Here is a 57671-nt window from a genome sequence, read left to right on the forward strand (position 1 = left end):
CGAGGATGCCCGCAACGCCGGGTTCGTGGCCTATGACAGCGTCGGGCGCGAGGGGTTTGGCGGGATGTGAGGGGGGACCCGGTAATCCCCCGGCCCGCATCACACTGACGGTCAGGGTCAGCTGTCGGGGCGGAGCGTCGAGAGGATTTCCGACTGCTCGATCACATAGCCCCCGGCCCGGCGCGAGCCGGGGATATTGAGGTGGTATCCGTCGCGGAACAGCAGCGTATTACCGTGGCGCATGCTGCACTGGCCGTCGCTGCAGAAAAGCGCCCGCATGTCGATGTAATCGGTATCGTTGCGCCGGGCGATCTCGCGGAAGCTGTCGGCGTAGATTTCCTCGTTTCGGTCGAAGACCTCGGCGTTCATCTCGCATTTCCCCGGCTTGTCCGAATTCAGGGAATAGGCGCAGCGATAGGGGTCGAACCAGAAACTCGGGAAGGCCCCGATGAGGACGACCTTCTTGCCCGCCGCTTTGAGGCTCTGCAGGGTTTCATCGAGATCCGCCGCCGGGTCGCGGCCCTGTTCGAGAAGCTGCGGGATCTTGGCCTCGTAGGACATGGTCATTACGACCGTATGGATATCGGGATTGTCCAGAACGGTCCGGAAGGCCAGCGCTGACGGTTCCTGGCTGAGCAGGGGCATCGAGAAATTGACGTAGAAGACCACGTTCTGGTCCGGCAGCCCCTCTGCCAGACCCAGGAACAGGTGTTCGGCAAGGGAATCGCCGATGATCGCGATATCGATCCTCGGGTCCGGGCTGGACTGGAGGCAGCGCAGGAATTCCTCTTGCATGGGGGCGGTTTCGGCCATGATCTCGGGGGTGCAGCGGCTGTAGCGGTCGGTGATCAGCCGGTAGAAGGCCTGATGGCCGATTTCCCCCTCGGAGACGAGGCTGCTGCGCACGAGGCGGTCGTCGAAACCGTTTTTGACATGGCCGGTGAGCCCGACCGCGATAAAGGCGGCCAGCCCCGCGGCGGTGAGGCTGAAGATCGTGCCGCGCCCGATGCGTCGGCGGACCCGGAACGGGGTTTCGACGAAACGCCAGCTGAGCCAGGCCAGCGGGAAGACCGCAAGGCAGAGGGCACCCATCAGGAGCGGGGACGGCTCGCTGAGGCTTTCATAGCGCACGAAGGCAAAGATTGGCTGGTGCCAGAGATAGGCGCTGTAGCTGATCAGCCCGATCCCGACCGGCAGGGGGTGCGCCAGAAGGCGATAGACCTCGCTGCCGGGGCGGGCAAAGAGCAGGATGAGCAGCGTGCCGAGGGTCGAGGGGATCGCGTAGAGCCCCGGGAAAGGGGTGAACTTGCCCAAGGTGAAGATGCTGCCGAGGATCAGGAGCATCCCCGCAAGGCTCAGGAGGCGGGCGACGGGGGTGGCCGGGGCCTTGGGATCGTAGCCGGACCAGAGAATCCAGAGCGCCCCGGCGGAGCCGATGAGCAATTCCCATGCCCGGCTGGGCAGAAGATAGAAGGCAGTGGCGGGTGAGGCATGGGCGCTTGCTTCGGAGTGGATCAGGCTGGCCACGAAGATCAGCACGAACACCGCGATGAGGAGGCGGCGGCCGAAGCGCCAGAGCGCCATCAGCAGCAGCGGGAAGAAGATGTAGAATTGCTCTTCGACCGCGAGGCTCCAGGTGTGCAGCAACGGTTTCAGCTCGGCCTCGGTGCCGAAATACCCGGTCTCGCGCCAGAACAGGATATTCGAGGTGAAGGTGGAGACCGCGACAAGGCTCTGGGCGAAATCCTTAAGGTCGCGCGGCACGAGGATCTGCCAGGCGACCGGCAGGCAGAGCAGCATGATCAGGAACAGGGCCGGCAGGATGCGGCGCGCCCGGCGTTCGTAAAAGCTGAGCAGGCTGAAGCGTCCGGCCTGCATTTCCCGGGCGATGATCGAGGTGATCAGGAAGCCGCTGATCACGAAGAAGATGTCGACGCCGACAAAGCCGCCGCTGAACAGGCCAAAACCGGCATGGAAGAGGGTGACGGGGACAACCGCGATGGATCGCAGCCCGTCGATCTCGGGGCGGTACGCGCTCTGTGCCGTCACGGGAAAACTGTCCCATTCCCACGGGCCAGGGAAAGCGGGTGGAAAGCGGGAGCGGAAAGGGCGGAATTTATCGTAAGCGTATATAGCACAGGCACTTAAACTACTCTTCCCGTAGGGTCTGCTTGTTCCGGGACAAGAAGGCCGGTCGTGGGTTCAAATACAGGACAGGCCGGTCGGCCCGGGGCAATGTAACCCTGATTTTTTTCCCTGCCGCAAGAATGAATGCGCCGGAGGGGCGGATGTTTGCGCTGAATTGGGAGGCGGGAGGCGGTGGTGCAAAAATGGGGGCCTTCCCGCGCCCGGTCCGATCAGGGTGCGGCGCGGCGCAGCAGCAGATCGCAGAAGACCTCTGGCTGCCCCTCGATTGGTTGCAGATCGCTGAGGCGATCGGTTTCCAGGTAATCGCGCCGGTCATAGGGCCCCTGCATCATGAGGGCCGTGAAGCCGTTGGCCATGAAGGACTCGATTCTCGACCATGTATCGACGCGCAGGGGATCGTATTCGACAAAGATCTCGACCTCGGGGTGGAGGCTCTCGTGCAGGGCCAGCAGGCTGTCGAGGACGGGCGCTTCGAGACCTTCGACATCGACCTTTACGAAACGCACCCTGCCCCAGTCGATATCGCGCAGGATCTTTTCGAGCGGCGCGACGGGAACACGGGCCTCGAACACGTTCTTGTCGGTCTTGATCGTCGAGGAGCCGCCGCTCTGTTCCTTGTCCTTGAAGAAATCGATCTCGCCCTCGTGGGCGCCGACGGCCATGTTATGGACCGTGATGTTGTCGATACCGTTATCGGCGATGATGGCCTTCAGGCGGTTGCTCGTGGAGGGGGAGGCCTCGATCGCGTGGACCTCGCGGAAGGCCGAACTGGCGATCAGGGAGAAATAGCCGATGTTAGAGCCTACATCGAGAAAAATTCCCTCGGGGGCCGAGATGCTGCGCAGGTAGCGGGTGAACAGGGGTTCCCATTCTCCGAACAGGAAAATCTCCTGCTCGACACGGGGCCGGGAGGAGACCTGCATCTTCATCCCGTTCACGATCGTTGCTCGCGTCGCGATGTCGAGGAAGGTGGCGTGGCGCTGGACCAGCCGCCAGAGCCGGTCCTTGCTGTCCGCGCTTGTCCCGGAACTGCGCAGGGTGCTGGCCGCATACCGCAGGATGAAAGGAGCGGCGGCTTTCTTCAGGCTCATCAACATAATTCGGGTCCAATATGTACTTTTTCCGGGACGTTGTCCCATCGCCCGGACTGAGGCAAGAGAGGGAGCGCGATTATTGATCCGCAGCCCGGGGTGCATGTGACAGAGGAGCGATAGCGTCAGTTTATTGATCTAATTTCCGGCCCTGCCCGGGCTGAAACCGGCGCGCCGGGGAGATCGGGGGTGCCGGCTCAGAGGGCGGCATTGGCCCGATTCACGGACAAGTGTGTTTGAAAGAGCAGCATCCTGCGCCGATAAGGCGATGCAGTGAAAAATAGATCTTGTGAGAGGTGGTACGGGCTCACATGAAATCTCCCTATATATACACGGTTTTCTGATTCAGGTGAGGTTATGCAGCACAGGCGCGATATCGACGGGTTACGCGCGCTTGCGGTTGGTGCGGTGGTGATCGACCATGCCCTGCCGCATGTCCTGCCGGGCGGTTTTGTCGGCGTCGATATCTTTTTTGTGCTGTCCGGTTTCCTGATCACCTCGATCATCGCCCGGGAACTCGATCAGGGCCGCTTTTCGCTGGCGGCCTTTTACGAGCGCCGGGCGCGCCGCATCCTGCCGGCGCTTTTCTTCCTGCTGATCGTCTGGGGCGGGATCGGCTGGGCGCTTTTCCCGCCCGATGTCTACGCGGCCTTCGGCAAGTCGGCGGTCGCGACGCTGGTTTTCAGCTCGAACATCTGGTTCTGGCATGCGACCGGCGATTACTTTGCCCTCGGGGCCAAGCTGGAACCGCTGCTGCACACCTGGTCGCTGGGCGTGGAAGAGCAGTATTACGTGGTCTTTCCCCTGATCCTCATGGCGCTCTGGCGCTGGAAGAACCTGCGGATCCTGGCCCTCTGGGGGCTGGTGGCGGGGTCGTTCGCCCTGTCCGTCTGGGGGGTGGGCACCGCGTTTACAGAGCCTGCCGCGCCGCTGTGGAGTTTCTTCTGGCTGCCGACGCGGGCCTGGGAACTGGGGCTTGGCGCCCTGCTGGCGCTTGGTGCTTTCGGCGCTGCGCCGGGGGGGCGGGCCGCATCGCTCTGGGCCCTTGCCGGTCTCTGCGCAATCCTCGCCTCGATGGTGTTCCTGACTGCGACGACGCCCTTCCCCGGTGTGGCGGCCTTGCCGGTCTGTCTCGGGACGGTCCTGATCCTTTGGACGGGAGGGGCGGCAGGCCGCGAAACGGGGGTCTCGCGGGGGCTGGGGATTCCGCCGCTGGTCGGAATCGGGCTGATTTCCTATTCGCTCTATCTCTGGCACTGGCCGCCGCTGGTTCTGGCGCGGCTCTGGGTGTCAAGCACGATCCTGCCGCTTCCGCTCGCCCTGCTCTGCATCGCCGGCGCGGTATTCGCGGCCTGGGTCAGCTGGCGCTGGGTGGAAACGCCGCTGCGGAACCGGCGCGCGGTCTCCAACCGGCTGGTGGTCGGGCTGAGCGCCTCTGTCGGGGGCGCTCTTCTGGTCCTGGGGGGTGTGATCCACCTGTCGAACGGATTTCCCGGGCGGCTTCCGCCACAGGTCGGGGAAGTCTACGCAAGAGCCGTCAGCCCGCAGCTGCTGGCGGAAGACTGCCAGGCGCAGGGCCGGCGCGGCGAAGCCTGCTGGATCGGGGCCGGGCCTGCCGGGGACATGTCGGATTTCGTCATTTGGGGCGATTCCCACGCGATGGCGCTTTTGCCGGGGTTTCACGGCTGGCTGGGCGAGCGCGGGCTTAAGGCGCGCGCGCAGGTGCACGGGGGATGTCCGCCGCTGCCGGGGATCATCCGCTCGGGAACGCCGCGGGAGGTCGAGGACTGTATCTCGCTGAACGAGGGCATGCTGGCGATGCTGGAGACCAGCGCGCCGAAGACCGTGGTGCTGGTGGCGCGCTGGCGCTTCATAAGGTCCGGTCTTCGCACCCCGGGGGAAAGCGGCGATCCGTTTGTCCTCCGTCCGGTGGACGCGGCGCTGGCGGATCTGGACCAGACAGCGCTGTTCGATCGACTGTTCGAGGACCTTGTCACCCGGTTGGGCAAGAGCGGGCATCGGGTGGTGATCATCGAAACCGTGCCCGAGATCGGCGCGGATGTACCGCAGGCGATGGTCATGGCCGCGCTTCGGGGGAAGGCGCTTGTCTCGCCGTTGACGGAAACCCTTCACCGGGAGCGCATGGCGGAGACCCGGGATTTCCTCGACCGCATGGCCCGGCTGGCGGGGGTGGTTCTGAGCGATCCGGCGCCTGTTCTCTGCGCGGAGCGCTGCGCGATCGAGCGGGACGGAGAGCTGCTCTATCGCGATGACGATCATCTTTCGGAGGCGGGGGCCCGCTATCTCGTGCCCTGGCTGATGGACTCGCTCTGAGACCGGGTGGCGGGTCAGCCCTGCATCATGCGATCCGCGAAATCGAGCAGATGCGGAATATCGACGCGATAGCCGTCGCCGTCCTTTTCCGCGACCACGGTGCCCATCCTGCCGCCAAGCAGGCCAAGGTAGTCTGACCAGATATTGCAGAACCGGTCGGCGGGGTTGATGATCACGAACCGGGTGTCGGTGTCGGCGGGCAATATGCAATTCGCGAAATGGCTGCCTTCCATCGAGACGATCATTTCCGCCTTGCTGCAGGCCCGCAGGATGACATCCAGATCCGCTCGGGCATCGACGATCTCGAAGCCGCGCGCGGCAAGCGCGTTGCTCAGGGCATCCTCGTTGGTGATGGTCCGGGCGATGCCGGTATCGCCGCGCCTGAAATAGACCAGCCTGCGCCGGTCATTGCCGCTGGCTTGCTGCACCTCGCGGCGCATGTCGAGCAGGCGCGCGCCAAGGTGGGAATTCTTTCCGATATCGTCGCAGAAGGTCAGCCTGTCGAAATAGACATAGTCATGTTCGAGCGGGTCCAGCCCGAAGAGCTCGTGATAGGAGCGCGCATGGGGCCAGGTCTTTGGGGTGGGAAAGAACAGCGCCTCGCCGGGGCGGCGCAGCCGGGTGGTGGGCAGGCAGTCCATCAGCCAGTGCCCGAAATAGCGCGTGCCGATGGCGCGCAGCCCGTGAAAGCCGTGGTCGACCTCGGCGATGCGGCTTTTCATCAGCGGGGCGAGATCCAGCCTGCCCCAGGCATTGTAGCCGAAGGTGGACGAGAAAAACCCGTCCGGCGTGGCCAGCACATGCTCGAATTCGTAGCGCATGGTGGGCTGGTGCCGGGCATCGGGGCGGCCGTCGATCTTGGCCCATTCGGCGGCAAAGCTGGTGCGTTCTTCGGTCCGGGTGACCTTTTCGCGCTGGCTGTCGTCCATCTTTACGGGCGGGATCGGGATGATTTCCTCGGGGGCGAGCATCTCGGTGCTGGAGGCGGCCTGCGCCATCGCGGGATGGCCAAGGATCCTGCTCATGATCTTGGATGCCAGTGGCGTGAATCGTTTCATGGCAGACATCCTGAATGAACGCGAAATGCTTGAAAAAGGTAGGGTGTTCCGGGGGGTTTACAAAGACTTAAGAGGTAATTTCCCGGCTCTGGTTTGCCGGTTGAATGAAAATCGGACGCATCTCCGGCGGGCCCGGACGAAGGCCCCCGGCGCCATCGGGTCTGCCGTCAGGCGTGGTAATGGGCGACGGCGGCTTTCAGTTCGGGAAAGGTCTGGATCGAGCCGAGCCGGTCGCCGGGAAGCTTGACCTTGAGAGTCTGGTCGATTTCCATCGCCAGTTTCAGGTGGCCAAGACTGTCCCAGTGTTCGACCGTATCCATGCTGGCCTGCGAGAGATCTGCCTCAGGGTCCAGCTTGAACATCTTGCGGAACAGGGTTTCGAGCCGGATTTGCATCTCCGGGGCAAGCTCGGCCCCGGCGGTCGACGCGGGCACCGGTTTGTCCGGAGACATCGGTGCAGGCATAGGACGGGGGGCGGGTTTGCTGCTGCCGTTGCGCTTGGGCGCGGGTTTCGGGGCGGGGTCCTCGACCTCGGCCGGGGGCGGTGCCTCGCCTTCGGTCACGGTGAAATAGGCGGGTACCTCGGGGACGGTTTCGCCGAGATCCTGCCGGTAGAGGCCGCCGGCGCCCTGCTCGACCGGGCTGGTCACGGGGGCAAGGCCGGATTTGGAGAAGACATCGCGCACCGGCGTGTTGCGCGGGGCTTCGATCACCTGCCCGATCAGCGCCGGGGCGTCTTTCTGAGCCACATGCGCCGCTGCCCAGGCCACGATGGCCTGCTCCACGGTGCGCCCGAGCACCCGGCAGCTCAGCAACAGGCTGTCGACCCACCAGGGGCCGTCCTCGGCATGTTCGGTGACGGCGGTGTCCTGCGGATAGGCCGCAGCCATGGCCGCGCCGGGCCGCAGCACGATGACGCCCATGAGTTCATAGGGGGAGTACCGGTCGGAGAGGCCGATGGCGAAGATCTCGCCGCCCTCTTCCTGAATCTGCGCGAGGGCACCGGCATCGTGGCGGCGCAGGGTCGCGTTGAACTGGTTGGTCTTGGCAAACAGCTGCAGCACGCGTTTCTGGTTGCCCGGCCCATAGGGTTCGAAGGTCAGCCGCATGTCGAGATCGCTGTAGAAATCCTCGATATTCTGGAATTCGCGCTTGGCGGCGGTGATCTTGGCACGGGTGCTGTACTGGCGGGTGCGCTTGAGATCGCTTTCGGTCAGTTCGACACATTCGAGGAAGGGGTTGGTCAGCAGCCAGCCGGCCAGGTCTTCGGGCTTGTCCGGGAAGGGCGGCACGATGATGCCGGGAATGTTCTTGCGGACTTTCTCACGCTCGACCGGGTTGTCGTCGATGAACATGGCATTGGCGGTGCCGAGGCCGATTTCATCCAACATCTCCTGAATGCCCATGGCCTTTTCGGTCCAGCCGATGCGATGGGCCACGATATCGTCGGGGCGCAGGACCATCTCGGGATGTTCCGAGATCATGGTGAGGGCGAGATCCTCGTCGTTCTTGCTGGCGACGGCAAGGGCAATGCCGCGCTGGGTCAGCGCCTTCAGCGCCTGCTGGAAGGCCTGGTAGGCCGAGCCGGGATAGGCGCCGCCGATGTCGAGACCTTCCATTCCGTCCTCGCCCAGCACGCCGCCCCAGAGGGTATTGTCGAGATCGAGGATCAGGATGCGTGCGCTCTGTCCGCGCAAGGACAGGAGGCCGCCCATGACGCGGCGGGCCAGATGCGCGCCGAAAGCGGTGCTGAAGGGGACGCGCCCCATGTGCCAGAAGGTGCCGGGGTCGGCGGCGGCGCGGCCGACTTCGCTGATCATGTCGGCGGTATCGAGCAGGTAGATGTCGGAATGCTTCGCGATTTCCTCGGCCAGCAGCGCATTGGCGCGTGCCAGCAGGGCTGTGATCCCGCGGGGACTCGCCGCATCGGCAAGCCCGAGCGAGGAGCGTTCGAGCGGGGCGAGCGCGGTCACGAAGACCGGACCGCGCAGCTTGCTGCGGGCACCCCTGATCAGCTCCATCATCGGCTGCAGGGCATCGTTCAGATAGGTGTCACGGTCTGCTTCGGTCAGCGAGAGCGGGGCGTTGAAGACCTCGTGCAGCAGATCTTCGGCCCGTTCCACGATAAGCGTGGCCATCGGACCGTCGCCACCGGCGCTCAGCAGGGGGGAGTCCTCTTGCAGAAGTTCCATGCGGGCCTGACCGAAGGGCGGGACATGGGGGGTGATCTTCAGTCCGGTTGCCTCGCCTTCCTCGGTGAAGTTCATCGCGAGATAGTCGAGATTGGCGGAACCGAGCAGCGCGATGGTGCCCAGCTCGCGGGGTTCCTGCAGAATGGTTTCCTCGAGCCCGGCGGTTTCGGCAGGGTCCGTGGTTGCAACGGGATCGGCTGTCGCGACTGTCGCGGAGGCTGCGGGCTGCGGGGCGGGCTCTTCCTCGGTTTTGGCCGGGCTGCGGGCGATGCTGTAGACCTGTGCGGGGTTGCCCATGACCGTGGCCCCGGCGGGCACATCGGTGATGACCAGTGCATTGCCCCCGATCTTGGCGCCTTCGCCGATATGGATCGCCCCGGCGATGCAGGCCCCTGCCCCGATGTCGACGCCCTTGGCGATGATCGGAAGATCGGCGTTGCGCCAGGTCTGGCCGACCCCGATTGTCGTGTTCTGGCGCAGATGCACATCGTCGCCGATGGCACGGGCCCCGACGATCATGCCGGAATGGTGCCAGAGCCGGACCCGGCGGCCGATCTTGACGGTGTACCAGAGCGAAATACCGGTCATCCATTCGATCAGCTTGAACAGGACGCGGTAGAGCAGCGTGCAGGGCGCGCGAATGATCTTGGGCTGGCCCATCCGCCAGTTGCCGAAACGGTGTACGAAAAGCGCCCAGAACCCCTGTTCGAACAGTTTGCGCTCATGGGTGCGGAAATCTTCGGCGACCAAGGCCCAGAACCCGATATCCGGGGGGTTCTCGTTCTTGCGGCCGCGTTCGGTGACGGGGGGAATACCCATTTCCGCTTCGGCTTTCCTGTATGCCTCTGATTCGTGAGTCATACGCACATCCCCTGGCAAACCATTAACAAATTCCTTCTCGGGGGGATGTACTCCACGGGACCTTCTTCATCAACTCTGTCGAGGGGCCGGAGGGTTCTGAGGAGCCAACTGTTACCTCTTCGCCCGGGGATCGGGCGTGGTGGCGGTTTCCGCGGCGGGCGGGGGCGACAGGCGGGCCAGCAGCGTGGCCGAGGCGAGATCGCCGAGATAGTGTTCGGGACGCGAGGTGGCGCGGCCGCGCAGGCGGCGCTGCAGGTCGCCAATCCAGTGCGCCGCGATTTTCAGCAGCGCCGTCACCCGGGTATAGAACGCGCCGTGGTTCTTGGAGAAATACCGCGCCCAGGCCTGGAACCAGTAGGCGGGCATGCGGCCCCGGGCGACGTTCTTGCCGACGATCCCGGTGGCGGCCCCGGCGATATGGCGGACACGGGCGTCGGGGGCGTGCCAGCTCTGCCAGCCGAGGGCCGCGCCGCTGCGCATGTAATCGACCTCTTCGTAATAGAGGAAATAGCCGTCATCCATGTTGCCAAGCGCCTCGAGGGTGTCGGTCCGGATCAGCAGGGCGGTGCCGGTGACCCAGTCTGCGCGCACCGGGGCGGTGCTGTCGGGGATGGTCGAGCGGAAGTGGCGGGCGAAGAAATCGATACCGAGCGCGCCAAACACCTCGCCCCCCATCGAGGGAAAGTTGAAGGCGGCGACCCAGCTGCTGCCATCGGGGTTTTCGATCCGGGGACCGACAAAGCCGATTTTGTCATTGCCGTTCATGACCCGCATCATCTCGGCCAGCGCGCCGGGCAGCACCTCGGCATCGGGGTTCAGCAGCAAGACCGCATCGGGACGCCATCCGAGCCCCGGCAATTCGGCGAAAGCGACATTGTTGCCGGCGGCAAAACCGCCATTCACCGGGCTGCGCAACAGCCGGAGGCGGGCCGTTTCGCCCTGCGCCTCGGGAAAGGCGCGCAGGCCCTCGGCCAGGGCATCGGCATCGTTGCCGGGCGAGGCATTGTCGACGATGAAAATCTGGCTTTCGGCAAAGCCGGACAATTCCGAGAGCAGGGCGGGAAGCGCATCCAGAACCAGGGCCGAGGTGCCGTAATTGACGATGATGACGACCAGGCGGCCTTGGGAACTTTCGTTCATGTGGGGTCTTCTCTCGATCGGCTTGGAAATCGTATGTGCAAACAGGCCTACCAATACTGCGGTGCAATGTGCTTTCACAAGCATCTAACCAAATGGTTTTGCTCTTTTACCTGCCAAAGCCCGCGTAATATTCACCGGAGCGTCTTTGACACTCACCGGTATTCGGATATGGGAAAGAGAACGCGTTTCCTGGCCCCGGCATAGTGGACTCTTAATGACTGATTACCGCTCCGGACCTTTTCGTTGGGCCATCCTGGGCACCGGCAGCGTCTCCCGCAAATTTGCTCTCGATCTGCGCCAGCTTGGCGGCGCGGCGGAGATCGCCTGCGTGGCATCCCGCGGCCCTGAAAACGCACGCCGTTTCGCGGATACTTTCGGCGGCGCGCCGGTGGCGGATTACGAAGCGGCCGCCGTGGCCGATGTGGATGCGCTCTATATCGCGACGCCCCCTGCCCTGCATGAACCTCATGCGCTGATGGGTATCCGGGCGGGCAAGGCGGTGCTGGTCGAAAAACCCTTTGCCTCGGATGCGGGAGCCGCCCGTCGGATCGCCGCCGAGGCCCGGGCGCAGGGGGTTTTCTGCATGGAGGCGCTCTGGACCCGGTTCCAGCCACTGGCCGGGGAAATCCGGTCGCTTGTCGCAAGCGGGAAACTGGGTGAAATCCGGGGTTTCGATGCCCGTTTCATGGGTGCCAACCGGCCCGATTCCGGGGTGAGCCTGTTTGACCCCGAGCAGGGCGGCGCGCTGATCCATCGCGGTATCTACCCGCTGTCGATGGCGCATTTCCTGCTGGGTCCGGTGGCCGAGATGCAGAGCATGGCACGGCTTGGCGAGGCGGGGGTCGACGAGGACAGCGTCCTGATCCTGCGCCATGAGAGCGGCGCGCTGTCCACCCTGCGCGCCAGCCTGCGCGCGGCTGGCCCCGAGGGCGCGACGCTCTGGGGTACGGCGGGCACGCTGCATATCGAGGGGCCGATCTGGCGTCCGACCGGAGCGCTGTTGCAGCCGGTTACCGCCGCCGGGGCGCCAGGCGCGCCAAGGCGGCTCGAGGCGTTCCGCGAAAGCCATGCGGGGCAGCGGATCTCGCACCGGCTTGGGCAGATCAGGAAACTGGTGCGGCGCAGCGGCACCCGGGTCAGCGCCCCGGTGGCGGGCAATGGCTATCATTATGAGGCACAGGCGGTGATGCAGGCGGTCGCCAAGAGGCTGACCGAGGAACCGCGCATGACACTGGATGACAGTATCGCTCTTGTAGAACTGATGGACCGCGCCCGGGCGCTCTGGGCACCGGAGGCGCGCTCATGAAAATCGGTGTGATCGGCTGCGGTTATGTTTTTGATCATTACATGACCACACTGGCCCAGCATCCCGGGCTGGAAATCGCTGGGGTTGCCGACCGCAACCAAGAGCGCGCGGCGCAGGTGGGGGCCTATTACGGGCTGCACGTCTATCCCGACAGCGCCGCCCTGCTGGCCGATCCCGAAATTGAAATCGTCGCCAATTTCACCTCGATCGAAAGCCATGACGCGGTCAGCCGTGCGGCGCTCGAGGCGGGCAAGCATGTCTATTCGGAAAAGCCGCTGGTCACCGATATGGAGGCCGCCCATGCCCTGGCCGATCTGGCCGCGAAAAAGGGGCTGCGGCTTTCCTGTGCGCCCTCGAACGCGCTCAGCCCCACGGTGCAGACCCTGTGGAAGGCGATCCGCGACAGGGCGGTGGGCGATGTGCGCATGGTCTATGCGGAATTCGACGACAACCCGGTCTACCTGCTGAAGCCCGAGACATGGATCTCGCGCTCGGGCGCGCCATGGCCCTATCTGCATGAATACGAAATGGGCTGCACATGGGAGCATGTGGGTTATCACCTGACATGGATGTGCGCGATCTTCGGGCCGGTCCGCTCGGTCACCGCCTTTTCCAAGGCGACCCTGCCCGACAAGACGGACGAGCCGCTTTCGCCCGCCGATACGCCGGACTTTTCGGTGGCCTGTCTCGATTTCGAAAGCGGCGTGGTCGGGCGTATCACCTGTTCCATCGCCGGGCCGACCGATCACCGGATGCGGGTGATCGGCAACGAGGGCGTGGTCAGTGCCGATACCTATCGCGACTATCATTGCCCGGTCTATCTGGAGCCGTTCAATTCCGTCGCGCTGAAGGCGCGCAATCTTCTGATGGTGCGGGAAAGCTCTTTCCTGCAGGGGCTGTTCGGCGTGGGCGGGCGGCGCGTGCCGCTGGCCGAAAGCCCGGCCCCCGGCGCAGACAGGATCCATCGCCCGCAAGGCAGCTGGCTGTCGCCGAAATACTGGATCGCCCGGATGCGTAAGGCACAGCGCGGCCAGCAGGACAAATGTATCGGCCTTGCCGAGCTGGCTGAGGCCATCGAACAGGACCGGGCGCATTTTCCCGCCCCCGATTTCACCCTGCACCTGACCGAGCTGACGCTTGCCATACAGGGCGCCGGACCCGATGGTGCCAGCCAAAAACTGACAACCCGCTTTGACCCGCTGCCGCTTCCCGAACGGACCCGCCGTGCGGGGCCCGATTACAAGAACCTGCGCCGGCCTTCCCTGTTGGCCGGGCTTCTCTTGGCGCGCCGCGGCTGAGACCTGATGACGAAGAATCCCATGCCCCAAAGTCCCGCCCTGCCCCGAGTCGCCTATCTGACCGGGCAATATCCCGAGGTCTCGCTGACCTTCATCCTGCGCGAGGTCGAGGCGCTGCGGGCGCTTGGCATGGATGTGCGCACCTGTTCGATCCGCCGCACGCCGCCCGAACAACATCCCGGCCCGGCCGAGAAGGAAGCCGCGCGCACCACCTTTCACGTGCTGGAAGCAGTGCGCAATCCGCTGCGCCTGATCGGCGCGCAGCTGGCGCTGCTGCGCCATCCGGGGCGCTATTTCGGGGCGCTGGCCTTGGCGCTGAAAATGCGCTCGCCCGGGATCAAGTCGCTGCTTTACCAGCTGATCTTCTTTACCGAGGCCACGGTGCTTGCGCGCCATCTGAGCCGCGAGGGGGTGCAGCATCTGCACAATCATTTCACCTTTGGCAGCGCCACGGTGGCCATGTTGGTCTCAAAACTTATCGACATCCCGTTCAGCTTTACCCTGCACGGGCCGGCCGACCTGCTGGAACCCTATCGCTGGCGCATCGATGAAAAGACCGCCCGGGCGCGGTTCGTGGCGGCGATCAGTCATTACGCGCGCAGCCAGATCATGTTCTTTTCCGATCCCGCCCATTGGGACAAGATCCGCATCATCCATTGCGGCGTCGAACCCGCGCTTTACCGCGAGGCGGCGGGAGAGGCGCTGCCGGCCAGAAAAGACGGAGAATTCCGCCTGCTTTTCGTGGGCCGCCTGGCCCCGGTCAAGGGGCTGCGCATCCTGTTGGAGGCTTTCGGAAAACTGGCCCCAGCGCTGCCGAACCTGCGGCTGGTGCTGGTTGGCGATGGTCCCGACCGGGCCAAGCTGGAAAAACTGGCCGCACCCTTCGGCGATCGCGTGACCTTTACCGGGTACCTGTCGCAGGCCGAGGTCGCCCGTGCCATGCAGTCGACCGATGCCTTCGTGCTCCCGAGCTTTGCCGAGGGCGTGCCGGTGGTGCTGATGGAGGCGCAGGCGAGTGGCAAGCCGGTTATCGCCACGCAGGTGGCGGGCGTCGGTGAGCTGGTCGAAGACGGGGTCAACGGCTTTATCGTCCCGCCCGGCGACATGCAGCGGCTTTCGGAGGCCATTCGCCGGCTCGCCGGTGATCCGGCGCTCTGCGCGCGCATGGGCGCGGCGGGACCGGACCGGGTGGCGGCGGATTTCGATATCACCACCGAAGCCGCCCGGCTGGCGCGGCTGTTCGCCGAGGGACCGGGGACCGGGGTGCGCCCATCCCCGCGCCAAGAGGCTGCGCAAGAGCCGTGAGAATGACTGTTGAGCATGGGCCGCAAGGCGTGGCCGGGGCATATTACGGGGTGGGATCGTGATGCGGACCCCTTCGTGGCTGACCGGCCAGGGCATGAAGGCGCGCGCGCTGCGCGGCACCGGGATGACCGTTATTGCCACTGTGGGCACCAATGGCCTGCGGCTGGCCTCCAACCTCGTGCTCGCGCGTCTGCTGACGCCGGAAATATTCGGTCTGATGGCGCTGGCGAACGTGTTCCTGATCGGCCTGAAGATGTTTTCCGACACGGGCGTGAAGACCTCGATCGTGCGCAGCCCGCGCGGGGACGAGGACATCTACCTGGATACGGCCTGGACGCTGCAGATCGGGCGGGGGTTCGTGATCTGGCTTGCGGCCTGCCTGCTGGCCTGGCCAGCGGCGCTGATCTACGATGAACCCGCGCTGATGATGATCCTGCCGGTGGCGGCGCTCAGCGTATTGATCGACGGTTTTTCTCCAACCAAGGTCGCGACCGCCAACCGGCACCTGCTGCTGGGGCGTGTCACCTGGATCAATCTGTCGACCCAGTTCATCCAGATCCTGATCACCGTGGCCATCGCCTGGGTCTGGCCTTCGGTCTGGGCACTGGTCATCGGCGGGCTGATCGGCATTTTCATCACGGTGGGCGCGCGTTTCATCGCCCTGCCCGGGCGGGGCAACTGGTTTGCCTGGGAACGCGAGGCGGGGCGCGAGCTGATCACTTTCGGCAAGTTCATCCTGCTGGCCACCGGGTTCAGCTTTCTGATCGACCAGAGCGACCGCATCATCCTTGGCGCGCAGATTTCTACCGCAGAACTGGGTGTTTACAGCATCGGCTACATGTTCGGATCGCTGCCGATCCTGCTTGGCGTGGCGGTCAGCGGCGCGATCATGATGCCGCTTTACCGCAGCAACCCGATTGCCGGGAACGCCGCGAACCGGACAAAGATCTTCCGGGCCCGGCGGATCGTGACCCTCGGGGCGTTGTCCTGCAGCTTTTTCCTGGCCTGTGCCGGGATCGCGCTGATCGACCTGCTTTACGACAGCCGCTATGCGCTGGCCGGCCCGATCATCGTGCTGCTCAATGTCTGTCTCGTGCCGCGGCTGATCATGCTGGGCAGCGGTGCCGCGCTTTTGGCGGCGGGAGATTCACGGGCGCATTTCACGACGATGACCAGCACGGCGCTGCTGCAGACCGGTCTGATGGTGCTGGGGGTGCTCTGGCTGGGTATTGCCGGGGTGCTGCTGGCGACATTCTTGGCCAATTTCCTGGTCATCCCGCTGCAGGCCTATTTCCTGAACCGTTATGAAAGCTGGGACCCAAAGGGGGACGCGATCCTGTTCAGCCTTGGCATGGTGCTGAACGGGCTGGCCTGCTGGTGGCACTGGGCGGATATCTTGAGGCTGTTCTAGACAGGTGGCGGGCGCACCGGGCAGGAAGTGATATGGAAGGGCGGCAGATGAGGCTGAAAGAGGCAATCGAGACAGGGGCAGCCCGGGTGGGGGTGATCGGCCTTGGCTATGTCGGGCTGCCATTGGCGGTGGCGGCGGCGCGGGGCGGCTTTCCGGTGACGGGGTTCGATGTCGATCCCTCCAAGATCGAGAAAATCGAGGCGGGGCGCAGCTATATCGATGCGGTCCCGGATGCGGCGCTGGTCGAGTCCGGGGTGACGGCGACACGAGATTTCACCCGGCTCTCCGACTGCCAGGTCATCGTGATCTGCGTGCCGACGCCGCTGGACGAACACCGAGCCCCGGACCTGTCCTATGTGGAATCCACCGCCGAGACGATTGCCCGCCATATTCGTCCCGGTACGCTAGTGGTGCTGGAATCCACCACCTATCCCGGCACCACCGAAGAGGTACTGGCGCCGATCCTCGCCACCAGCGGGCTGATCCCCGGCGACGAGCTTTTCATCGCCTTTTCGCCCGAGCGTGAGGATCCGGGAAATACCGCTTTCAACACCCGCTCGATCCCCAAGATCGTGGCCGGGGCGAGCCCCGAAGCGGGCGCGCTGGCCGAGGCGTTCTATGGGCGGGTGGTGGACAAGGTGGTGCGGGTGTCCGGCACCCGTGTCGCCGAGGCGGTGAAGATCACCGAGAACATATTCCGATCGGTCAATATCGCCCTCGTGAACGAGCTGAAGCTTGTCTACGACGCGATGGGCATCGATATCTGGGAGGTGATCGATGGGGCGGCGACGAAACCCTTTGGCTACATGCCCTTCTATCCCGGTCCGGGTCTGGGCGGGCACTGTATCCCGATCGATCCCTTCTATCTTTCGTGGAAAGCACGTGGTTTCGACGTGCCGACCCGGTTCATCGAACTGGCGGGCGAGATCAATACGCAGATGCCGCATCACGTCATCGACCGGCTGCGGGCGGTCGTCGACCGGGACAGCGGTCGCGGGCTGAACGGGGCCGAGATTTTGCTGGTGGGGGTGGCCTACAAGAAGAACGTGGGCGACATGCGCGAAAGCCCGGCGATGAGACTGATGCAGCTGCTTGATGAGGCGGGGGCGAAAGTAGCCTTTATAGACCCGCATGTGCCGGTGATCCCGCCGATGCGCGAATACGGCCAGTACGAAGACCGGGCCGCCACCGATCCGGCGACCCTTGCGCCTGGGCGCTTTGCGGCGGTGCTGATCGCGACCGATCACGACGCGATAGATTACGCGGCCCTGACCGGGCTCGACTGTCCGATCGTCGATACGAGGAACGCCATGGCCCGGCGCAACCTGCCGCTGGACCGGGTGACCAAGGTTTGAGCGGGGAGCCAGAACCGATGCGCGTGACCTTTGTTTTGCCTTTCGCGGGTCTGACCGGGGGGGTGCGGGTGGTGGCGACCTATGCCCGTGCCCTGCATGAGCGCGGCCACGAAGTGACGGTGATCTCTACCGCCGCGCAGGCGCCCCGCGGGCTCATGTACCATCTCAGGGTGTTGCTGGGGCGCAGGCGCAGGTGGGAGCCGCCCGCCCAGACGCCGCTGCTGGACTTTCTCGGAGAGCGCCACGTGGTGACGCCTTTGGAGCAGATTGGTGTCGCGGATGTGCCGGACGGGGACGTGGTCATCGCGACATGGTGGGAAACGGCGGAATGGGTGAACGCCCTGCCGCCGTCGAAAGGCCGGAAATTCTATCTGTTGCAGGATTACGAGGTCTTCGAGAACCAGCCCCGCGCGCGTGTGGCCGCCACTTTTGCGATGGATCTGCAAAAGATCGCCGTATCGAGCTATATCCGGGATGCGATACGGCAGAACCATGAGGTACACGGCGAGATCGAGGTGGTGCCCAACGCGGTGGATCTGGAGCATTTCCGGGTGCCGGAGCGGGCGCGCAACCAGACTTTTACCATTGGTTTCCTCTATACGGCGGCCGAGCGGAAGAACATCGCGCTGGCGGTCGAGGCGCTGAAACAGCTGCGGGCGGAAAGAGAGGATTTCAAGGTTCTGGCCTTTGGCGCGCTTCCCGTGTCCGGGGCCCTGCCGCTGCCGGACTGGATTTCCTATCACGAAGCCCCCGATCAGGCGGATATTCCCGCGCTTTACGCGGCCTGCGACCTGTGGCTTTTCCCGACCCGTACGGAGGGGTTCGGCCTGCCGATCCTCGAGGCCATGGCCTGCCGGACGCCGGTGCTTGCCACCGATGCCGGGGCCGCGCCCGACCTGATCGATGGGCTGAACGGGCTGATCCTTGACCACAGGCCCGAGGCCTTTTGCCGGGCGATGCTCGATTTCATGGAGATGGACCCGGAGACATGGAAGACGTGGTCGGACGCGGCTTTTCGGACCGCTTCGCAGAATCGCTGGGAGGATGCGACGGATCGCCTGCTTGCCGTGCTGGACAGGGAAGGCAGCTGAACGACGCCGCGCCGGTCACTTGTATTCGATCAGCCGTGACCGTTCGCCGGCGAGTCGTCTCCAGCCATAGGTGAAGGCCCCGATTGCCTCGGGGATGTTGCCCAGCGTCAGGAAGAACGCGTGCTGCGCATCGTGGCCGCGCGCGATCAGGCGCAGGATCTTGAGCGGCCAGAGCAGCGCCAACAGCAATGCCCAGGGGGTGATCATCGCCCCGAGCAGCAGGGCAAGCGGCAGGGCCGCGCCCCAGATCAGCGCTCGGCGCAGCGCAGCGACGTTGTGGCGTTCGGGGCGCGCGCCATGCATCGCGGCGCCCTCGGCAAAGGCATGGCCTGCCCGGCGCGTCCGTTTCCACCACTGGCCGAACCGGGTCATCGCCGCATCGTGCCATGTCATCTCGGCATCCAGCCGCCATATCTTCCAGCCGGCCTGGCGCAGGCGCACGCAGAGTTCCGGCTCTTCGCCCGCGATCAGGTCCGGGTTGTAGCGCCCGACCGCCTCGACGGCATCGAAACGCATCAGGACATCGCCACCGCAAGAGCGGGCCTCGCCCACGGGGGTGTCCCATTCGAGATCGGTGAGACGGTTGTAGAGAGAGGCCTCGGGGAAGCGTTCGCGTCGCCGCCCGCAGACGGCGGCAACCCGGGGTTGGTCGAACAGAAAATCGCGGGCAGTCTCGATCCAGCCCTCGCGCAGGCTGCAATCCCCGTCGATGAACTGCACGAGATCGGGCGGGTCGGCGCGTCCGGCGAGCTGCTCGAGCCCGCTGTTGCGCGCCCGTGCGGCCGTGAAGGGGATGCTCATGTCTAGCGAGACGACCTCGGCCCCGGCGGCGCGGGCGGCCTCGGGACTGCCATCGGTCGAGCCCGAATCCACGTAGACGACCGGGGAAAGGCCGGGCGGCAGCGCCGCCAGCCCGTCCAGCAGGCGCTGGCCTTCGTTGCGGCCGATGATGACCACGCCAATGGACAGGCCGGTTTCCTGCCTGCCGCTCTCCGTCCCGGTTTCAGGAACCATGCCGGCTTTCTCTCGGCTGGGTGCGGGAATGCTGCACCGCTTGCTCCCGCTGGCGCACGTGACCGACCGTGGCGGCTTTTGGTGGGAAGCGGGAATAGCGCACCCTTTCCACATTCTCTTCCTCGCCATCCTCTGTTGGGGCCGAGGCGAGATCGCTGTTGGTCAGTTCAAGCCGCCCCGCAAGGGCCCCTGCAATCAGCCATGTCATTGGCGTCAGGCTCGCATTCGGGATCAGGTCGATCATATAGGCGACCATGATCAGCCCCAGCCCGGCGGTTTCGGGATGCAGGGTATATTTCCTTCGTCGCAGGGCCAGAAGGATGATCGGGGCGCAGAACAGTCCGAACCGGCATATGTAACCGACCCAGCCGTCCCGGCCGATGACGATCACCCACATCCCGTCCGCCGTGCTCGTCATTCTTCCTTCTTCATCGTAGATCAGGCTGCGGCCCCAGCCCCCCCAGCCGAAGAAGGGACGCTTGTTCGCCTTTTCCAGCAGGATTTCCTCGTTGGTGAGACGATAGCGGAAGGAAGCCGAGCGTTCTTCGCTGATCGAGGCGGCAAGATTGTTCACCTGATCGACCGGGATGATACCTGCCCCCCGCAGGGACGGGTACAAGAGGATGACACCGGCGATGACGGCGGCAAAGACAACCTGGATGCGCGAGTTGCAGAACAGGATGACGGGCAGGATGATCAGCGTGATCGCGAAGGCGCCCAGCGACCGGCACATGAACAGGATGAAAAGCAGCCAGAGCGCGGCGAGGAAATAGGTTCCCTTGCGCACATCTTTCTGGGCCCGGTAGAGGGCGAAGGCGGCAAGCACGGTACCGGCCATGAAAATGGCAAGCCACAGGCCGTGATGCAGGAACACGACGGGGCGGTAGCCACCGGCGCGGACATGTTGAAGAAAACTGTGCGGAAAGAACCCGTAGATCATCAGGCTGAGCTTGGGCGACATGATGATTTCGAAGATGATCGGCAGGGTATAGATCAACCCGGCGGTGCACAGGACGCGCAGCAGGTCCCTGTGCTGTTCCGGTGCTGCCAGATGGCGGCGGGCGACAAGAAAGGGCAGGACCGCGATGCAGGCATTGAGCAGCGTCGAGAGGCTGTCATAAAGGCTCAGCGCCGGCAGAAAGACGTTCTCTGCCACGATGGGGTCCTGGTTGAACACCACCGTCAGCATGGAGCTGACAAGCAGCCCGATGAGCAGAACCGCGATCAGCCTGTTGCCCGGCAGCCAGCCGCCGAGCACCGTATTGCCGCCCTTCTTCGAGATAAGGGGCTGGAGGATCAGGATGGCCGCGACGGCGACCAGGCTGGGCATCGAATCCTTGCCGATTTCCGGCAGGCCAGGCAGGTCGATCGATCCGCGCTCGGGCAGGAAGAGATAGCCGCCGATGAAACACCAGCTCACGGCCACGGGCAGGCTCATCGAGCGGAAGAAGGAGATGGCGATCAGCGGCCATGCCAGAACGACGGTTAACGGCGGGATCATGCGGGTTCTGTCCCGTTGCGCGGCTGTGAACCCCGACCGGTCATCGCTGCCTGCCCCTACCGAGGCGGACCTGGAGGGCGGTGACGCAGAGGCCGGGCAGGACCGCGATACAGGCCGCGTAGCGTTTGAAAAGACGGCCAGGGTCGAGCGACAGCCGCCAGAGCCATTCGGCCGCGAAACGGCGGACGATCTTCGGGGCGCGACGCTGGTGCCCGGCGATGAAATCCAGCCCCGCCCCGATCGACATGAAACCCATATGCGGCAGGCGGGCCTGTGCATGGGCGGCAAAGATTTCCTGTTTGGGCGCCCCGAGCGCCAAGAAGCAGAGCCCGGCGCCGGAGGCGTTCAGCGCCTCGATGAAGGCATCGGCCTCTTCCCCCGTGGGATCGAAACCCATCGGCGGGGCAAGGGTGGTCGCGACGGTCAGGCCGGGGTGGTTCTTTTGCAGGCCCTGCGCTGCGGCGTCGAGGGCCTCTGTGGTCGACCCGAAAAGGGCCACGGAAACGCCGAGTTCGGCCGCGAGCTTTGCGATCGGATCGATCAGGTCCGAGCCGGGCAGCAGCGCGATCCGGTCTCCGGCCAGTCGCGAAAGCCATACGATCGGATTGCCATCCGCCGTCACATGGGTGTGCTCTGCATAAGCCCGGGCGAAATCGTCCTGCCGGGTCAGCTTGACGATATGATCGAGGTTGAGCGTGGCGATGCTGAAGCCGCGGCCCTGTTCCATCCGGTCGCGCAGGTCGCTGAGCAGGGCCTGTTCCGAGGGGACGTTGACGGTCACCGCAGAAGGGCCTGAGCCGCCTTGTTCCGTGAGATTGCCGGGCCAGTACATTGACATCGGATTCTGTATTCACCTGTTTCTGAAATCGCGATGACGATCTTGATGACAGTTACGCGCTGCGCGCCAGCTTTGGAACGACCATGAGGCATAATTTTACCAGGTAGGTATCAGAAGACACAGGGACCGAGAAGATTGCACATCTCCGAGACGTTTCGCATTTGCCGCAAATTGGCGCGAAAGCGGGCCGGGGACATCGACCGGACCGGGGGAAGCGGCTGTTGTATTGGCGCAGCAGCGGGAAGCGAAGTAGTATAAGGCGATGTTTTCAGGTGATGGAATATGAGATCCGGGTATCGACAAGTTTGCCGTGATGAAACTATTTCCAGAGTAAAAATTGGTGCAAGAGGCGCGGGTCTGAATGAAATATCGTCCTGAAATTGATGGGCTGCGCTCTGTCGCCGTTGTCCCCGTCATTTTGTTCCATGCCGGGCTCGGTTTTTTTTCAGGCGGTTTCGTCGGGGTCGATATCTTCTTTGTGATCTCGGGTTACCTGATCACGACGATCATTCTCGAGCGGCTGAACGGACCGGGATTCTCGCTGCTCGATTTCTACGCCCGCCGCGCGCGACGAATCCTGCCTGCCCTGCTGCTGATCATGGCGGTGACCACGCCCTTTGCCTGGGCATGGATGCTGCCCTCGGAATTCAAGGATTATGCCCAGAGCCTTGCCGCGGTCAGCCTGTTCTCGTCGAATTTCCTGTTCTGGCTCGAGAGCGGCTATTTCGCGGCCGCCGCCGAGGCCAAGCCCATGCTGCACACCTGGAGCCTGGCCGTGGAAGAGCAGTATTACCTCTTTTTCCCGCTGCTGCTGATGCTGTTCTGGCGCCGGACGGCGCGCGGGACGGTCATGCTGCTCTGCGCGATCCTCGTGCTCAGCTTGGTGACCAGCGAGATCCTGTGGCGTCAGGCCCCGGAGGCGAATTTCTACCTGCTGCCCAGCCGGGCATGGGAGCTGATGGTGGGATCGCTCTGCGCGGTATCGGTTCTGCGTTTCGGCGAGAAACCCAACAGCGCGCTGGCCTGGCTGGGGCTGGGGCTTCTGATGGTCAGCATCTTCCTGTTCGACAAGCAGACGCCCTTTCCCTCGCTCTGGGCGATCTTTCCGGTCGCGGGCACCGCGCTGATCCTTGTCTGTTCCGGTGGCACCACCGTGGCGCGGCTGTTGTCCACGCGGGTGATGGTGGGCATCGGGCTGATCAGCTACAGCGCCTATCTCTGGCACCAGCCGCTGCTGGCCCTGGCCCGGATCCGGGACCCGATGACGCCGCCGGTCTGGTTCATGGTGGTGCTTGGCCTCATGTCCCTGCCGCTGGCCTGGCTCAGCTGGCGTTTCGTGGAGCAACCCGTCCGGCATATGCCGGGCGCCGCGTGGAAAGTTGTGACCGGCGCCGCCGTCGGATCGATGGCCGTCTTCGCGGCAGGGGCCTTTCTCAGCACCTCCAGCCTGCACGGGGATTACTTCCGGTCCCGGCTGAGCCCGCAGAACCTCGAGCTTCTGGCCCGGATCTCCCGGTTCTCGGAAATGTCGCATGAACCGATTTCAGAGCCCGGCAGCTGCCGTTTTGCCGCCGTCGATTACGACACCGGGATGCAGAGCCAATTCGAAACCTGTGCCGGACAACACGGCAAGGCGCTGGTGATCTTCGGGGATTCCCATTCGGGAGATGTCTATAACGGCTTGCTGGCCAATATGGATTACCCGTTCATCCTGCATTTCGGCCAGGGCGATTGCCGGCCCCATATCCTGGGTGCCGACTGCAGCGGCACGCCGCTGCCGCGGTTCCTCGAAGAGCAATCGGACCGTATCGCGCTGGCGGTTTATGCGCAGGCCGGGTTCTGGCTGTTCCTCGACAAGGATGGCCTGCCCCGCGACCGGCACCATTTCGATTATGGCGGAGAGATCGACGCGCATATCAACCCGGCGGCAGTCGATCGCGCCTTTTCGGTGCTGACCCGCTTTGCCGGGCAGATTCCCTTGCTCTGGCTGGGGCCGCGGCTCGAACCGCATATCCCGCTGGACACTCTGCTGGGGGTGGAATGCACGCAGGGGCCGGAAAGTCTCCACCTGCCCGCCGAACAGGTCGAGGCCTTTCAGGAACTGGACAGCTACCTGGCCGCCGAAGCGGACGCGGCCGGGATTTCCTATCTTTCGGAACAGAGCCTTATCTCGCTCGATCTCGGTCGGGATTTCTATGACTGCGAGAGGCTCTTCTGGTCGGATACGGATCACTGGTCGCCCGAGGGCGAACAGCGTTTCGGTGCCCGGATCGCCCGGGAGATCGAGGCCGCACTGCAGGTGCGCCTGGCCGCCAATCCCTGAGCCTGCCGAGGCCTTCCGCCTGCCTGACCTTGGCCCTTAAGGGCCGGTAACCGGCACGCGCTGTCAATTCAGCATCCTGAAAAGGCAAAGCACGCCGGTTTCACCGGCTTTCAAGACCTTTGTCGAAAACTGTCCGCTTCACGACATTCGGAATTTTTCCAGACATCGAGCACGGAACGGGGCCGCCAGGTCTGCGCGCTTCCGTGCGCCTGAAGCTTGAAGAGGACGTAAAATGGCCGACAAGTTCAGCTCTCATGTAAGCAGCATCAACAGCCCTCCCGAAAATATCTTCGGCGTGACGCCTGATGACGGTGCTGATCTGCCCAATGCGTCGCGGGCGTTGAACGTCGCCCAGTCCGGAACGGTCCGGGTGACAACCGTCGGAGGAGATACGGAGACGCTCTTTCTTGCCGCCGGGATCGCCTTTCCGGTTCGGGTGCAACGGATATGGAGTTCCGGTACGTCTGCAACCGGCATCGTGGCGATGTTCTGATGTCAGGTCTCGCAATCGGCTGCGTCCTGTCCGGGGTGAACGCCCCCTCTCTTATCACGCCGGGGGCCAGCATCTCCTGTACGCTCACGCCGCTCGTGCAGCCTCTGTTCGAAGGGCAGTCGCTGTCAGATCTTCCCGATTACGCGGCAATGGTGTCCCCGGGCAATTTTGCCTCGTCGCAGGGCGGTATCGCGACGGTCGAGGTGAGCTTTTCCGGCGATGCGGCGGATGCCTCGACCGTCCTTGCCGAGGGCGAGACCGCAGGCTTTAGCGTCACCGTCACGGATAGCGCAGGCAATACAGGGGTCTTCGTCGCAGATCCGGTCACAGTGGCCTACAAGCTGCGGATCGAGGCCACCGCCGGGGGCGAAGTCGATATCGACATCAACCCGATGGTGCCGGATGACGAAAGCCTTGGCGATATCGTCATCGAGGTGGGCAGTGTCTATGACGCGACCTATACCGGCATAACCGCCGGCGATATCCGGGGGGGCCCCTACAACTTTGGCGTCGCCGGCGCGGCAGGCCTGCCGATGATCAGCGGCACGACCGGACCCGGCGATACGCTGACGGTGGACGAGGGGCTCTGGCATACCCCGACCGGCACGGCGCTGAGTTTTTCCTACCAGTGGCGCTCCGACGGGACCGATATCGACGGGGCCACGGGCAGCAGCTTCGAGATTGCTGCCTCGGAACAGGGCAGCGACGTGACCTGCGCCGTCACCGGAAATGACGGCAGCAGCACGACCACGGCAGAGACCCCGGCGATCGCCATCCCCGGTGCGGCTCAGGCCATCACGCTGACGCAGATCAACCATGTCAACAACACCCATATCGGACCCGGAAACAACGTTATCACCCTCGATCTGGATGCCGCAGGGGCGGGTCCGGGAGACGAGCTTCTGATCCTTTATGCCTATGGCGCCCGGCTGATCGACGGGAGCGGAGAATATCCGCTCGACCTCAAGATAGACGGCGTAAGCCAGACGCCGCTGTTTTACGGGAATGACGGAACCGCCCAAAACAGGTTCAAGATGCTCTATGGCGTGGTTTACGACGCCTCGGCAGGAGGCTCCGTCAATCTGGATGTCATACCGGCGGGAAATGAATGGGCGGGCTTTACCCGTTGGGTCTTTCTTGTCTCCGGGCACAGCTCGATCAGCGCGGTGGCCAGCGGCGCGACCAACAAGGCAACCGGCGCGTTGGACCTTTCGGCCGACAGCACCCCGGGAAGCATCATCCTCGGGATCATGCGCAATCTGCAGAACCCGGCAGGCGGCGCGGGCGCGAGCCTGACCGGCCTTGCTGTTGAAAACGGCCCCCTCGCCACATCTGCGGACGGCACCCAGTTATCGACCCTGTTCAAGGCCGAACCCGTCACTGGCGAAGCCCCCCGCGCCATGTCCCTGGATAACATTGACGCCGCCAATTCGTGGTCGGCCATCGTACAGCTTCTGGAGATCGCATAATGCCTTTCGTTGGACTCGACGGCTTGACCGGCACGATCTCTGTCGGCCCCAAATCACGTGCCTTTTTCAATATCGGTGTCATGCCCGCCCCGGAGGCATTTTCCATGATCGGGCGCAGGGTCGGCGTATTCGCAGATGCTGATGCCCCGGAAAATGTCGTGATCACGCAGCAGCCCGCTGTCGGCACGGCGGCGGCGCGACCGGACGGAAAGATCACGCTCGATCTGCGGGAATACGACCCCAATGGCGAAATCACCTTTCAGTATCAGAAATCCGTCGGCGGGGTTCTGAGCCTTGTCGATGCGGCGGTGGATGTTGCGAACGCCCGCAAGAAGGCCGGCTGGGGCAAGGGGGCGTTCTACAAGCCCCGCACAGACTCTGACAACAGGATCATCGTCCGCCCGAATGGCTCCACGAGGCGTATCTTCATCGACAATGAAAATGGCTATGGCTACGGGATGATCGCCTCTCAGGAAGGGATCACGACCGGGCAGGCACTGGGCTGGGCCGTGAACAACAATGCCACCGTCCCGCTGACCGACAGCGAGGGGAACACCTTTTACGCCAAATACGGCGAACACCCCGATATCGCCGTCAAAGAGGACTTTGGCCTGTCCCTCTACGGCTATTACTTCAAGCCGGAGGAAAACGAACAGTCCCCCCACCTGATGTTCCGGCGCGGGCAGACCTATGACGCCGACCTCGGCAGCCCCGCGCAAAAATGGATCTGGCTGCGGGGACACAGCGCCTCGCATCCCATGCTGATCGGTGCCTATGGCGAGGGGACCGATCCGGTCTTTGCCAACCTCCCCTTTATCGGCCGCTGTCCGCGCAACATCGTCCTGCAGGATTGCTCGGGCGCAGAGGCTCTGAAGTGGGACTTTGGCGCGACTTACATGGTGCTCGACGGGTATAACGCGGGGGGCGTACCCGACTCGGTGCAGGTCGAGGCCAACCCGATCGCGCGCAGCATCACTTTCCGGCGGATGAAGCTGACGGACGGGTTCGAGCACGCCCCGCGCAGCGGTCTCAACAACTGGGACCGGGCGCAGAACGACAGGACCGGTCCGAACTACATCTCAGCGGTGACGGAATTCCTGATGGAGGACTGCTATCTCGACATGGCCGGCTGGAACGAGGGCTATCATGCGGATTTTGTCTACCATGACGAGGTCTCGGGGCTCTACTATCCGCAGACCCCGAGCATTTTCAGCCACTGCATCTATGCGCAGGGCAATTACCAATACGCCCACTTCAGAAACATCATCGCCTCCCGCGGCGCGTTCAGCGGCGCCCAGTTCCGGTCCGGCGGGATCATTCAGGGCCTGCTGCTAATCGAAAACAATTCGATGTTCTCGATCGGCAACGGAGAGAACCTGCGCAATCCGTCAGATGATCTGGGCATGCCTTATTACCCCGGAAAGAGTAACGGCTATGCCCTCGGGAATGCCAATTCCTGGTCGATGGTGGATGATGTCGTCTGCACGATGGGGGGCTTTCACCAGTACTGGCAGCTCGAATATTACGCCGACGGAACGCTCATTCCAGCGCAGCCCGCGCCGAGCCAGCATCTGTGCTATGGCATCAGCCTTCAGGACATCTGGGTCGGCCTGCGTCGCGTGGCGGTCGTGAACCATGAACCGAACAGGCCCGGCCTGACGACAAGCTTCACCGGACCTGACACGATCGGGCCCTGCACCAATTACAGCCCCGGCAACGGCAGCGTTTCCCGCGCCTTCAGCCAGGCAGGTTCCCTGAGCACAGCCCCGGATAACAACCAGCAGCCGGATCCGGCCCAGTACGACGTGCAATTCGCGAACTGGGACAGTTCCACCCCCGATTACCGGGTGGACGGGATTGGCCAAGGTATTCTGGACGGCACGACGATCGCGGCTTACGAGAACGCCAGACAAGGCGCCTCGGGCCTGACCCACTACGATTTCCATGCCCGTCTGCGGGCCGCGCCCGCGCCCTGGGAAGAACGCAGGGAAATCAACGATTGGTTCAGGGGGCGTCTTGGCAATAACGTCGCCCGGCGCACAACGCCCAGGACAATGCAGTTCAGGCCGAACGACTGGCAATACACGCCGGGCTTCATGTCCTATATCGAACTCGACTGGAGCGCGGACGGTCTTGACGGGCTGCCCGGGGATGTTGCCGGCGACAGCGTCGATAGCTACGGCGCACCGTTCATGGTCTGGAACCATACTCCGCAGAACGATCTCGTCGATGTCACGCTTCGCAAGGTCCTGATGGAAATCCCCTCGGGCATTCTCGAGGCGACCGGTACGCTGACACTGATCGGGGATTGCCGGGTTCACCCCTGTCAGGCGGGCATCTTCGCGATCCCCGGCTATGCAGGCGACGACAGGCTGAGCGTCGACGCGTTCGACGGGTGTTTCATCAACAGGGGCGTCGTCACCGGAAACGTGGATATTGCGGCGCGCGCGAACAGCGACGTGGCACTGGTGTTCGACGAGGGCGATTTCACACTGGCCAGCGGCAACAGCCTGACCGTCTACGGCGGGGCAAACGTGGGCTTTGACGGGGCCAGCACGACGACGCGGACGATCACGCTCGCCGCCGGGTCAACCACATCCTTCAAGCCAAGCCTCAGGCTCTGGGCGCAGGATTATGCCAGCTATTACCTTCCGAAGGTCGGCACGGTTCTCAGCGGCACCAATGGCCCCATCGGGACCGTGCGCGAGGCCCAGCACCGGATCGAAAACGATTTCATGGTGATCCTCGACGACATCCAGCGCGTGCCCGCCGATAACGAGGACCTGTCGGGCGACTGCATCCGCCAGCATGACGAGCATCAGGGCATTCAGACGAACTATGCCCGGGTGGATTACGGCGAGCACGCCCCCGAAATCCTGTTCAGCGGCATTGCCGAATTCGTCTCGGGCATGAACGGTTTCGACGACGGGAATACCTACCGGTTGATAGAGCCGGATCTGCCGAGTGCGGTTGTCCTTGGCGGCACCCTTCACCTCGACGTGACGGCGCTTTCCAATGCGACCTATACGTTGATTGCCGCAGACAGCGTGTCGGGCAGCTTTGACGCAGTGACAGCCGCGGGGAACGGTGCCAAGGACCTGACGATTTCGATCAGCGAAACGGCGGTCACCGTCATGGTCGAAGACGGAGACGGGACCGTGACCGGCGGGACATCGTGATGCCTGCCAGACCTGCGACAGTGGACAGAAGAAGCAGCCAGCTCGCTGGGACCGGGACTGGCAGGGCCGTCAGAGTGTACTTGGCACCGACTCCAAGGGCATTTGTCGTTAACCCATTGTAATTGCTGTATACAGGAGCATCCAGATATGTTTCCAGAACCCCGGTTCCTGAGTTGTAATTGAACCCCATCATAATGCTGTCCGCATATACATTGAGCCAGGAGAACAATATGTAATCTTCATTTTCTTCGGCCGTCCCGTCACCGAAGCGTCTGCAGCTGATCTGTCCTATCAAGCAGGTGTCAAAGCTTGTGACACGATCCGTATCATCTGTTTCGACTTCAAATGAAAACAGCAGGTTGGGCACATCGAAGAGAGCCAGCAGCGCGTGATCAAGACCGAATGGCTTGGTATTGCTGGTGACGGTAATCTTTCCTTCATCACCATATATCGGGGGACCCGTATTCGTCACCCAGCGCACATGACCAAAGGAAACTGATTGAAGCTCTGCCCTGGCCAGCAGACTCAGCGATGCGGCTTTTCCATCTGTTGTAAAAAACGGCAGCGCCATCAGCACCACAAGTAAGAAACGTATCACTTTCGAACCCCCCAGTTCCAATGGGCTCAGGGTTCACGGCGCCTCGATTCGAGTCAATGCTGGGGCTTTATGCACCCGGTTCCACGGCCTGCCGCCCCCCCGAAGGCCCCGGCCCGCTGTCGGGAAAAAAGGCAAAGGCACCCTCCGGAGAAGCACGCAAAGCGCAGGCGGAGGGCAATGGAATCGGCGGGGCTAGACAGTCGTTTCACAGCCACCTAGGTTCCCCCGGATGACGGTGCAGATCGCTGCCGGTATTCAGACGGAAAAGGAAAACCGGCGATGGCGGGAACCGAAAACAGGATCGGCTATCTCATCCCCGAATTCCCCAGCCAGACCCATTCCTTCTTCTGGCGCGAGATACAGGCGCTGGAGAACCGCCACGGCTATCGCACACAGATATTCTCGACGCGCAGACCGTCGCAGAAAGTCATGCATGAATGGGCGACTGAAGCCGAGGCGACCTATCTTTTCCCGCCCTCTCCGGCCAGCTGGCCGCGCTTGCTCTGGGGATTGCTGAGCCGGGGGCACCGTGTCCTGTCCAGACCGGATGCGCGCAGGCTTTTGCTGACGCCCGGAGTCTGGCCGTTCCTGCTGATGGCCATCCGTCTGGGGCAGCTCTGCCGGGACAATGGCATATCCCACCTGCATGTCCATTCCTGCGGCAACTCGGCTCTGATCGCGGCTTTCTGCCACCTGCTTTACGACCTGCCCTACAGTATCGTCCTGCATGGGCCCTTGCGCGATTACGGCCCCTATCAGGATTTCAAGTGGCGGCGGGCCCTCTTCGCCTTTATCATCACCGACAAGCTGGCACAGGAAATGGCGGAACGGATGCCCGACACGGTCCCGCGCAGCCGGATCGTGCCCATGGGGGTCGATACGGATCATTTCAGCCCGCCCGAAGACCTCTCCTCAGACGACAGTGCTCCGTTCCGATGGTTCTGCTGCGCCCGCCTGAACTGGGTCAAGGGCTACGATGTCCTGCTCAGGGCGCTCGCCCATATCCGCCAGACCCACCCCGAACTCGACCTCTCCCTTTTCATTGCAGGCGAGGATGAGCAGGGCGGACAGGGCTACCGGCTCGAGCTGGAAAAGCTGAGGGCCGAACTGGGACTGGAAGAGCAGGTCACCCTGCTTGGCGCGACCACGCAAAAGGATGTCCTGCAGCAGCTTCACAGGGCCGACGGTTTCGTTCTGGCAAGCCGGGCGGAACCCTTGGGGGTTGCCTATATGGAAGCCATGGCCTGTGGGCTGCCCACCGTCGGCACGGCGGCGGGCGGTGTCCCCGAACTGATCGAAAGCGGCCGCGACGGGCTTCTCGTGCCGCCCGAAGATCCGGAGGCCCTCGCCGGGGCGATGATCAGCATCATGAGCGACGGTGAACTGCGCTCTGCCCTGTCGCACTGCGGGCGCAGCCGGATCGTGGATCACTTTGGCGCCAGCCGCAGCGCCGATGCCCTTGCCGTCGCGCTGCAGGATTTCACTTGATGCACCTATGATGAACAGTTGGCCACAGGTTGACATCATCAAGCCCTCTTCAGGACACGCTCTGTGTTTACCTGTCGGCGAAAGCCGTGATAATGGGCCGGGACAGGCGGAAACCCTCTGTCCGGTCAGGTTGTTTGCGCACGGGCCGTTACATCAAGCCTGTCAGTCTGCAGCCGGTACCGAGGTAGGGTAACTGTAATAATGGTCGATCTGGGTACAGCCCCGCCGGAAACGCCTCAGGCTGCATATGAACGCTACCGGAAAGTCAGATTCTTCGGGTCCCTGAACGGGTTGCGTTTCCTTTGCATCGGCATGGTCCTGTGGCATCACAGCCCGATCCTGCGCAGCCTCGACGAACCGGTCAAACTGCTGGGCCGCGGATTTCTCGGCGTCGATTTCTTTTTCGTGCTGAGCGGGTTCCTGATCACCACGCTGCTCCTGAGAGAAGAGGTAAGGGACGGGACATTCTCGCTCAGGGGCTTCTACTTGCGGCGGATCCTCCGCATCATCCCGGTCTATTTCCTGATCGTGACCTGCATGTCGGCCTACTGGGTCTGGTACAAGGGGCTCGACCACCTCGCCCCGCTCGTCCCCTATTATTACCTCTTCCTGTCGAATTTCCTGATCGGTGATATCCCGCTTCTGTCGGTGACATGGTCGCTCGCCGTCGAAGAGCAGTATTACCTGATGTGGCCGCTGCTGTTGCTGGTTCTGCCCCGGCACTGGCGCACCCCCGCCCTGATTGCCCTGATCGCGCTCTGCGTGGCCTCTGCCGCCGGGCTTCTCGCGCCGCTCGGCCTGAAACCGGTGCGGACCGACCATGCGGTCTGGGCCCTGCCCGCAACCGGTTACAGCGCCATCCTGATCGGCTCGCTCTCGGCTCTTACCCTGCACCATGCCGCCGGCTTCAGAATGCTCTACAGGTTCTGCGGCACGCGGCTTGCGCCTGTCTTGGCCTTCGCGGCGCTGGTCCTGGTGATCAGCCTTACCCCGGGCCGGCTGACGGGGTTTCCGAACCTGCTGGTGCATTCGACGATGGCGCTCTGCCTGATCACGCTGGTGATCCGCGAAGATCACCTGCTGGCAGGTATCCTCGGCAAACGGTCCATTTCCCGCGTCGGAGAGATCAGCTACGGGATTTATCTCTATCACCTGATCGCGCTGCACTTCGCGAGCGAAATCGCGACCTGGCTCAGTCTGCCCCCCGCGATCGAACCCTATGTCGTCACCCCGCTGTTCGTCCTGATGTCGATCGTCATCGCGGATATCAGCTTTCGCACCTTCGAACGCTTCTTCCTCAATCTCAAGCCTGCCCCGAAGGCGGTTTCCCGGATCAGCGCCACGCGGGACGACATGGCGCATTAACATGCAGTCCCGGGGGCAAAACCACCCAACACCCGGCAGGCTCTTGCCCGGTAATTTCCAAACGTGCCTTATAGCCGGAATTGCTGCCGCATATTTCGAACGAGAGCCACGGAATGCAGACCAAGCAATCCTCCGGCTCTCTCCACTTTTGACTGAAACAGGGTCGTTCCGTGATTGCACTTGGTAAAAAATCCGACATGTCCCGCGCGCTCACGGTTTTCTGCCTCGGATCCCTGCTTCTCGCTGCGCTCTATATCCTGCAGCAGAGCATTCAGAACTATCAGGATGGCGGCGACTTATGGAAACAGGGCGACTGGCTCATAAACTCTGAACTGGTACCCGTCCGGCGCGCCTTTATCGGCGATCTGATCCTGCACCTCTCGGACATCCTCGGCACCAGCCCTCTCTTCGTCACCTGGATCATTCAGGTGATCCTGCTCATCGCCCTCTTCGTCTTTCTCCTGATGTCGGTCAGGGCCACCGGGGCCACGCCGATCATCTGGATCATTCTGCTGTCGCCCGCCTTCTTCGTGTTTTTCTGGGCGGCGGATCCCCGGGCCAGCATCCGCAAGGAACTGATCATCTATGTCGCCTTCCTGTGCCTGCTGATCGCCTTCAGCTCCCCCGGCAGGGCGCGTTTCCTGATCGTGCTATCCACGTTTCTTTTCACGATGGGCGTCATCGGACACGAGGGCATGGCGCTCTTCTTTCCGTCCTATGCCATCTGCCTGTGGCTGCTGGTCAGAAAGACCGCCCTGTCCCCGACGCTCATCTACCTCCCGCTCGCCCTTGCGCTTGTCGCCGCGCTCGGCTCCATCCTGTATGCGCAGGCGCATCCCTCGGTTGCGGATTTCCAGCAGATCTGCCAGCCCCTGCTGGAACGCGGCCTGAGCGACGAGATCTGCCAAGGCTCGATCAAATGGCTGCAATTCGACACCCACAGCAGCTCCGAGATCGTCGGAGGGACAATCACCGCCGGGAAAATCGCCGTACTCTCGGTGGCCTATGTCCTGTCTTCGGTCGGTTTCCTGTTCTTCGCGCGCCATACCGATGCACCGCGCAAGCTGACGGCGCTCTACCTGCTTTCGGCCATACCCTTCCTACCGCTCTTCGTACTTGGAATCGACTGGGGGCGCTGGCTGAACTTTCACTTTTCCTCGGCGGTCTTCCTGGTTCTCGCCCTGCTCCTTGCGGGAAAGCTGAAAATAGAGCGCCAGCCCGACAACCGGTATTACATTCCCCTGCTGCTCAGCCATTTCATCTGGTCGATCGGCCATATCATGCCCCTGATGCCCTTTGGCATCCTGGGACAGGCCTACAGGGTTCTCGCCTGAGCTGACGGCCCTATTGCGGCCAGTCCTCCGGCAGCGGGCCGATCAGGGCAGAGAGCCGCCGGTTGGGCTCCCGGAAGATGTCGGCCAGCTCCGCTTTCAGGGCCGGGCTGAATTTCTGGCTTGTCGGCATCGTCTTCGCCGAGGACTTGCGCAGCAGGTAGGATTTTAGCCACGCGGGCGCGATTGCCTTCAATGTCCTGTAAAAGGGGATCTTGCTGAAACGTGTTTCGACCCGTTCATAGGAAAGGGCCTCCTGCCATTCCGCCGTGACATTCGCCCTCAGGTCCGTATCGACCAGTTTCGAGGAATCAACCCCGAGAAAATCGCAGATCCGGGACAGGGTGCCTTTCGGATCGGTCCGGATATCCTCCTGCATCAGGATCAGGATATTCTCCAGATCAAAGACTTTTCTGAAGGCGTCAATCTGGTCGATATAGGTGCTCGCCGCGACGACACCGGCATAATAGGGATGTTCCGGCTGCTCGATCTCGCGAAAGAAATCATCGAGAGACTTGTGCGTGTGATCTTCCTTCAGCACCCGGTGGGCGTATTTCATCGTCTGCAGGCATTCGGACTGCGCCCGTGCAACCGGGTTGCGCAGCACATAGATCAGCTTCATCTGCGGGTTCGCGGCGGCCATCCGCTCGGCCGTTCCGGCAACAAGCGGATACCGCGTGTAAGATGTCGAGGCCTCGCCGAGGATCTGGTCCTCGCTGGCCCCGGCATAAAGCCCCCGATACCAGTCGTCGCCGCGTTCAAGCAGTTCCGGTGTGGAAAAGTAATGCGGCTCCTTGAGCGGATTCATGAAGACAAAGGGCTGGGCATCCAGCATCGCGTTCAGCGCCGTCGTGCCCCCCTTGGCCGCCCCGATGATACAGAAATCGGGCATGCGCCCGCCGGGGGTGACAGGAATATCCGAAAACGCCATGCCATTCGCATCGCGGATCCAGATCGGAAGAGAGCTGTGGGACTTCATGTAAGGATCACTCGTATGAAATATCGGAATTTTATTCGAAGCCGGACGCAACCGCACGGGCTCGTCAAAGGATGAAACAGCCGGTCAGGGCTGCCAAGCCTCTTTGGCCAATTCAGGGGGTGGTTGCAAAGAGCGCGGCCCGCTCTGCCTCTATCTCGGCCACTGCGCGGCTTTTGCCCTTGAACAGGGCCTGACGCTGATAGGCGCGAATAAAGGCGCGCAATTCCGGGTCGTCAAGCTGCCGGTCGCCGCGCATCCAGGCCGCGAGATAGCCCTGCATCATCGCCAGCCCCCCCAGCACATAGGGTTTCTCGGCCATCCGGAAGACACAGGTCGCCGCGTAGAAAAACAGGTCGGAGCCCATGAAATACTGCCCGAACCCGTGCCGCCGTTTGCCGGTCCAGATCGAGGTCTGCGAAGATCCCATCGGGCGCAGGTGTTCAAAGTTCAGGTCCGGGTGATCCCAGCTCACCGCCTTCCAGCCCCGCTGCCGGGCCTTGTGGCAATCGATGGCATCCCACATCACCTCGTGCACATAGCCGCCGATATCCTCGAAACAGGTGCGGCGGTAGAACTTGGTCATGCCGACCGACATCTCGTCGCCACGGCGCTCGGACACCAGTGTGTTGTTCTGCCGGATATAGGGTTTACCGGAACAGGTGCCGATCCGCGGATCGGCTTCCATCCGCTCGATCAGGGTTTCGAAATAGCGTGGCGGCAGGTCCAGATCGAGATCCAGCTTGCAGGAATAGGTGAAATCGGCCGGATCGATGCTCTGGTAGCCGACATAAAACGCCTCGACCACGCCGGGGCCCACGGCACGATGGCCACGGTCGGGCTTTTGCACGATCCGGATCCAGTCATGCTTGGCGGCATAATCCGCCAGGATCTGCGGTGTCTCGTCGGTCGAGCCGTCATCCACGATCACCCAGAGCGTCGGCTGCAGGCTTTGCGCCACGACGCTGTCCAGGGTGCGCCGCATATAGTCAGCCTCGTTCCGACAAGGCGAGATCAGGACATACGTGCGGGGCTCGGGCATGAAAAAGGATCCTTGTAAAAACCGGGTGCCGCTGTTGTGCAGGGCCGAAGCGGGCTTGGCAATCCTGCGATACGATTTCGAAGACCTCCGGGCGGATGCGGTGCTAAAACTGCGCAACAGTGGGGCCCGCCTCCCGAAATTGTACCCATTCCGGAACGTGGCACTCTCTATCTGGCGGGGGGCGTTTCCTGCCTTGCCCTGTCGAGCACCTCGAGAAACGCCTGCCCGAACCTTGCATCGATGTCGGGCTGGTAATGCCCGTCGGGCAGAAAGGCGCGCGGATCGCGCGGGCTCTGGTGATCGGCGGTGGCGAGATAGGGATAGCCCTCCTCCTCGAGCCAGGGCTTGAGCAGAGCCTTCAGGTCCGGATCGACCGGATCGCGCCCCTGTACCAGCAGGACAATGGGGATCTGCCCGTCTTCCCGCGCGATGGCGTTGAACGAGGTGATCATCCGGCGCAAGACCTCTGCATAGGGCATGGTGCCGTCTTCGGGACGGGCGATGATCTCCGCCTTGCGCCCGGCGATATCCCCCTGGGCCAGGGAACGGCGTACCAGCCGCGCAAAGGGCGAAATATCCAGCCATGACAGGTCAAAGGCGGCGGGGGCAAAGACCCGGTCCTGGTCGCGCAACTGATCGTACCATCGCCCCGCCAGATCCGGATCATCCTCAAGCGACATTTCCTGCTCAAGGGTCTCTACCACCGGCTCGATCTCCCTGAGCCCGCCGTCGCCGTCGGGCAGGAAGATCGGGTAGGTAAAGGGCGAGGGCTGTTCGAAAACCCATGTCCGGTTGCTGAAAGACCCCATCGCCCCGACGGAGTAGGACAGGATTCCCAGCACCGCCACATCGCCCGGTCGCCGGTTCTCGCGGTCCTTCAGAAAGGCCGCATAGGTGAAATTCGGCGGTGCCCCCGGCCCGCCGCGATGGGCAAGCTGCAGATCCGGGCGCGCCTTCTGCGCCGCATCGGTGATACGCACCACGAAGGACATGCCATAGGTATGCACCACCGGCTCATCCCCGGCCGGGCGTGCCGCCGCCTGTTCTGCGGACAAATCCATCAGGTCCGGCAGCCACGACACGTTAAGCAGGTTACCACGCAGATCCGGATTGGCTTTCCACTGGGCGATCTTGCCGGGCACCGAGCGGCCATAGTTGAAAAAGGTCTTGAGCGAGGCCGGTGCCGGACCCACCAGAACCAGCGCCGCCAGCACATCAAGCACGATCAGGGCCACCAGCGTGCAGGCAATCGTTTTCAGCGCGTTTTTCATGGCCCCTCAGAACTGGAAATAGATGAAAGCGCTTGGCGTGGTCGTCGCCCCGAAGGCAAACGCATAGATCAGCACCGCCCAGAGCAGGCCGCGCACCGGGGCGGGCCAGCTTTCGTAGAAACGCACCTTGCCGCTGGCCTCGGTGGCGATGTCCCAGAACAGCACCAGCAGGATACCCGTGATCGCCGGGAAGGGCAGGCCCGGCAGGGGCAGGTTCGCAAAATCCGACAGCCGGATCGTGGCAAGACGCGCCGTGAAATCGGCGATCTGCTCCCAGGACTGGGCCCGGAACAGCAGCCAGCCGTAGCAGGTGACCTGGAAATAGGCGAGGATCAGCAGCAACCGCCCCCCCCAGTGCAGCAACCGCCGCCGCTCGCCCTCGCCCGAGCCGCGCCTGCGGCCGAAGAACTGGCGATGCAACACCAGCAAGGCGCCCTGGTACCCGCCCCAGAGCACGAAATTCCATGCCGCCCCGTGCCACAACCCGCCCAGCACCATGGTCGCCATCAGGTTGACCTGTGTGCGTCGCTTGCCCTGCCGGTTGCCGCCCAGCGAGATATAGAGATAGTCGCGCAGCCAGGTGGATAGCGAGATATGCCAGCGGCGCCAGAACTCCTGTGGATTGGTGGCGAAATAGGGCTGGGCGAAATTGCGCATCAGCCCGAAGCCCATCATCTTGGCCACCCCGCGCGCGATATCCGTATACCCGGAAAAGTCGCAGTAGATCTGCAGCGCAAAAAGCCATGTGCCGACAGCCACCGCCGCGCCGGTGGGGTTTTCCATGCCATAGACCGTGTCCACCGTCGGGCTGATGGCATCCGCCACCACCACTTTCTTAATCAGGCCGATCAGGCAGAGCACCGCCCCGCGCGAAATCCCCTCCCAGGTAACCGTGCGCGGGCGCATGATCTCGGGCAGCAGGTTGCTTGCCCTTTCGATCGGCCCCGCCACCAGCTGCGGAAAGAAAGCCACGAAGAGCGCGAAATCAAAGAAGTTCTTCGCCGGTTCCAGCTCGCGGCGATAGACGTCGATCGTGTAGCTCATCGTCTGGAAGGTGTAGAAAGAAATCCCGACCGGCAGCACGATATAGAGCACCGGGATCGAGACCGACATGCCCATCCCGTCGGCCAGCGCCACGAAACTGCCGATGAAGAAGTTGAAATATTTGAAGACCCCCAGCAGCCCGAGGTTGGTCACCATCGAAATCGTCAGAAGATGCCGGCGGCGGGTCTCGTCCGAGGTCCGGGCAAGGCTGAGCCCGACCAGGTAATCGACCACGGTAGAAAAGGCGATCAGCCCGAGAAAGCGCCAGTCCCAGGCCCCGTAGAACACATAGCTTGCAACCAGCAGCATCCGGTTCTGCCATCGGAACGGCAACACCAGGTACAAAAGGAAGACGACCGCGAAGAAATACCAGAAATCAAGTTGCGAAAATAACATTACAGGCAGCGATCCATCCGGGCGGCGCAGGTGCGGAACATATAGCAAGAGGAAAAGGAAAGGATAGCCACCGGAATCCCCTGTTGCCGCGAAGCGACATGTTCTTCAAGGCCTTGCCTCATCATGCGGCCCTTTCGGACCGCTTTGCCCGGCACGGGCGCATATGTCGGAAAACCTGTCGGCAAGAGGGCGGCCGGGGCTTTACAAAAGCGCCGGTGCCGGCGCGGATCCATCGCCCAGCACCCAGTCGTAAACTTCTGCGACCTGCCGGGCCTTGGCCGGCCAGGTGAAATGCTCGCGGACGCGGGCACGGGCATTGGCCGACATGCCGGGCAGCGCCGCCGGATCCTCTGCAATCGCCTCGAGCTTGGCACCGAAGGCGCGGATCACGTCTTCCCGATTGCCGATCGGTACCTTGAACCCTGTCTCCTCGGAAACCAGCTCTCCCGGCCCGGCATAATCGACGATCAGCGGCACCACCCCCAGCGCCATCGCCTCGAGCACCACCCCGCCGCCGAATTCGCGTATCGAGGGGAAGGTCAGCAGGTTTGCCTGTACCGCCACGCCCTGTACCTCGGCATGGGGCAGGTTGCCGTGAAAGGTGACCGCCCCGGCCACCCCCAGCGCATCGGCCTGTGCCTCGAGCGCGCCGCGCATCGGGCCGTCACCGATGATGTCCAGCACCAGCCGGCCATCACGCAACAGCGGCGCCGCCGCCTCGAGCAGCATGTCCGGCCCCTTGTAGGGCACCAGCCGCCCGATAAAGCAGCCCCTGAGCGGCATCGCCGGATCCTGCGCGGCGACAAGGTTGAAACGGGCGGGATCGATGGCATTTTCCGGCAGCCAGACGGTCTTGTCCGCATAGGCGGGCGGTATTTCACTCTGGGTGTGCCGCGAGCCGCAGATGATCGCCGAGGCCGCCGCCAGCGTGCTGCCGCGCCAGGGCATATAGCGATAGGCCCCCCGCACATAGGAAAGCCATTCCCGCTCGCGCCGCCGCTCGGCGTCGAAACCGGGTGGCCAGGGCACGCCCCCGTTCAGCGGCCCCATCACGAAAGGCACGCCGGCGGACCTGCACTTGCCCGCAATCGGCGACTGGATCGTCGGGCTGAGCGGGGTGACCCGATGCACCAGATCAAACGCACCCGCGCGGATCTGTGCGCCGAAAACCTGCCAGACAAGCCGTTCGAAATAAGGGTAGGACAGCGCGTTGATCGCCGTCGTCATGGTCCATCCCTTGCCGCTGCCCATCCGCAGGAAACTGGCCGTCTTGTGCAGCGGCCGCGCGACGGCCTCGGAATTGATCGCGGTGAAATCCTCGCCCTCGCCGAGCCCCGCCCGCAAAAAGGCATCGCGGTTCCGGATTTGCGTCACGATATGCACATCCGCCACCGCCCGGAGCGCCGTGGCCAGGGACCAGCCGACCAGCGGCACACTGACCCATTCGGGATTGGCGGCTTCGGCGATGACAAGAACTCGGCGGCGTCTTGGGTCGTCCATAATGTTCAAATCACCGTAACATTCATGCAGGAAACGAAAATGTGTTGCAAAAACCGGGACAGTTCTGCCGTCTCGGCCTACCGGACTTGGAAAAAAAATGCGACAGGTTTAACAGAACGGGCATGATAGCTGTGTCCGGATTACGATCCTTTTGCATGGTTGCATTACTATCAGAGTGGTTTTTTTGTAGATGTCGATGATCCAAGAGACACGGTCTCCCAGTCTCATTTTTAACTGGGGCATGTTCTGGCTCGCAGTCGCAACGCTTGCCGCTGTGCTGTTCTTCATCGACGGGGTCGATGCCCTGCTGATTGCCTGGCAGAAACCCGAATACAGCCACGGACCGCTGATTCCGATTCTCTCCGGCCTGCTGTTCCTGCGCCAACTCAAGGAAGTGCCCATTGAGCCCGGTCCGAAACGGGACCGCTGGGCCGGGGTCGCCGTGCTTTTGCTCGCCATTTTCCTCGGCGCGCTCGGCAAGCTGGCCAATATCTCCGATATCGTCGCCTATGCCACGATCGTCTGGGTCGGGGCGATCCTGCTGATCAGCTTCGGCTGGAAAACCGGCAAGCATTTCTGGCCGCCCGTGCTGCACCTGGTCTACATGCTGCCGCTGCCCGACGTGCTTTATTACAAGGTCTCGACCTACCTGCAGTTCATCTCTTCCGAACTCGGCGTCTATTTCCTGCAGCTGCTCAATGTCCCGGTCTTCCTGGACGGCAATATCATCGATCTCGGTATCATGAAGCTGCACGTCGCCGAGGCCTGCTCGGGGCTGCGCTACCTGTTCCCGATCCTGAGCTTCTCCTATATCTTCGCTGTCCTCTACAAGGGACCGGTGTGGCACAAGGCGGTGCTGCTGATCTCGGCCGCGCCGATCACCGTCTTCATGAACTCGGTCCGGATCGCCGTGGGTGGCCTGCTGGTACAGGAACTTGGCGTCGAATGGCTTGAAGGCTTCAGCCATTTCTTCGAAGGCTGGGTGATCTTCCTGATCTGCGTCGTACTGCTGTTCCTGCTCGCCCGGATCATGCTGCTGTTCCACCCGCAAAAACCCAAGCTCGTGGATGCGCTCGATCTCGATACGGACGGGCTCATGCCCCAGTTCCTGCGGCTGCGCTATGTCTACCCCTCTCCCGCCATGATCACGGCCGCGCTTCTGACCGCCGTGATTGCCCTGGGCTGGTTCGCCCTGCCCCAGCGCGACACGATGCATATCCAGCGGGAAACCTTCACCTTCTTCCCGCGCCAGATCGACGAGTGGAAACAGCACGGCATGGCCGAAATCCTCAGCGCCGATGTCGAGCGCGAGTTGCAGGCCGACGATTACCGCTCGGCACATTTCGTCAATCAGGACACCGGCAAGACCGTCAGCTTCTTTTCTGCCTGGTACGCGGATCAGAGCGCCGGGGGCATTCACTCTCCCGAAGTCTGCCTGCCCGGCAGCGGCTGGGAAATCGCCTGGCTGGAGCGGACGGATATCGCGGAGCAGATGAATTTCGCGACGCCTTTCAACATCAACAAGGCCATCATCCAGAAGGGCGAAGTCCGGATGATGGTCTATTACTGGTTCGAACAGAAAGGCCGCAAGGTCGCATGGGATTTCGGCGCCAAGCTGCTGCTGATGTATGACGGGGTGACCACCGGTCGCAAAGACGGGGCCATCGTGCGCCTGACGACGCTCATCGCCGAGAATGAAAGCGATGACGACGCGGCCGCCCGACTCGATGACATGGTCGAATCTGTTATGCCCATTCTGCCCCGTTTCATTCCCGGCGCGGACATCTGACTCCTGCGCCCCGCCCGGAACGGCGGGCAAACAGGAACGGCTTCACCGCCTTTCGGGGCGGTGAGCGCTACGGCGAACAGGTCGGCAGACCGCCCTCGAAATAATCCTCGGGGTAGATCATGGCATTGGTGATCTCGCCGACAAACTCGTCGTCGTAACGGTTAACGTATTCCCAGACGATCTCGCCCTCTGCCGTCACCTGCAGTACACGGCCCGCGTCGAATTCGGTGATCAGCAGGCCATCTTCATCGAGCAGTTCATGCTGGCCGCGGATGACCGACAGCATTTCCTGCCCCGGGCGCTCTCCGAATATCACCTCGGTCTCCCGGCTGACCGGGTCCACCACCATGATATTCGTGCTGAACGGGCTGTTCAGATCCACCTTGGCGTCGGGATAGGCGGTTCTGTAGGCATTGTTGTTAAAGACCGAAATCCGCCCGTCGGGGCGGAACTCGGGGTCGTGCGGACGCAGCCATGGTCCGGTCTGATGCCATTTCACCCGCTTGGTCTCGGGGTCGACCACCATCACCAGATTGAGCTTGCGCATGGAGATCGCCAGATCCCCCGCCTCGAACAGGGGATAGGCATCCGCGATCTCGGGCAACAGTTCGGCAACCTTGTTGGCATGCACCAGCTCGTTCCGGCCCGGACTGTCCGGTTCGAAACGCTCGCCCGTTGCAGTCAGCAGGGCCTCGAGCCCGCTGTCCCGCATCATCACCGGGATCGAGTTCTCCTCGATCACCCTGCCATCCTCCCCGATCCTGAGCAGCGTATCCTCCAGCATGATCCTGTTGTGCCGCGACATGGAAAACGGGGGGAAACGGTCGGGGTTTCTGTCCGTGCCCCAGAAATAGCGCCCCAAAAGCCAGTAGCCGCCGCCCCGCGCCGGCACCAGCGAATGGTGGGTCGGCTTCTCGATCCGCCAGATCAGCGCACCGCAGGCATCGAGCTTGACGGTCCCGCAATATTCGTAATTGAAGATGACCTCGCCCGACGGGGTCGCAAGCGCGCCGTGCACATCCACCCGCAGCGGCGTGGCACGCCGACAGGGGCGGGTTTCGGCATCAGGGAAGTGCTCAGTATAATCCAGCGACCATTTGCGCACCAAGGTGCCGTCCCGCCGGATCAGGCGGATCTGGTTTTCTCCATCAAAGAAGCCCGCCATGAAGACAAGCGCGTCGTCCTCCGGCAGGGTATTGACCGTCACCCCCTCTCCCTGACCGCGGGTCGGCTGCAGATGCTCCCCGACCGGATCGTCGCTCAGCCCGGATTCCGAGATCGTGGTAAAGGTTTCATAGGCAGTTCGCAGCTGGGCCGCCGGGAACAGGTTCAGGGCCTGCGCAATCACGCCGTAGAGGAAAGCCGCCCCCAGCACCATAATCACCGCACAGATGATGAATATCCGTCTGGACAGCTTTTCAGAAAATTCCGGCACCAAGAATATACCCTGCTCAAAATGATCTTGATGACAGGCTACAATAGAAAACGGGTTCTGAAAGATATTTGTAAAAGGAAATTAGGCACATGGCCCGCCCGCCCCCGGCTGCCCGATTCATGTGCGCCCGCTTCATGCCCCCGGGACAACGCTTTCGGATTTCACGCCGGGCGACGGGGCGGGCAGGCCCTTTCGGTCTGGACAATCCCGAACCCGCATGGCCTTTCTGGGCAGATACGACCTGATCCCCACGAACGGAAAGCATCCCCTTGAGCAAGAAGATCCTCGCACTGGCTCTCTTGGCTTTCGGCGGCTGTTCTTCCGCGCCCGGGGACAGGCTGGTTCATATCGGTACCTTTAATTGGGACAGCCCGTCCTTTACCGGCCTCTCCGGTCTTGAAATCACCGATGACGGGGCCGGTTTCCTTGCCATTAGCGACCGTGGCTGGTTCATGAGCGGCCGGTTCGAACGCGAGGAAGACCGGATATCAGGGGTTCTCCTCGACCGGCTTCTGCCCATTCTCGGTCAGGACAATCTCCCGGTTGCGGCCCGCCGCCTCGGCGACTGGTCCGATGCCGAGGGGCTGGCGCTGGCCCCCGACGGCACCTACTGGATCTCTTTCGAACGCTGGGCGCGTGTGGCCCGCTACACGGCACCGGACCAGCCCGCCCAGTGGATCCGCGACCACCCGAGCTTTTACAAGCAGCGCCACAACCGCCAGCTCGAAGCCCTTGCCCTGCATCCCGACGGCACGCTTTTCACCCTGCCCGAGCAGCCCTTCAAGAAGGGTTTTCCGCTCTACCGGCTGGATGGAGAGACATGGAGTATCGCGGGCCGCCTGCCGAAACGGAACGGGTTTGCCATTGTCGGCGCAGATTTCGACGCGACGGGGCAGCTCTACCTGCTGGAACGCAAGCTGTTCCTCGGCCTCTGGTGGCAGAACCGGATCCGGCGCGTCGATCCGCAGGATCTCTCCCGCGACGAGATCCTCTGGACCGGGGGGCTGGGCGAATACAACAATATCGAAGGCATCTCGATCTGGTATGACGAGACAGGCCTTCGAATGACCCTTGTCTCCGACAATAACGGCAGCAAGAAAGAACTCACCCAGTTCGTCGAGTACCGGCTCGAGCCATCCTCACCGGTCCCGCCCGTGGTGGCTGTCGCAGACCAATAGCTCAGAGCACCCCGGCCTGCCCCATCACCTTTTGGAAACGGGCAATGAACCAGTCTTCGCTCAGCGCCTCGCGCAGCCTCTGGCGGGCGGTGTCCGCGATGCGGCGGCGGGCGCTTTCATCGGCCAGATAAGGCGTTACTACCTCTTCCAGGTCGGAATAGTCCCAAGCCACCGGCAGATAGGTCTCGCCCGGCACGAAAAGATCGGGGGCGGTCGTTACATGCGACATATCCGGCTTTATCAACAGGCAGCCACAAAGGATGGCCTCGAAATCCCGCCAGCACAGCTCGCCATAGCCATAGGGGCTGACGCAGATCCGGCTGCGCAGCATCTCGCCGTAATATTCCGATGGCGGCACCCGGTCCGTCGGCGCATGCACCCGAAAGCGGTCTGCCAGCGCGTCGATCGCCTGTACCGCCGCATCGCGCATCTCGAAAGTCCAGAAATGTTCCGGCACGCTGGCCCGGCACAGGATATCGAAGGCGCGCGCCTCAGGGGGGTCTTCGGGCAGATCCTGCGCGAGGTAAAAGATCTTGTCGTCCAGCGCGATGCTCCACCCCAGCAAGATCTTATGCCGCTCGCTCTCTGCCAGCTCCCCGGAATGGGGAATGATGTTATCTTCGAAAGACACGCCATACACACGGCTGGCGTAATCGGTCAGGTTGGATTTCCCGACCATCTTCTGCCCGTACATGGCCAGATCGCTGTAATGATGTTTCTTGATGTAAGCATCCGACAGGGCGATCACCTCGTTCCAGAGCACGGACTGATCGTCATCCCCGTCAAAGACCACAGCCCTTGCCCCGACCTCTCGCGCCAGGCCAAAGATATGACGCGCCAGCGCACCCGCCTCTTCCGCCGGGGTCCTGAAAACCAGCTTCAGCCCGACCGCGTGATATCCTTCGAGATCGGTGCGGGTCAGATCCGCGGCATCCGCCACGCTCATAAAGGAAAAATGGAGACCGGTCGCCGAGGCGATCTGCCGGCGAAAGCGCCGCAGCGGGGCGAATTGCTCTTCGCTGGTATAGGCCCCCCCGTCGCTGATCAGCAGCATGTGGCGGGTGGGCTGGGCCGAAAAACGCGCCGACAGGCGGGCGATCCCCTCCCCGGCCTTGCTGCCGGCAAGATACCCTTCGGCCTGACGCCGCTTGCGCAGTAAATCGGACGGAATACCTGTCTTGGTCATTTTATGTATCTTCCCTGCCCGTCATAGAAATTCAAATCGTTATATGAGGCAAAAACCCCTCACTTCCTCTACTGGATCGCCCTGCCCCACTCCACTGATTTAAGCCCCTGCGACGGGGGACGTGGTTTCAACGCATCGCTTTCAGGCAGTCAGGGCCGGCCGCGCCGCTCGAACCATTTCCGGCAAAAGCCGACAAAGGCTTTGTCCGGGCTTTTCGGCGCATCAAGTCCGCCCTCGGACATCCACGACCGCCATTCCTGTTCCAGATGATAGACGTCCCATCCCGGCGCCACCTCTCGTGCCTTGGCATGGGCGTTCGAGGACAGGCGCACCATCCGCACCGCCTCTTCCGGGACAACCTCGCGCGGCATGGTGTTGCGGTTTCGGAAGAGCACGAAGTTTCCCTCGAGCCGCACCGCGTAATCGGGCATGTGATCGTGGCTTTCATCCTGATCGACAATCGCCGCCACCAGTCGTTTGAATTCCCGCCCCGTCGAGGAGGACCCGCATTTGCGCTGCAACATCTCGAGCGAGATCTTCCATTCCTTCTGGCGGCCGCAATGCTTGCGCGCGATTTCATAGATGCGCCGTTCCAGCGGCTTGCGCAGGCGAAAGTAATTGCGGTGCAGGGTCAGCACCTCGCGCGCCTCGATCGCATTGAACACCCAGTCCGAAAGCTGGATCTCGATCTCCTGCATCCGCCCGTCGCGGGTTTCGCGTACGATCCGGGCCCGGTCGATGATCGAGAACAGATCAAGCTGTTCGGTGCCCCCCGTAACAATATTGGTTTCGATCTGGGTGCCCTGCAATCGCACCAAAGCGCTTTTCAGAGCCTCGTATCCGCGCCCGTCCGTTACCCTGTTGGTCGCCTTGAGCAAGTCATAGGCCTTGAGCTTGATGGTGCGGGAAACCTTCTGCCCCTCGTTCAGCGCGGCAATGATCTGGCTGATGCAATAGATCAGCACATCCCTGTCATGGATCGTCGCCAAACCCTCGCTCGACGGACGTACCTCAAGGTAGTTCTTGCCAGTCTTGTCCTCATAGCGCCGCACGCGACGGTCAGGCTTGGTCGATAGCGAAAAGATAGGATGCGCCATCGACGCCATGTCGCCCTTGGGCGCGGCATCGAAGATATCGCAGACAAAGAAATCCGCCTGCTCTTGGCGATCCGGCAAAAGCGGCGAGCGCTCTGCGGGTAGTATCTCGGTCACGTCCTGCCCCTGCTCTTTCGTGATTTCACCCACACTTGGCAGTCTTTCGTGATTCCACACACAAGGTCAAGCTTTTCGTGATTTCACCCACGCCCCAACAGTTTCGTGATTTCACCCACGTTTGCTTGTGACTCCACCCACGATCTTTCGTGACTCTACACACGAGCTGAAAACATAAATCGTTTGTTGCCAATTACTTAATTAAATAGGAATGGGCGTAACACATACTTAACAAATTTTAACACACCAAAGAGGGCACGATCCGTACACAAGCTGTACACCCCCTGTGCATCGCCAAGGGCAGGATTGGCTTAGAAAAGAGCTGAAAGCTCAGTTTGAGGCGTCACACATCACCTTGACCTCGATCCGGAGAGCCTCACCCAGAAGCGGAGAAATCACCTTGGTCGCAAGACCGATATCAAGGGGATCATACCAGCCTTTCAGTCGAGCCATTTCCTCGCCACTGATCTTGAGAGCAATGCGTAGGGTCTCTCCACCTTTGACCGGTTCGGGAATGCTGGGCTTTGATTTGCCCCCGATCTGCACCTTGAACCGGGCCATCGCCTTCTTGCGCGCGGCATAGAGCAAATCGTCGACGCTTACCCCCAACTCTTCGGCAAGGTCCTGAACCCGTTTCGACAGGGGTTTGCCCAGATGCACGATCCGGCTCACGATTTCTGCCTCCTCCGGGGCGGGTTCCTCGGGCTTGGCTACGGCTTTCCTGGGCCCGGGCTTTTTCCGCGGTTTCGGGGTGGAGACAGCCGGTTCAGGCACTTTTTCCACGCCAACCGATGGTGTATCAGGCCCTAATATAGGGGCTTCTGGCACTGGATCAGGTTTGGTCTGGATTTCCCGAGTGCGAAAATATTGCTCGTCCGAGCCCTTGAGTTGCAGCGGAACACGCTTTCTGCGGGTCATTTCTCTTCCTCCACGATGGCGAGACAGAGCGACAGGAACTCGTCCATCTCGGCGAGCGCATCACGCAGATGCTTTGGGTTCTTGAAGAATTGTTCCTTGCGACGCTGGTCCGAAGAGATCATCCGGCCCAGCAGCCCCTCTTCATCCATACGCCGATAGGCATCGCGCTGCTGGATATAACGGGGAAGGATGCGCAGCTTTTCCTCCGGCGGCGCGGCCCCGTCCCCCACCAGCTTGTTGGCGCGTGCATACAGCATCACCCGCGCTTCGGTCTTGGTGGGTTTGCTGCCCACCCGGTTGATCGCGGCGCGAAAGGCCGGGAGTTGCGACGGATCATCGACCCGGGCGCGCATCCGGTACATCCAGTTGGCCGTGCCAATGGCGGTCGAGAGATCACTGGTCGAGGGCTGGATCGGACAAAGCACCAGATCGGAAACCGTGGCCAGAAGATCGTGCAGCTCCGAGGCATCGCCGGGCGTGTCGACGATGAACAGGTCGATATCGCCTTCTTCGTCGAGATCCAGCACGATATCGCGGGCCTCTTCCGGGTTCAGCGTCTTGAAACCGGCGATATCCTCGGCCCAGTTATCGGCCTCAGCCGCCCTGCCCGCCCATTGCACAAGGTTCTCGGTCTTATCGGTATCGAGAAACCCGGCGTTGATGCCGCGCGCCTCGGCGGCGCTTAGCAGACCGCGGGCAATCGTCGATTTCCCGGCGCCGCCCTTCTGGTTGATCAAAGTGATGACGCGCATGCTGTGGATGTCCCCGAAGCCAGTATGGCAAGTAAAAGTGTAAAGATGCTGAAATGTATAAGTGAACACGTGTCGATGTGTAAACGTGAAAAAATGTAAAAGTGCAATAGTGTCGATGTGCGCCTAGGTCTCAGTGTGTTTTTGTAAAAATGCTCTTATGTTCTCGTGTATTAATGTAAGTTTGTAAAATAGTATTTATGTAAAAATGCACTATTTTTCCCGCCACAAGGGGCGAGGATTTAGTGGCGCTATACGGAGTGTGAAAACGATCTCAATGACGTCTCAATGGCGGCGTGAGGCTCCCTAGATGGGGTTCCTTACTGCCTGTTGAGCCGTTGTCTTCTCCTGTGACTGTATGCAGACGTTTCGAAAGGCTCAAGGTTCGTATGAAGCGCTGAAAGGTCTCGGGAGAGCATATTTCTGGCGAGATTTTATGCAGGCATGAAGGCGATATATCCGGTAGAACGTGCCCGCCAAACGAAATGTGTCATCATGCCTGTCGGAAATCGAAGATGTGAAGATGTATTGTGCTGGGGGAGAGTACAAAGAGCCGACGCCGTGAGTATGGTCCGCTCTGGGGGACCCCGCCCGGCGATGCCGGGCAGGGTGGGGATCAGAAAAGGAAGCTGGTGGCGTTCAGTTCAGCAAAGTCGACGTCGAGCAGGGTGATGGTACCGTGGCCGGTAGTGACGAGGGTGTCATCGCCCGAGGCCTCGATGCTCATCCGGTTCATCGATGCGCTCTTGAAGCTGAATTCGATCACGTCGCGGCCGATGTTGAAATCGGTGATCGTATCGTCGCCGTGATCGCGGCCAAAGACGAAAGTATCCTGACCTTTGCGTCCGCTGAGCTCGTCGTCGCCTCGGCCACCGGTCAGGGTGTCATTGCCCTTGCCGCCATAAAGAATGTCATCGCCATGGCCGCCGAACAGCAGGTCTACACCCTTGTGACCTCGCAGGATGTCGTTGTCTGCATTGCCATAGAGTTTGTCATTGCCGGCCTTGCCGCGCATGACGTCATTCCCGGCACCCGCCTTGACGGTTTCGTTACCGCCGACCCCGACAAAGACATCGTCGCCTTCGGTGGCAATGATCTTGTTGACATTGGTCACGATGGCACTGCTTTTCAGCACCCGGTCCACGACGTCGCCATTGAGCGCCGAGCGGCTCAGGCCGCTGGTATCGGAGAGCGCGATATCGGCGAGGCTTTTTGCCATCTGGTCGTTCGCGCCCTGACGGGCTTCGACGCGGTAGGACGGGTTGCCGTGATCGTCATCCAGGCCAAGCTCACCGGCGAGGGCGGAGTCCGAGTTGATTGCCTTGATCTTGACGCCCTTGGTGTCGTCGCCATCCGGACCGCCGACCTTGACCTTGCGATAGCCGGTGCCATCCAGAAGCTGGCCGATTTCAAGAACCGCGCGGGCCGAATTGCCGGGGCCCGGGGCAGGGCCGGGACCCGGGGTCTCGGGCTCTTCGGGGTCGGTCACCTCGGTGATGTCTTCCGGTTCTTCGGGGTCGGTCACCTCGGTGACGTCTTCCGGTTCTTCGGGGTCCGTGACCTCGGTGACGTCCTCGGGCGCTTCCGGCTCGTCTACCTCCGGAGCTGTCGGTTCGGGGACCTCGGGCGTTTCCGGTTCTTCCGGCTCGGTGACTTCGACCACCTTCAGGTAGTCGGTGGTCAGCGCTTCGAACAGGCCCGCATCCGACTGGGCGCTGTTTTCGTCGCCGATGGTCTGTTCGGTCAGGACGCCGCTGCCGGAGCCCACCGCGCCAAGCAGCAGGGTGACCTTGTCGGTATCGTAGTCGATCAGGATCTTGACGTTCTGATCGCTGGCAAGTCCGGTGATCTCGACGGCACCGAATTTCCCGATCAGCTCATCCACTCGGATAAGATCGTATTTCGCCTGTCCCAGAGCCGAGATCGCCGATACGTCCACGATCAGGGTCGCATCGCCGAGGTTGACCCCGGACCGTACGCCGTTTCCGTCTTCGTCGAACCGGCCCGAGTGGAATTCCGAGATGGTGCCGATCTCGCCGTTTTCCGACTTGAACTTGAGCTTGGAGTCTTCGGAGAGGAGGAAGACCGCCGTATCGCCTTTGTCGCCGTCAAAGCCGACCTTGGAATCGCCGCCGGTGACGACGATCTTGTTCCTGTCGCCCAGCACGTAGGCCGCGTCGTCCGAGGCGAGGATGACCTGTGCGTTGTCCGTCACCCTGAGATCGGCGCTGCCGGTGAAGATCCCAGTATTGGCGAAACGGCCGCCATCGGCATTGATGCTCAGGCGGTCGGTGTCAGTATAGCCGTTGATCCATACCTGGCCGGCGGAATCGATGCTGAGTTCGCCGCCTTCCTTCTCGACCTGGAGTTCGCCGGTCAACTCGAGGCGGCCGCTCTTGACGCTGAGGCGCCCGTCGGCCCCGAAGGCCAGATTTTCGAGCACGGTTGTGCCGCCGAAATTCACCCAGTTGCCGGCCAGATCGACGGAATCGCCGTCCTGCGTGCCGGGGAGGTCTTCGGTATCCCAGTTCAGCCGGTTGTCCCAACGCACCCCATCGCCCAGTTCGTCCGGGACGAAACGCAGGGTGACAGCCTCGCTGCGCAGTTCGGTGGACAGGCCGAAAGCGGTCTGGAAGAAGGCGTTTATCAGGTCGGCATCCACGACAGTGTCCAGCTCGCCCTGTACCTGGCTGCGCAGGAAGTTGGCCAGATCGGCAATGCTCGCGGTTTTCGTGCCCAGAAGCTGGGCGGTGAAGTTCTGGATCGTCGTCTCGTTCAGCGCGGCGAAATCCAGACCGTCGGTGTTCTGGTTCTGGAAATCGGGATCGCGGGTGCCGCCGGCCCAGTTATAGACGATCGTGTCGTTGTAATAGGGATCGTCCCGGCCATGGGCCAGCGCGGTATGGGTGATCGTCTTGGCGGCCAGCTCGTCGGGGTCATTCGGGTTGGCCAGATGCGTTACGATGTTGTTCACAAGCGTCGCCATATAGCCGAGGTTGTTGACCCCGAGGGTCACGGCGGCCGATTGGCCCTCGGCGACGCGGTGGGCGCCGGAGGTCAGCACGTTGTTGCTGAACAGGGTGTAGTTCCCGGCCTGTTCGAGGCCGGTTTCGCTGTTTACCCCGCCACCGGCGAACATGACGCCGGCGTTGCTGTCCAGGAACAGGTTGTCTTCGATATACCCGCCCGAGCGGATCTGGGCATCATTCCCGGCGCCCCGCATGATGATGTTGTCGCGTAGGTTGATGCCATTGTTGTTCGTCTGGATGTAGATGTTGTGGCTGGCCATGCTGGGCGGCTGTTCGCCATTGGTCTCATAGCCATCGACCCATCCGGCATGATCGAAAAAGGTGTTTTCGATCAGGGCATCCTTGGTGCTGGACACGTATATGCCCGCGATCCGGTCCGGGATCGCGGCCCAGTCCTCGCGCCCGTCGTTCGGCTCTTCCAGATGCACGTCATAGATGCTGGAATTGCGCAGGGTGATCCCGCTCATCGTCGTGCCGATGCCTTGGACGATCATGTCCTTCTTGGTGAACTCGACATTCTCGAACAGCAGGTTGTTGCCCGCGTAGAGCAGGGCGCCGCCGGTGAAATGCAGATCCTGGATGACGACATTGTCGCTGCCGCTCTTGAAGGAAACGAGCACCGAGTTGATGACCGGACGGTCGCCTTCACCATAGGCCCCTACATAGAGAGGATTGAGTTCGGATTCCCCGTTGGCATTGTTGATCAGGATCGAATGGCTGAGATCGTCATATTCATAGCCGCGTTCGAAAAGCAGCCAGTCGGACGATCCGCCTTCCTCGTTGAGCAGCCCGGTCCACAGGGTCTTGGCGGCATCCACCGCCAGTGCCATCTCCGGCGACGAGCCGTATTCCTCGTGTTCGATCAGAAAGGCGCTGTTGACCTTCCAGAGCGCCACGCCCTCGATATCGGCGATGTCCTGCAGCGTCAGCGCGTCTTCCGAGCCCGAGACATGTACCTTGCGATGGTTATCGCCATGTTCGACGACCGTCCGGTCGTTTACGTCGGTTTCCAGCTTGTAATAGTTGCCGACGCCCCAGCCCGCACCCTGTTCGCCTTCGGTGACATCCACGTTGACCGTGCGGTCCTCGATCTCGCCGTTTGCATAGGTGACCCGGATGTCAAAGTTGATATCCGCATCCGACCCGGACTTGGTCAGCACCAGGGCCAGCGTATTGTCCGGATTGACGGTGACATTGCCATGCTCGCCCTTGGTGAGCACCTCGATGCTGGCGATGTCGTCTTCGTCGATGGTCAGGGTGGTGACCCGTCCTTCGATCGCGGAGCTTTCGATCGGGTCACCGATCGAAATGGCCTGACTTTCGGCGGCGGTGCTGCCGGAAGAGACTTTCTGCGCCTCGGCGCTGGTGTTGCCTAGCGGATCGGCGAGGACGGCGGCGGACAGGGCTCCTGAGAACGCGATCGCCATCTTAAATCCGCCCCTGCTGAAGGGCGCTTGTTTCTTTTTGCGTGGAGCGGAGAATGACATCATCCGCGCAGACTGCATCGTCGATTACCCGAAGAAAAGAAATTTTGTGACCTCGTTACTGCTGGTCTGACGTGCAGACATGTCCCGTACCCCGGAATCTTTGCTATCCATGCTCTGTGGTGATTTTTGGCGCTGCGTCGGGCAGGATTATGTTTCGATGTGGCGTAAATCGGCACGGTGTTCTTATTCCTGCCCAAATTCGGTGGCGTCGGGGCTAAAGCATTTGAAAATCAGCTGCTTGATAAATTTTTTGAGCGGCGAAAAAATGCTGGACGGGCAGCGTGCCACCGCCGATCGGGACCGATCGGGGTATTCTGTTTTTTGGGCAGTGGTCGTTTTCTTGCCTGTTCTTGGCTACGCCCCGCCGATCCATCGGCAAAAGTGGTGATTTCCGGGCGGGAATCGTGCGGTGCCGCGCTTGAGGCCCCCGTCACGGGTGCCTGGTTATCGGGCGGCGTCCCGGGTCACGACCCGTGGGGCGGCGGTGCCGCGCATCCCGGGCTTCAGGTGCCGAGCTGTTCGACGATGACCTTTGTCACGCGGCCGTCGGTGTCGCGTTCGAGGCGAATCCCCGGGGCCTCGCGGATGCGGTCGCGGCGGATATGCGAAAGGCTGCTCTCCATGATCGGCAGGTCCGGAAAGGAGAGGGGCACGTAATCGCGTTCAAAGGCGGGCGCGTCGGTAAACCCCGAGGCGGCGGCGAAATTGATCGCGCCGAAGATATAGTCGGGTTTCTTCTCTTCGAAGATATAGGTTTCGAGAAAGGCCCTGTCCTGCATGTGCTTGGCGATGTTGCGATCCACCAGCCCGCCGAGATCCACCAGCCCGATGCTCCGGTCATAGCTGATGCCGCCGGCGTCGTGATGGGCAAGCACCGGGGATTCGATGTCGAGCTGGCGCGAGAGGCGGGCGAAATTCCAGCCGATCTCGGAGACCACGGCCAGCGGGGTGGTGGGATGGGCCCGGAACCGGTCGAGCTGGATGACGGTCGAGGTGAGCAGGATGACAGAGACCACGGCGCAGAGGCCCTGCCGGCTGGGAAAGCGTTTCGTTCCCGGCAGGGACAGGGTCGCGGCCAGAACGAACAGCCCGGTCGCGGGCATCAGGAAGCGGTATTCGCCCATCCAGTCGCCCTTGGCCCAGATCACGAAGAACATATGACCGGCAAGCACCGTGAGAAGCACCATGCGGTCGGGCCGATCACCTTGCGGGGCGGCGAGAAAGGCGAGCGGCAGCAGCAGGATCAGGCCGGAATCGCGCAGTCCCGCAAGTACGTATTGCCAGCCGCCGCCAAAGGGGTTGAATAGTCCCGAGACGCTGCTGGCGGAGGCCTTGGCGTAATAGGGGTTGGGCATCGGGTCGCCGAAATAGAGCATCCGCCATGTCATCAACGCCACGAAGGCGGCAAAGGGCAGGGCGGCCAGCACCAGGTTGGCGGGCAGCTCAAACAAACCGGTCCGCACCCGCGAGCGCCAGAGCGCGCCCGCGAATACGGCGATGACGATGATCGGCGTTTCCGGGCGGGTGAGGACCAGCAGCGACAAGAGAAGGGCCACGACGGGGCGCCATGACTGCAGCGTAGCAGCGGCAAGCACCGTCAGGGTCAGCAACAGGGCCTGCAGCGCATGTTCCTGTCCCGAGGAGGACCAGACGACGAAGGGGCTCGTGGAAACGGCAATACCGGTCAGGGCGACCGCAAGGGCGCTGCGGGTCTGCCGCCAGACGAGGACGAGGCAGGTCAGAAGAAGCAGGGCGCCAAAGGCGGTGCCGAGCGCCTTGGCGGCAAGCGGGATGTCCCCGCCCAGAAAGTGGACCAGCGCGAGGGTCAGCATCCAGAGCGAGCTGGAATAGCCTTCGGTCGGGGCGGCGTCGTGACGGAAGGTGACGCGGCCGGTTTCCGCAAGCGAGCGGCTATAGGAGAAAGTGATGCCAGAATCGTCGATCCACCAGCCGCTCATCTGCTGGCAGAACATCAGGAAGGTCGTCCCCAGCAGCAGCGACAGGACGACAAGGCCACCGGCGGCGGGTCCGGCGGGACCGGCCCTGCGGTCGAGAACCATGGCCAGCGCGAGGGCGAAGAGCCCCAGGCCAAAGCCGCGCATCACCCAGAACCGGTCGGCGACCGCGCCTTCGAGATGGGACATGCGCGTGAGCAGCTCTGCCGGCAGCACCAGGGCGGCAAGGCCCAGCCCCAGCAGAACGAGAAGCGCAAAGAGCCAGACAGGGGAGAGTTTGGATGTGAACATGGCTTGGATTCTGGACCGTGGAGGCGGCCCGGGGGCCGGTTTCACGGAATGAATACATGTCAGGAGGCGTTTGCCGAGTGTCGGGGCTGAATATTTTGTCAAAATATCGGAGTATTTTCGCCTGCAGGCCAAGTTCCGTCGAAAATTGGGGCGGTTGTCCGGAAAATTTCTTGCCGGTTACCGGATCTGCATATTCAATTCAAAGTAGTGATTTACGTTTTGAAAGATTTTAGTTTTATAACGAAAGCAATCAATTATGAACAGAGAACAAGGGGAAATCGCGGCGCCCGTCCTTGCCGTGGATCTCGATGGCACTCTGCTGCGTTCCGACATGCTCTACGAGAGCTTCTGGTCGGCTTTCAGTAAAGATTGGACAACACCGTTTCGCGCCATGGGGGCATTGTCGGGGGGCCGCAGCGCGCTCAAGCGGCGGCTGGCCGGGGCGGCGGACATCGATGTGAGCACCCTGCCTTACGATGCGGCCGTGATCGAGTACATCAGGGCATGGCGCGACAGGGGAGGGCGTGCGGCGCTGGTGACGGCCAGCGATCAGGGCCTTGGCGAACGGATCGCCGGACATCTCGGCATTTTCGACGAGGTGCATGGCTCGGACGGAGAGCGCAATCTCAAGGGGCCGGCCAAGGCCGCGTTTCTCAAGCAGCGTTTCGGGGCAGGGGGCTATGCCTATATGGGCGATGCCAATGCCGATATTCCGGTCTGGAAAGACGCGGGGCGCATCGTCACGGTCAATGTGCCGAACAGCCTGCGGGGGCAGGTCGACAAAATGGGCCCCGAGACCGAACACCTGAATACAACGGGCAACCCGAGCGCCGCCTATATCAAGGCGCTGCGCCCGCACCAGTGGCTCAAGAACGTGCTGATCTTTCTGCCGATGCTGGCCGCGCACCAGTTCACGCTGGCGACCTTCTGGCAGAGCCTTGTCGCCTTCATCGCCTTTTCGCTGATCGCCTCGAGCGTCTATCTCGTCAACGATCTGCTCGACCTCAAGGCCGACAGGGCGCATCCGCGCAAATGCAACCGGCCGCTGGCGGCGGGGGCGATCCCGATCGCCCATGGCAGTTTCCTGTTCATCGGGCTGATCGCCATCGGCGCGGTGATCGCGCTGTTCCTCGGGCCGGCGTTCTTTGTCGCCCTGCTGGCCTATTACGTCATCACCACGGCCTATTCGCTGACGCTCAAGCGGCGGGTGGTGATCGATATCTGCACCCTTGCCGGGCTGTACACGATGCGGATCATCGCCGGGGCCGCGGCCACGGGAATCATGCTGTCGATCTGGCTGCTGGCCTTCTCGATCTTCTTCTTTTTCTCGCTCGCCGCGATCAAGCGGCAGGCCGAGCTGATCGACAACCTTGCCCGCGGCAAGCTCAAGGCGTCGGGGCGGGGCTATCACGTGGAGGACCTGCCGGTCATCTCGATGATGGCGATCGGGGCCGGGTTCGTTTCGGTGCTGGTGATGACACTGTTCATCACCTCCGAGGACGTGGTGATCCTCTATTCCTCGCCGATGGTGCTGAGCGGGATCTGCTGCGTGCTGCTCTACTGGATTTCGCGGATCGTGATGCTGACCCATCGCGGTCACATGCATGACGATCCGGTGGTCTTTGCGGCGCGCGACCGCAACAGCCAGGTCTGTGCCCTGCTGATGGCGGGTTTTGCCTTTGCGGGGGCGGTATTGTGAGTCTTGGCACGCTGGTTTTCCGCTATGCGGCCTTTGCAGTGATCGCGACCATCGCCAATCTCGGCACCCAGCGTCTTGTCCTGGCCTGGGACGAGAGCGCGGTCGGTTTCGCGCTGGCGGTGTTCATGGGCACGCTGGTCGGGCTGGTGATCAAATACCTGTTGGACAAGCGCTGGATCTTTGCCGACGTCTCGACCGGGCTGCAGGCCCATAGCCGCAAGTTCACGCTCTATACCATCATGGGGCTGGTCACGACGGCGATCTTCTGGGGCACCGAGACCGCGTTCTGGCTGATCTGGCACACCGATGCGATGCGCGAGCTCGGC

39 protein-coding genes (1 of these 39 only partly in view) are annotated in these 57671 nt (G+C 62.4%); 18 read left to right on the forward strand and 21 right to left on the reverse strand.

Annotation, left to right across the window (positions count from 1 at the left end; translation table 11 throughout):
- Positions 1 to 117: 117 nt before the first annotated feature.
- Both MF268_RS25370 and MF268_RS08850 read right to left on the reverse strand, forming a co-directional pair.
- Positions 118 to 2049 (reverse strand): acyltransferase family protein, encoded by a 1932-nt coding sequence (locus MF268_RS25370; RefSeq protein WP_238370503.1) that lies wholly within the window; start codon positions 2047 to 2049, stop codon positions 118 to 120.
- Between the two features lie 308 nt (positions 2050 to 2357).
- Positions 2358 to 3239, reverse strand: coding sequence for an FkbM family methyltransferase (locus tag MF268_RS08850; protein WP_238370504.1), 882 nt, complete (start codon positions 3237 to 3239; stop codon positions 2358 to 2360).
- A gap of 357 nt (positions 3240 to 3596) precedes the next feature.
- Here MF268_RS08850 and MF268_RS08855 point away from each other — a divergent pair, with 357 nt between their 5' ends.
- Positions 3597 to 5573: an acyltransferase family protein gene (locus MF268_RS08855; RefSeq protein WP_238370505.1), complete on the forward strand. Its 1977-nt coding sequence runs from the start codon at positions 3597 to 3599 to the stop codon at positions 5571 to 5573.
- Positions 5574 to 5587: 14 nt separating this feature from the next.
- On the opposite strand, the gene MF268_RS08860 is transcribed toward MF268_RS08855, so the two are convergent.
- The 3 genes from MF268_RS08860 to MF268_RS08870 all read right to left on the reverse strand — a co-directional run bounded on the left by MF268_RS08860 (position 5588) and on the right by MF268_RS08870 (position 10824).
- A complete protein-coding gene (locus tag MF268_RS08860) occupies positions 5588 to 6631 on the reverse strand; it encodes a glycosyltransferase 61 family protein (protein WP_238370506.1) in 1044 nt (347 codons plus the stop codon).
- A 167-nt stretch (positions 6632 to 6798) separates the two neighbouring features.
- Entirely contained in the window at positions 6799 to 9684 is a 2886-nt protein-coding gene (locus MF268_RS08865; protein WP_238370507.1) for an HAD-IIIC family phosphatase, read from the reverse strand.
- Positions 9685 to 9795: 111 nt separating this feature from the next.
- Positions 9796 to 10824: a glycosyltransferase family 2 protein gene (locus MF268_RS08870; protein ID WP_238370508.1), complete on the reverse strand. Its 1029-nt coding sequence runs from the start codon at positions 10822 to 10824 to the stop codon at positions 9796 to 9798.
- 214 nt (positions 10825 to 11038) lie between these two features.
- Here MF268_RS08870 and MF268_RS08875 point away from each other — a divergent pair, with 214 nt between their 5' ends.
- From MF268_RS08875 to MF268_RS08900, 6 genes are all read left to right on the forward strand, one after another.
- Positions 11039 to 12130 (forward strand): Gfo/Idh/MocA family protein, encoded by a 1092-nt coding sequence (locus MF268_RS08875; RefSeq protein WP_238370509.1) that lies wholly within the window; start codon positions 11039 to 11041, stop codon positions 12128 to 12130.
- Positions 12127 to 13428, forward strand: a complete 1302-nt coding sequence (locus MF268_RS08880; RefSeq protein WP_238370510.1) for a Gfo/Idh/MocA family protein — start codon at positions 12127 to 12129, stop codon at positions 13426 to 13428. The genes MF268_RS08875 and MF268_RS08880 overlap by 4 nt, the downstream gene beginning before the upstream one ends.
- A gap of 21 nt (positions 13429 to 13449) precedes the next feature.
- Positions 13450 to 14733 carry a glycosyltransferase gene (locus MF268_RS08885; RefSeq protein WP_238370511.1) on the forward strand — a complete coding sequence of 428 codons (1284 nt, stop codon included), beginning with the start codon at positions 13450 to 13452 and terminating at the stop codon, positions 14731 to 14733.
- 61 nt (positions 14734 to 14794) lie between these two features.
- Positions 14795 to 16144 (forward strand): oligosaccharide flippase family protein, encoded by a 1350-nt coding sequence (locus MF268_RS08890; RefSeq protein ID WP_238370512.1) that lies wholly within the window; start codon positions 14795 to 14797, stop codon positions 16142 to 16144.
- 32 nt (positions 16145 to 16176) lie between these two features.
- Complete coding sequence (locus MF268_RS08895; RefSeq protein ID WP_238370513.1) at positions 16177 to 17499, forward strand: nucleotide sugar dehydrogenase; 1323 nt, start codon at positions 16177 to 16179, stop codon at positions 17497 to 17499.
- Between the two features lie 17 nt (positions 17500 to 17516).
- Positions 17517 to 18590: a glycosyltransferase family 4 protein gene (locus MF268_RS08900; protein WP_238370514.1), complete on the forward strand. Its 1074-nt coding sequence runs from the start codon at positions 17517 to 17519 to the stop codon at positions 18588 to 18590.
- Between the two features lie 15 nt (positions 18591 to 18605).
- Here the strand turns inward: MF268_RS08900 and MF268_RS08905 are convergent, their stop codons facing one another.
- Genes MF268_RS08905 through MF268_RS08915 form a run of 3 tightly spaced genes read right to left on the reverse strand, consistent with a single transcriptional unit; the run spans position 18606 to position 21886 of the window.
- Positions 18606 to 19604 (reverse strand): glycosyltransferase family 2 protein, encoded by a 999-nt coding sequence (locus MF268_RS08905; RefSeq protein WP_238370515.1) that lies wholly within the window; start codon positions 19602 to 19604, stop codon positions 18606 to 18608.
- Positions 19594 to 21105 (reverse strand): hypothetical protein, encoded by a 1512-nt coding sequence (locus tag MF268_RS08910; RefSeq protein WP_238370516.1) that lies wholly within the window; start codon positions 21103 to 21105, stop codon positions 19594 to 19596. Before MF268_RS08910 ends, MF268_RS08905 begins: the two co-directional genes overlap by 11 nt.
- Before the next feature lie 40 nt (positions 21106 to 21145).
- The gene (locus tag MF268_RS08915; protein ID WP_238370517.1) at positions 21146 to 21886 is read right to left on the reverse strand and encodes a WecB/TagA/CpsF family glycosyltransferase; all 741 of its coding nucleotides are present in this window, start codon (positions 21884 to 21886) and stop codon (positions 21146 to 21148) included.
- A gap of 418 nt (positions 21887 to 22304) precedes the next feature.
- Here MF268_RS08915 and MF268_RS08920 point away from each other — a divergent pair, with 418 nt between their 5' ends.
- The 4 genes from MF268_RS08920 (at position 22305) to MF268_RS08935 (ending at position 29407) form a co-directional block, all read left to right on the forward strand.
- On the forward strand, positions 22305 to 24266 hold the full coding sequence (locus tag MF268_RS08920; protein WP_238370518.1) for an acyltransferase family protein: 1962 nt from the start codon (positions 22305 to 22307) through the stop codon (positions 24264 to 24266).
- 232 nt (positions 24267 to 24498) lie between these two features.
- Positions 24499 to 24759 (forward strand): spike base protein, RCAP_Rcc01079 family, encoded by a 261-nt coding sequence (locus tag MF268_RS08925; RefSeq protein ID WP_238370519.1) that lies wholly within the window; start codon positions 24499 to 24501, stop codon positions 24757 to 24759.
- Complete coding sequence (locus MF268_RS08930; RefSeq protein WP_238370520.1) at positions 24759 to 26228, forward strand: hypothetical protein; 1470 nt, start codon at positions 24759 to 24761, stop codon at positions 26226 to 26228. Before MF268_RS08925 ends, MF268_RS08930 begins: the two co-directional genes overlap by 1 nt.
- Positions 26228 to 29407, forward strand: coding sequence for a hypothetical protein (locus MF268_RS08935; RefSeq protein ID WP_238370521.1), 3180 nt, complete (start codon positions 26228 to 26230; stop codon positions 29405 to 29407). The genes MF268_RS08930 and MF268_RS08935 overlap by 1 nt, the downstream gene beginning before the upstream one ends.
- Here the strand turns inward: MF268_RS08935 and MF268_RS08940 are convergent.
- On the reverse strand, positions 29361 to 30005 hold the full coding sequence (locus MF268_RS08940) for a hypothetical protein (RefSeq protein WP_238370522.1): 645 nt from the start codon (positions 30003 to 30005) through the stop codon (positions 29361 to 29363). The genes MF268_RS08935 and MF268_RS08940 overlap by 47 nt on opposite strands.
- Before the next feature lie 279 nt (positions 30006 to 30284).
- Here MF268_RS08940 and epsE point away from each other — a divergent pair, with 279 nt between their 5' ends.
- The 3 genes from epsE (at position 30285) to MF268_RS08955 (ending at position 34192) form a co-directional block, all read left to right on the forward strand.
- On the forward strand, positions 30285 to 31493 hold the full coding sequence (epsE, locus tag MF268_RS08945) for an exopolysaccharide biosynthesis GT4 family glycosyltransferase EpsE (RefSeq protein ID WP_238370523.1): 1209 nt from the start codon (positions 30285 to 30287) through the stop codon (positions 31491 to 31493).
- A 201-nt stretch (positions 31494 to 31694) separates the two neighbouring features.
- Positions 31695 to 32858, forward strand: coding sequence for an acyltransferase family protein (locus MF268_RS08950; RefSeq protein WP_238370524.1), 1164 nt, complete (start codon positions 31695 to 31697; stop codon positions 32856 to 32858).
- Between the two features lie 197 nt (positions 32859 to 33055).
- Complete coding sequence (locus MF268_RS08955) at positions 33056 to 34192, forward strand: hypothetical protein (RefSeq protein WP_238370525.1); 1137 nt, start codon at positions 33056 to 33058, stop codon at positions 34190 to 34192.
- Positions 34193 to 34202: 10 nt separating this feature from the next.
- On the opposite strand, the gene MF268_RS08960 is transcribed toward MF268_RS08955, so the two are convergent.
- From MF268_RS08960 to MF268_RS08980, 5 genes are all read right to left on the reverse strand, one after another.
- Entirely contained in the window at positions 34203 to 35168 is a 966-nt protein-coding gene (locus MF268_RS08960) for a sulfotransferase family protein (protein ID WP_238370526.1), read from the reverse strand.
- Positions 35169 to 35280: 112 nt separating this feature from the next.
- A complete protein-coding gene (locus tag MF268_RS08965) occupies positions 35281 to 36207 on the reverse strand; it encodes a glycosyltransferase family 2 protein (protein WP_238370527.1) in 927 nt (308 codons plus the stop codon).
- Between the two features lie 167 nt (positions 36208 to 36374).
- Positions 36375 to 37478, reverse strand: a complete 1104-nt coding sequence (locus MF268_RS08970; protein WP_238370528.1) for a hypothetical protein — start codon at positions 37476 to 37478, stop codon at positions 36375 to 36377.
- Between the two features lie 6 nt (positions 37479 to 37484).
- Positions 37485 to 38918, reverse strand: coding sequence for an MBOAT family O-acyltransferase (locus tag MF268_RS08975; RefSeq protein ID WP_238370529.1), 1434 nt, complete (start codon positions 38916 to 38918; stop codon positions 37485 to 37487).
- A gap of 201 nt (positions 38919 to 39119) precedes the next feature.
- Positions 39120 to 40418 (reverse strand): glycosyltransferase family 4 protein, encoded by a 1299-nt coding sequence (locus MF268_RS08980; RefSeq protein ID WP_238370530.1) that lies wholly within the window; start codon positions 40416 to 40418, stop codon positions 39120 to 39122.
- A 241-nt stretch (positions 40419 to 40659) separates the two neighbouring features.
- On the opposite strand from MF268_RS08980, the gene xrtD reads away from it, so the two are divergent.
- Complete coding sequence (gene xrtD, locus MF268_RS08985) at positions 40660 to 42207, forward strand: VPLPA-CTERM-specific exosortase XrtD (RefSeq protein WP_238370531.1); 1548 nt, start codon at positions 40660 to 40662, stop codon at positions 42205 to 42207.
- 67 nt (positions 42208 to 42274) lie between these two features.
- Here xrtD and MF268_RS08990 read toward each other — a convergent pair whose 3' ends face one another.
- Positions 42275 to 43642 (reverse strand): arylsulfotransferase family protein, encoded by a 1368-nt coding sequence (locus MF268_RS08990; RefSeq protein WP_238370532.1) that lies wholly within the window; start codon positions 43640 to 43642, stop codon positions 42275 to 42277.
- A 269-nt stretch (positions 43643 to 43911) separates the two neighbouring features.
- Between MF268_RS08990 and MF268_RS08995 the strand changes: the two genes are divergently transcribed.
- The gene (locus tag MF268_RS08995; RefSeq protein WP_238370533.1) at positions 43912 to 44820 is read left to right on the forward strand and encodes an esterase-like activity of phytase family protein; all 909 of its coding nucleotides are present in this window, start codon (positions 43912 to 43914) and stop codon (positions 44818 to 44820) included.
- A 1-nt stretch (position 44821) separates the two neighbouring features.
- On the opposite strand, the gene MF268_RS09000 is transcribed toward MF268_RS08995, so the two are convergent.
- The 6 genes from MF268_RS09000 to MF268_RS09025 all read right to left on the reverse strand — a co-directional run bounded on the left by MF268_RS09000 (position 44822) and on the right by MF268_RS09025 (position 55646).
- Positions 44822 to 46006, reverse strand: coding sequence for a glycosyltransferase (locus MF268_RS09000; protein ID WP_238370534.1), 1185 nt, complete (start codon positions 46004 to 46006; stop codon positions 44822 to 44824).
- Positions 46007 to 46155: 149 nt separating this feature from the next.
- Positions 46156 to 47250 (reverse strand): plasmid replication initiator TrfA, encoded by a 1095-nt coding sequence (trfA, locus tag MF268_RS09005; protein ID WP_238370535.1) that lies wholly within the window; start codon positions 47248 to 47250, stop codon positions 46156 to 46158.
- A 297-nt stretch (positions 47251 to 47547) separates the two neighbouring features.
- On the reverse strand, positions 47548 to 48135 hold the full coding sequence (locus MF268_RS09010; protein WP_238370536.1) for a hypothetical protein: 588 nt from the start codon (positions 48133 to 48135) through the stop codon (positions 47548 to 47550).
- Positions 48132 to 48887: a ParA family protein gene (locus tag MF268_RS09015; protein ID WP_238370537.1), complete on the reverse strand. Its 756-nt coding sequence runs from the start codon at positions 48885 to 48887 to the stop codon at positions 48132 to 48134. The genes MF268_RS09010 and MF268_RS09015 overlap by 4 nt, the downstream gene beginning before the upstream one ends.
- 613 nt (positions 48888 to 49500) lie before the next feature.
- Positions 49501 to 53340 carry a calcium-binding protein gene (locus tag MF268_RS09020; RefSeq protein WP_238370538.1) on the reverse strand — a complete coding sequence of 1280 codons (3840 nt, stop codon included), beginning with the start codon at positions 53338 to 53340 and terminating at the stop codon, positions 49501 to 49503.
- Positions 53341 to 53903: 563 nt separating this feature from the next.
- Complete coding sequence (locus MF268_RS09025; protein ID WP_238370539.1) at positions 53904 to 55646, reverse strand: hypothetical protein; 1743 nt, start codon at positions 55644 to 55646, stop codon at positions 53904 to 53906.
- A gap of 256 nt (positions 55647 to 55902) precedes the next feature.
- On the opposite strand from MF268_RS09025, the gene MF268_RS09030 reads away from it, so the two are divergent.
- Positions 55903 to 57345: a UbiA family prenyltransferase gene (locus MF268_RS09030; RefSeq protein WP_238370540.1), complete on the forward strand. Its 1443-nt coding sequence runs from the start codon at positions 55903 to 55905 to the stop codon at positions 57343 to 57345.
- On the forward strand, positions 57342 to 57671 hold the 5' portion of the coding sequence (locus tag MF268_RS09035) for a GtrA family protein (protein ID WP_238370541.1). The gene runs 93 nt beyond the window's last position; only the first 330 of its 423 coding nucleotides appear in the window; the start codon lies at positions 57342 to 57344; its stop codon lies beyond the right edge, outside the window. The genes MF268_RS09030 and MF268_RS09035 overlap by 4 nt, the downstream gene beginning before the upstream one ends.

It is taken from the genome of Heliomarina baculiformis, from assembly GCF_019966545.1.
Classification (GTDB): Bacteria; Pseudomonadota; Alphaproteobacteria; order Rhodobacterales; family Rhodobacteraceae; genus Heliomarina; species Heliomarina baculiformis.

What these genes read in the sequence shown, in the direction of transcription:
- MF268_RS08850 (WP_238370504.1), bottom strand. Translation starts at nt 3,239, where the DNA reads ATGAGCCTGAAGAAAGCCGCCGCTCCTTTCATCCTGCGGTATGCGGCC.
- MF268_RS08855 (WP_238370505.1), top strand. Translation starts at nt 3,597, where the DNA reads ATGCAGCACAGGCGCGATATCGACGGGTTACGCGCGCTTGCGGTTGGT.
- MF268_RS08860 (WP_238370506.1), bottom strand. Translation starts at nt 6,631, where the DNA reads ATGAAACGATTCACGCCACTGGCATCCAAGATCATGAGCAGGATCCTT.
- MF268_RS08865 (WP_238370507.1), bottom strand. Translation starts at nt 9,684, where the DNA reads ATGACTCACGAATCAGAGGCATACAGGAAAGCCGAAGCGGAAATGGGT.
- MF268_RS08870 (WP_238370508.1), bottom strand. Translation starts at nt 10,824, where the DNA reads ATGAACGAAAGTTCCCAAGGCCGCCTGGTCGTCATCATCGTCAATTAC.
- MF268_RS08875 (WP_238370509.1), top strand. Translation starts at nt 11,039, where the DNA reads ATGACTGATTACCGCTCCGGACCTTTTCGTTGGGCCATCCTGGGCACC.
- MF268_RS08880 (WP_238370510.1), top strand. Translation starts at nt 12,127, where the DNA reads ATGAAAATCGGTGTGATCGGCTGCGGTTATGTTTTTGATCATTACATG.
- MF268_RS08885 (WP_238370511.1), top strand. Translation starts at nt 13,450, where the DNA reads ATGCCCCAAAGTCCCGCCCTGCCCCGAGTCGCCTATCTGACCGGGCAA.
- MF268_RS08890 (WP_238370512.1), top strand. Translation starts at nt 14,795, where the DNA reads ATGCGGACCCCTTCGTGGCTGACCGGCCAGGGCATGAAGGCGCGCGCG.
- MF268_RS08895 (WP_238370513.1), top strand. Translation starts at nt 16,177, where the DNA reads ATGGAAGGGCGGCAGATGAGGCTGAAAGAGGCAATCGAGACAGGGGCA.
- MF268_RS08900 (WP_238370514.1), top strand. Translation starts at nt 17,517, where the DNA reads ATGCGCGTGACCTTTGTTTTGCCTTTCGCGGGTCTGACCGGGGGGGTG.
- MF268_RS08905 (WP_238370515.1), bottom strand. Translation starts at nt 19,604, where the DNA reads ATGGTTCCTGAAACCGGGACGGAGAGCGGCAGGCAGGAAACCGGCCTG.
- MF268_RS08910 (WP_238370516.1), bottom strand. Translation starts at nt 21,105, where the DNA reads ATGATCCCGCCGTTAACCGTCGTTCTGGCATGGCCGCTGATCGCCATC.
- MF268_RS08920 (WP_238370518.1), top strand. Translation starts at nt 22,305, where the DNA reads ATGAAATATCGTCCTGAAATTGATGGGCTGCGCTCTGTCGCCGTTGTC.
- MF268_RS08925 (WP_238370519.1), top strand. Translation starts at nt 24,499, where the DNA reads ATGGCCGACAAGTTCAGCTCTCATGTAAGCAGCATCAACAGCCCTCCC.
- MF268_RS08930 (WP_238370520.1), top strand. Translation starts at nt 24,759, where the DNA reads ATGTCAGGTCTCGCAATCGGCTGCGTCCTGTCCGGGGTGAACGCCCCC.
- MF268_RS08935 (WP_238370521.1), top strand. Translation starts at nt 26,228, where the DNA reads ATGCCTTTCGTTGGACTCGACGGCTTGACCGGCACGATCTCTGTCGGC.
- epsE (WP_238370523.1), top strand. Translation starts at nt 30,285, where the DNA reads ATGGCGGGAACCGAAAACAGGATCGGCTATCTCATCCCCGAATTCCCC.
- MF268_RS08950 (WP_238370524.1), top strand. Translation starts at nt 31,695, where the DNA reads ATGGTCGATCTGGGTACAGCCCCGCCGGAAACGCCTCAGGCTGCATAT.
- MF268_RS08955 (WP_238370525.1), top strand. Translation starts at nt 33,056, where the DNA reads ATGTCCCGCGCGCTCACGGTTTTCTGCCTCGGATCCCTGCTTCTCGCT.
- MF268_RS08960 (WP_238370526.1), bottom strand. Translation starts at nt 35,168, where the DNA reads ATGAAGTCCCACAGCTCTCTTCCGATCTGGATCCGCGATGCGAATGGC.
- MF268_RS08965 (WP_238370527.1), bottom strand. Translation starts at nt 36,207, where the DNA reads ATGCCCGAGCCCCGCACGTATGTCCTGATCTCGCCTTGTCGGAACGAG.
- MF268_RS08970 (WP_238370528.1), bottom strand. Translation starts at nt 37,478, where the DNA reads ATGAAAAACGCGCTGAAAACGATTGCCTGCACGCTGGTGGCCCTGATC.
- MF268_RS08975 (WP_238370529.1), bottom strand. Translation starts at nt 38,918, where the DNA reads ATGTTATTTTCGCAACTTGATTTCTGGTATTTCTTCGCGGTCGTCTTC.
- MF268_RS08980 (WP_238370530.1), bottom strand. Translation starts at nt 40,418, where the DNA reads ATGGACGACCCAAGACGCCGCCGAGTTCTTGTCATCGCCGAAGCCGCC.
- xrtD (WP_238370531.1), top strand. Translation starts at nt 40,660, where the DNA reads ATGTTCTGGCTCGCAGTCGCAACGCTTGCCGCTGTGCTGTTCTTCATC.
- MF268_RS09000 (WP_238370534.1), bottom strand. Translation starts at nt 46,006, where the DNA reads ATGACCAAGACAGGTATTCCGTCCGATTTACTGCGCAAGCGGCGTCAG.
- MF268_RS09010 (WP_238370536.1), bottom strand. Translation starts at nt 48,135, where the DNA reads ATGACCCGCAGAAAGCGTGTTCCGCTGCAACTCAAGGGCTCGGACGAG.
- MF268_RS09015 (WP_238370537.1), bottom strand. Translation starts at nt 48,887, where the DNA reads ATGCGCGTCATCACTTTGATCAACCAGAAGGGCGGCGCCGGGAAATCG.
- MF268_RS09020 (WP_238370538.1), bottom strand. Translation starts at nt 53,340, where the DNA reads ATGGCGATCGCGTTCTCAGGAGCCCTGTCCGCCGCCGTCCTCGCCGAT.
- MF268_RS09025 (WP_238370539.1), bottom strand. Translation starts at nt 55,646, where the DNA reads ATGTTCACATCCAAACTCTCCCCTGTCTGGCTCTTTGCGCTTCTCGTT.
- MF268_RS09030 (WP_238370540.1), top strand. Translation starts at nt 55,903, where the DNA reads ATGAACAGAGAACAAGGGGAAATCGCGGCGCCCGTCCTTGCCGTGGAT.